Raw genomic sequence first — 51061 nt, forward strand, 5'->3', positions numbered from 1 at the left:
CGAACGGCCAAGGCAGGAGCGATTCCCGCCTGCGCGGGAATGACGGCTCAAGGGCAAACGGGCACGGCGAGAGCGATTCCCGCCTGCGCGGGAATGACGGCTCAAGGCGAACGGCCAAGGCCAGAGCGATTCCCGCCTGCGCGGGAATGACGACTCAAGGGCAAGCGGCCAAGGCAGGAGCGATTCCCGCCTGCGCGGGAATGACGACTCAAGGGCAGACGGCCAGGGCAGCAGCGATTCCCGCCTGCCCGGGAATCACGGCTCAAGAGCACCGCACAAACAAAAAGCCCTCCCGGTCAGGGAAGGGCTTTCAGTCAATTGCGTTCAAACCAACAGGTTTCCGGCTCGGTCAAGCTTCCGGCTTGGCGTCACGCAACTCACGGCGCAGGATCTTGCCGACGTTGGTCTTGGGCAGTTCCTTGCGGAACTCGACGATGCGCGGGTGCTTGTAACCGGTCAGGTTGGCGCGGGCAAATTCCTTTACCTGCTCCTCGGTGAGGTTGGGGTCCTTCTTGACGATGACCACCTTCACCACTTCGCCGGACTTCTCGCTGGGTGCGCCGACAGCGGCTACTTCAAGCACGCCAGGCATCATCGCGATGACGTCTTCGATCTCGTTCGGGTACACGTTGAAACCGGACACCAGGATCATGTCCTTCTTGCGATCAACGATATAGAAGAAGCCGTTCTCGTCCATGCGCGCCATGTCGCCGGTGTGCAGCCAACCCTCGGCGTCCATCACCTTGGCGGTTTCGTCGGGACGGTGCCAGTAGCCCTTCATGACCTGCGGGCCACGGATGCACAGCTCACCCACTTCACCCATCGGCACCTGCTGCCCGTCGTCGTTTTTCACGCAGGCGTCGGTGGAGGGGATCGGCAGGCCGATGGCACCGTTGTAGTCCTTCAGGTTGAGCGGATTGATGCAGGCCGCCGGCGAAGTCTCGGTCAGGCCGTAGGCCTCGACCAGGGTCACGCCGGTGACCTTCTTCCACTTGTCCGCCACGGCGCGCTGCACGGCCATGCCGCCACCCAGGGCAACCTTGAGGTTGGAGAAGTCGATCTGGTCGAAGCCTTCGGTATTCAACAGGCCATTGAACAGCGTGTTGACGCCGGTGATGGCGGTGAAGCGGTTGTTCTTCAGCTCCTTGACGAAGCCCTTCATGTCGCGCGGATTGGTGATCAGGTAGTTCAGGCCGCCGAGCTTCATGAAGACCAGCCCGTTCGCCGTCAACGCGAAGATGTGGTACAGCGGCAGCGCGGTAATGATGACTTCTTCGCCCGGCTTGACGCCCGATGCGCTGATCCAGGCCGAGGCCTGCTGCATGTTTGCGATCAGATTGCGGTGGGTCAGCATCGCGCCCTTGGCAACGCCGGTGGTACCGCCGGTGTACTGCAGGAAGGCGATGTCATCGTGGTCGACTTCAACCGCCGGCAAAGTGTGGCGCTTGCCCAGGGCCAGTGCCTGCTTGAAGCGGATCGCGTTCGGCAGGTCGTAGTCCGGCACCATCTTCTTCACGTACTTCAGTACGAAGTTTACGATGCCGCCCTTGGGGAAGCCCAGCATGTCACCCAGGCCGGTAGTGATGACCTGCTTGACCGGGGTCTCGGCGATCACCTGCTGGACGGTATCGCCAAAATTGTCGACCACCAGCAGCACGGCGGCTTCTGCGTCGATCAACTGATGCTTGAGCTCGCGTGCGGTGTACAGCGGGTTGACGTTGACCACGGTCAGGCCAGCGCGCAGGATGCCGAAAATGGCGATCGGGTACTGCAGGCAGTTGGGCATCATCACCGCAACGCGGTCGCCCTTCTTGAGCTGCAGTTCGCCGAGCAGGTAGGACGCAAACTGCGTCACCAGCGCATCGGCTTCGCCGTAGGTGAGGGTCTTGCCGAAATTGGAGTAGGCAGGCCGATCACGGAACTTGGCCACAGACGTGTCAAACACGGCGGCAACGGAGCGGAACTCGTTGACGTCGATTTCAGCCGGTACACCAGCCGGGTAGCTCTGCAGCCAGGGACGTTCCTGATTCATCTTCCCCTCCAGGAAATGGAATGATCTATTAGGTCAGGCGCGGCAGCTGGGCGCCGACGCCGTTGCTGTCAGCATACCGTTCCGAATTGAAAAGGCGAAGAGGGTCAGATGATTCGAACTGTTCTCAACTGCGTGCTTACTGCACTGATCTTGCTTGGCATGGTCGCTTGCCGCTCGGAACCACCCGAGCAACGGCTGCGGCAGACGATTGCTGCAATGCAGGAGGCGGTGGAGGCGGGCAGGCCTCGGGATTTCATGGAGTCAGTGTCGGCCGACTTTGTCGGCAACGATGGGCTGGACAAGCCGGGCCTGCACAACCTCTTGAAGGCACAGCTGTTGCTCAACAGCAAAGTGGCGATCCAGACCGGTCCAGTGTCGGTCGACCTGCAAGGGGACACGGCAACGGTGCGTTTCAGTGTGTTGCTGGCCGGTGGCAACAGGGGGCTGCTGCCGGAGCGCGGCCAGATGCAGGAGGTGACCAGCGGCTGGCGGGAGCGCGATGGCGCGTGGCAGGTCTACAGCGCAAGCTGGAAGCCGGTAGGCGAGTAACGCCGTTGCAATCCGATGCCGAGCCATGCGCGGCCTCTGTGCCGGCATCCGCCCTTGCGTAGCCGGCAAGGGCGCAGGCCTGCGAGCCGATGCCAGGATCCTAGATCGTGCTGCACTGGCGCCAGCGCACCGGTTCTTCGACGCCGGGGCGGGGGTTGAGCTGCACGCGGGTGGTGCGTAGCGAAGGATAGTGCTGCAACACCGTGCAGATCCGCGGCCAGATCTCGGTGGCGTCACCGGTGCGCTCGATCGCCAGCGTGGAGCGCGTCAGCCAGATACCGCTGACCACGCCTGGCGTGGTCGCCAAGGTCTTGGAGACTTCTTTCTGGTAGCGGGCCAGCGTCTGCTCATCCGGGTCCTGAACCTGATTGCCGCGCTCGTTCACCGCGCCAGTGGCTGCGCCTTGTGGGGCAGGGGCGGCGACGTTGCCGCCCGCGGCGGCAGCGGCGGGTGCGTCAGGCCGAGGGGCTGGAGGCGTTGCTGCCGGGGCCGAGGCGACATGGGCGGGCGGGGTGTCACCGCTGCTGCCGTCATCGCTCAATGTCATGTAGCCCATGCCGGCCAGCAAGCCCAAGGTGATTGCGGCAAGCACCGCGATACCGGTATGGCGGACAGCCTCGCGGCGGGCGATGCCGGTGACCATGTTGCGGGTGTCGCTGGCGACATAGGGTTTGAGCAGGGCCCACAACAATTTGTCATCGATCACTTCGATGGCGTTCTTGCCGGCTGCGCTCAGGCCATCACGCTCCACCTGGCCCTCGGTGATAAGGATGCCGCCTTGTGCGCCGGTCAGGTCGACCGCTGCAGCCAGGTCATTGATCGCGGCGGCGCCAAAGCGATAGGCGCGCCCATGCTTGCAGGACACCAGCCAGCGTTGGCCGGCCCGCTGCAGCAGGAAATCGCTGCTCGTGCCACGGTCGTTGTCATCGTTGTCGGCGAGCGGGTGCAGGTCGCGCTGTTCGGCCATGGCCTGGTGCACGATGCGGGAAAACTCGCGCCAGCGCATGCCGGCCAAGGCCGCGAGGCCGTGCTGCACCTCGGTTTGCCGGCGCTTGACCAGCCACAGGTAAGCAGAGGCGACCCCGCCCAAAAGCAATGCAAGTGACAGGGCCAGGATCCAGGAGAACATCAACGCGCCTGAGAAAAGAGGATGCAGAACACAAGCTTATGGTATTCCCCCTTGCTGCCGTAAGAGGACGTGCTGCACCTTTTTACATACGCAGCAATGAGTGTTCAGCGGGGGGCGGCAGTATCGGGCCAATAGTGGCTGTCGGGTACCGCGCGCGCGCCAAAAATCGCCTGCCCGACCCGCACCACGGTGGCCCCCTCCTCGATGGCGATCTCGAAATCGCCGGACATGCCCATCGAAAGTTCATCCAGTTGAACTCCCGCGGGCGCCTGCTGGCGAAGCCGATCACGTAGTTCCCGCAGCCGCACGAAGCAGGTGCGAACCTGGTCGGGCTGGGCGGAAAACAGCGCGAGTGTCATCAGGCCCCGGACGCGCAGGCTGCTGAAGTTGTGCAGGGACTGCAGGAAGCTGGCGACGTCGGCAGGCGGCAGCCCGAACTTGCTGTCCTCTTCGGAGGTGTTGACCTGCACGAATACATCCAGTTGCCGACCTTCGTGCTGCAGGCGACGATCCAGGGCCTCGGCCAGGCGCAGGCTGTCCAGGGCCTGGAATTCGCTCGCAAAGCGCGCCACCAGCTTGGCCTTGTTGGTCTGCAGGTGGCCTATCACCGACCACTGCAAATCGGCCAGGTCCTGCATCGCCTCCCATTTGTGGTGCGCTTCCTGAACCTTGTTCTCACCCAGCTGGCGACAACCGGCGGCATAGGCAAGGCGAATGTGTGCCTCGTCCATCGTCTTGCTGACGGGCAGCAGCCGAACCTCGCTGGGCTGGCGGTTGGCGCGCTGGCAGGCCGCATCGATGCGCTGCTGGACGGTAGCGAGGTTGTGGCGGAAATCCTCTACCGTTTCGGCACGCGGATAGGCGCCATGCTGATCGTGACGGGTGGGGGTGTCCGGGGTGTTCATGGCGAGCTCCGGGATGCAGCGCCGCGGATGCCCCAAGGGGCTGCTCGTGCATCGGTACATGGGTCAAGCCGTTCTTCTACCACGCCAGGCGCCGCCCAGGGCAGCCGGTGGGGCGTGCAGGGGGCAGGCTGCATGCAGCTTGGTTGCAGGGCATCCACAAGCCGGTTTGGTAAACGCCAGGCAAGAAAAACCCGCCATCCGGAGCCGTGAGGGGAGGGAGACTTACGGCGCGGTACTGCTGGCGGGTGTATTGATTCTTGCGCAGCTTTTGCTGCTTTGCAACATCAATGTTCTTCGGGGCCGGGTTCAACGTGGCTCGTACGGCTTTCGGCCCGGGTCAGGCGCCGGTTGAGGGCATCCAGGCGTTCGTTGAGGGCTTCGATGTCGGAACGGCTGGGGATGTCCATGCGCCGCAGTACGCGGTGCACGCGATCCTCGAAACTGCGCTCCACCCGGTCCCAGGTGCCGGCGGCGCGATCGCGAGCCTGTCCCAGCGTGTTCTCCACGGTGTCACGCAGGCTTTCACCGCGGGAGGACTCTTCACGTGAGCGCTCCTCCACGCTTTCGCCTTCCTTGACCAGGGTATCGAACAGCTTGCTGCCTTCATTCTGCGCACGCGACAACGCGCCCAGTCCGGCAAGCCAGACCTGTTGGGCGGATTCGGTCATCTTGCGGCCCAGGCGCTCTGCCTGCTCCTGCAGCCCGGGGTTGCCGTGGCTGCGATCTTCCGGGCGATGTTCATGGGTCGTCATGAGGGGGCTCCTTTGGGGTCGAAAATCCCGGGGAACACCGTAACGACTTGAATGCTTGCAGCGTGTGACGGTACCGGGTCAGCCCAGCTTGTCGCTCAGCACACGTTGGATTTCCGATTCGACCATGCCCTTCATGGCGGACAACAGGAACCCCAATTCGGCCTTGACGTGTACGGCACCCGGCAGCAGTTCGATTGCGCCATCAACGCCGGAGCGGGCGAAATGCAGTACCTGGCCTTCCCAGCGGGTGGTTACGTCAAAACGTTCCTGCAGCTTTTCGGCGACTTCGGCGATGGCGGTACGGGCCTTGTCGTCGGGCAGGGAATGCGGGTGTTGGATATCAATCATGGACATGCTGGCTGGCCTTGTGTGGCGTGCTGAAAAGGAGGAGCGGCATTGTGCTTACCCGTGAGGCGTAGTCCAAGCCCCGGGGTGGCTTCTGCATGCCTGACGGACCTGCTAGTCTGCTGCGGTGCGCACTCTGCAAGTTCACTTCAGCAACCGACAGCAACCCGACCAGACCTTGTCCGCGGGGGTGCAGCGCATTGTGCGCCATGCCTCCGGGCAAGTGCGTCTAGGCGACGGTAGCGTCGGCCCGCTGCTGCTGGCCCAGTTCTGCACGGACCAGCGAGGCGTGTGGCTGCAGGTCGCCAGTGGCGTGCGCGGCATTCATGTCAATGGCCGTCCGGTACGGCGCATGGCGTTGCTGCGCGCCGGTGACTCGGTGTACGCCGATGGCACTGAAATGCTGCTGCGCGGTGAGTGCGAGCAATTGGCACATGCTCCCGAGCTGCCCGACGAGCCAGGCGAGGACCTGCGCGTGCTGCTGCGCGGGGTGGGTGGGCGCCACCATGGCCGCAGCTTCACCCTGGACAAGCCCCGCGTTGTGGGTGGCGATGCAGCCAGCGACATCATCATCGATGATCCGGCGTTTCCGGCCCAGCAGGTGCGTCTGGAGCGTCATGGCGAGCGGGTGCTGCTGCGCGACCTCGGCTCGGCCGAGGGGAGCGTAGTCAATGGCGTGCCCGTGAGGCACTGCTGGCTGCAGTCCGGCGACCAGGTGGTGTTCGAAGGCAATCACCGCTTTGTGCTGGAAGTTCCGTTGGGCCAGGCCAGTGCGATGCAGGCTTTCCCCGTCCCGGACGAGCCATTGCCGGCGCCTGCGCAAGCCCCGGTGCCCGAGCAACCGCGCCGCGCCCGACGCTGGCCCTGGCTGTTGCTGAGCGCCTTGCTGCTGGGGGCAGCGATCAGTGCCTTGCTGATGTTCGGCGCTCGCTGATCCAAAGCGGGTCTGTTCCACAGCGGTTGGCCGTTGGCAGGGAATGCCAATTGGGTGCAGATGCAACTTTTTCGGCAGCCCCCAAGGCTGTTGCGCTGCGGCATACTAGGGGTTCTGCCCAACAGGTGTGACATGACGCGCGCATTCAATTTCAGTGCCGGCCCTGCGACTTTGCCGGAATCGGTCCTGCGCCAGGCGCAGGCGGAAATGTTGGAATGGAATGGCGTATGCGCGTCCATTGTCGAGATCAGCCACCGCAGTGCCGATTTCATGGCGGTTGCGGAGCAGGCCGACGCTGACCTGCGTGCACTGATCGGTATCCCGGACGACTACGCGGTGTTGTTCCTGGGCGGTGGTGCAACCACCCAGCAGGCGCTGATGCCGCTTAATTTCGCTGCTCCCGGCCAGCGTGCCGACTACGTCGTTACTGGTCATTGGGGCAAGACTGCGGTCAAGCAGGCCAAGCCCTACGTTGATGCGCATATTGGTGCCAGCGGGGAAGCCGGTGGCTTCCGTGATATTCCTCCGGTATCGCAGTGGCAGCTGTCCAAGGACGCGGCCTATGTGCACATCACCGCCAATGAGACCATCCACGGTGTCGAGTTCCGCGACGTCCCCGATGTCGGTGATGTGCCGCTGATCGCGGATTTCAGTTCCTCGATCGCCTCCGAGCCCATCGATGTCTCGCGCTATGGCGTCATCTACGCCGGTGCGCAGAAGAACCTCGGACCGGTCGGCGTGGCGGTGGTGATCATCCGCCGTGACCTGCTGGAACGTAGCGGCCAGCCACGCGCGGATATCTTCGACTACCGCTCGCATGTGGCGCGTGACTCCATGCTCAACACTCCGCCAACCTGGAATTGGTACCTGGCAGGGCTGATGTTCAAGTGGATGCTGGCCCAGGGCGGTGTCGAGGCGTTCGCCCGGCTCAGCGCGGCCAAGTCTTCGGCGATCTATGGGGCAATCGATGGCTCTGGCGGGTTTTACCGCAACGAAGTCGCCGCGGCGGTGCGCTCGCGCATGAACATCCCGTTCTTCCTGCCGGATGACGAACTCAACGCCCGATTCGTGAGTGAATCCAAGGCCGCCGGCTTGCTGGCGCTGAAAGGACACAAGGCGGTAGGTGGTATCCGCGCTTCGCTTTACAACGCCATGCCATTGGAAGGCGCACAGGCGTTGGCAGCCTTCATGCGTGACTTCCAGCAGCGCAACGGCTGACCCCATTCCCACCGGCGCAGCGGCGCCGGTCTGCAACAGGTAGACGAACCATGGCATCCAAGCCAAGCAAACCCGCCAGCAAGACCAAGCCGGCCCCGGCTGAAAAAGTGAAGTCAGCTCCCAAGGCCAAGACCAGGGTCAACGCCACGGTGAAGGAAGAGGCGGTGCCGATGGCCAAGCCGGTACTGTCCGATGTGCGCGCCAAAATCGACCATATCGACCGCAGCATCCAGGCCCTGATCGCCGAGCGTGCGCAGTTTGCGCACCAGGTGGGCAAGGCCAAGGGCAAGCTTGCCGCAGCCGTCGATTACTACCGGCCCGAGCGTGAGGCGCAGGTGCTGCGCATGGTGGTGGACCGCAATGAAGGCCCGCTCAGCGACGAAGTGCTGGTGCATGTCTATCGCGAGATCATGTCGGCCTGCCTGGCGCAGCAGGAGCCGCTGAAGATCGGCTATCTGGGGCCAGAGGGTACTTTCAGCCAGCAGGCCGTGCTCAAGCATTTCGGTCGCTCCGCATTGGGGCTGCCGATGGCCAGCATCGAGGAGGTGTTCCAGGAGGTTGAAGCCGGCAACGCCGACTTCGGTGTGGTGCCGGTGGAGAATTCGGGGCAGGGCACCATCCAGATCACGCTGGACATGTTCCTGACCTCCAACCTCAAGATCTGCGGTGAGGTCGAGCTGCGCGTGCAGCAGTACCTGATGTCGCGCAGTGGTCGCATCGAAGACATCGAACGCATCTACGCGCATCCGCAGTCGTTCATGCAGACCTCGTCCTGGTTGCGTGCCAACCTGCCCAAGGCCGAGAAGATCCCGGTTTCCAGCAACGCAGAGGGCGCACGCCGCGCACGTAATGCCGATGATGCAGCCGCCATCGGTGGCGAGAGTGCCGGCCATGTTTACGGCCTGAAAAAGGTCGTGACCAAGCCGATCCAGAACGACGCCGACAACACCACGCGGTTCCTGGTGATTGGTCGCCAGCTGTTCCCCTCGTCGGGGCACGACCGCACTTCGGTGTTGGTGTTCATCCACGACAAGCCCGGTGCGCTGTTCGATGTTCTCAGCCCGTTCGCGCGTCATGGCATCAGCATGAACCGCATCGAGTCACGTCCTTCGCATCAGGCCAAGTGGGAATACGGTTTCTTCATCGACCTGGCCGGCCATATCGAGGACGAATCGATGCAGGCTGCGCTGGCCGAGCTGAAATCACATTCGGCGCAGATCAAGATCCTGGGCTCCTACCCGGTGGCCGTGCCCTGAGCTTGAAAGCCCCTCTTCCTGCGGACGAGGGGTTGTCGGGGTGATGGCCTGTTTGCCACCGCACCGTCTCCGCCCCAAGGGCATCCCCGCCTTCGCGGGCACGGGCTCTTCTCCCGCGCGGGGAAGGGATTGCTGACAGCGCCTCGGCGCACTGAACACTAGAGAGACCGCATGAGTTCCCAGCCGTACTGGATTGCACGCAAAGGTTCCGCCCTGCAGGGCACGCTGACCATCCCCGGCGACAAGTCGGTATCGCACCGTTCGGTGATGTTTGCCGCGCTGGCTGATGGCGTATCGCACATCGACGGCTTCCTGGAAGGCGAGGACACCCGCGCCACGGCTGCGATTTTTGAACAGATGGGCGTGCGTTTTGAAACGCCTTCGCCCTCGCAGCGCATCGTGCACGGTGTTGGCGTGGACGGATTGAAGGCGCCGCAGGGTCCCCTGGACTGCGGGAATGCAGGCACCGGCATGCGTCTGCTGGCCGGCCTGTTGGCCGCACAGCCATTCGACACCACCCTGATCGGCGACGAATCGCTATCCAAGCGCCCGATGCGGCGCGTGACCGGCCCACTGGCGCAGATGGGTGCGCGCATTGATACCCAGGACGACGGCACACCGCCGCTGCACATCCATGGTGGGCAAGCGCTGCACGGCATCCATTACGAGTTGCCTGTGGCCAGCGCCCAGGTGAAGTCAGCGGTGTTGCTGGCTGGCCTGTATGCGCAAGGTGAGACCTCGGTGATCGAGCCGCACCCGACCCGCGATTACACCGAGCGCATGTTGCGCGCCTTCGGCGTGGAGATTGATTTCGCGCCGGGCAAGGCGCGCCTGCGCGGGGGTCAGCGACTGCAGGCAACCGATATCGCCGTGCCGGCGGATTTTTCATCCTCTGCGTTCTTCATCGTCGCTGCCAGCGTCATCCCGGGCTCGGAAGTACGCTTGCGCTCGGTTGGGCTCAACCCGCGTCGCACCGGTTTGCTTGCCGCGCTACGGTTGATGGGCGCTGATATCACCGAGGAAAACCACGCCGAACATGGTGGTGAGCAGGTGGCCGACCTGGTCGTCCGCCATGCGCAGCTCAAGGGCGCGGAGATTCCGGTGGAAGTAGTGCCGGACATGATCGACGAGTTCCCCGCGCTGTTCGTTGCCGCCGCCGCCGCGCAGGGTCAGACCGTGGTGCGTGGGGCGGCAGAGTTGCGGGTCAAGGAATCGGACCGTCTTGCCGCCATGGCGACGGGCCTGCGGGCCTTGGGCCTGCGGGTGGACGAGACCGAGGACGGCGCCACCATCTTCGGTGGCGCGCTGGGCAGTGGCACCATCGAGAGCCACGGTGACCATCGCATCTCCATGGCCTTCGCCATTGCCGGGCAGCTGAGCACGGGTGAAGTGCGGATCAATGACGTGGCCAACGTGGCAACCTCGTTCCCCGGCTTCGACAGCCTGGCGACGGGTGCCGGTTTCGGCCTCAGCGTCAGCGCCTGAATTCAACCGGCACCAAGACCACGCTGCTGATGGCGTGGCCCTCGCGTACCTCGGGACGGAAGCGCCATTCCCGCAGCGCCTGCAGGGCGGCCTGTTCGAAGCGCTCGTCGACGTTGTCTTCGCGGGGCTGAAGCGTCGCTTCGGTCACCGCGCCGTTGGCATCGATCTGCAACCTGACCACTACGTCGGCGTCGGTGCCGTCGGCCAGCATCTGTGCGGGGTAGCGCGGGACCGGGTTGTCGGCCAAGGGCTCGGCTTCCTGGTTGAAGACCGCAGGGGTCTGCGTAGGCTCAAGCGACGGTCGGGCTGCGGCGACCACCTCCGGCTTGTGCAGGATTTCGCTGCCATGGGTTGCGCGGTAGCCCATGACCCCGACCACGCCCAGCAACAATGCGAACAGCAGCGCCCACAGCAATGCCGTCGGGGTGCCATGGGCACTGGTCGTGGTCTCGGACGGGTTGTGGGGGATGCTGCCCATGGATATGGCCGCCATGCGTTTCGCGTTGGCGGCCAGTCTGGTGCCTGCGGGCACCCCGGGGGTGACTTGGGCTTAAACCCGACCCCCTTGTGGGGCCGGGGTTCATGTTACTGAGCCGGTTTGAAATCGAAGGGGATTTCGAGCCCCGCCTGCATTGGCTGGCCGTTGCTCAGTGCCGGCTGGAAGCGCCAATTGCGCACGGCATCCAATGCAGCCCGGTCCAGGTCGCGCGAACCACTGCGCTGGACCACCTTTGCGTCCAGCGCAGTGCCGTCGATACCAACCTCGACGCGGACCACGACGCTGCCACTGTCGCCGCGACGCAGCGCGGCGGGAGGGTAGGTGGGCGGCGGGCTTTGGCCGGGCAGGGGCACCGGACGGTCGGTAGGCGTGGCTGCAACCGGTGCAGGTACGGCCGGATCGATCGTGGGTGCCGGCGCCGTTTCGGCGATCGGCTGCGGCGGTGGGGCGGGTGCGGTTTCAACCACTTGCGGCGCTTCTTCGACCGATTCCGGGCGGGCGTCCGGCATGTCGCTGGCACCTGCGCCTGCGGGCAGCGGTGCCGGCAGCGGTGCCAAATCGGCGGTTTCGGCCTGCGGTTGGGCCGGATCGGCGCGGTAGAACTCGTTTTGGCGGCGGGCGTTGAGCCACACCGCCAGGAACAGCAGCACGCCAATGCCAAAGGCGATGCCAGCGATCTTCAGGCTGCTGCGTGGCAGCTGGAAGGTGAAATTCTGGTCGGAGCGGGAGCTGGGAGCGGGCATGGGGCTGACCGGTTTGAACGCGTCGATTCTTGCACAGGATTACGAATGCGAGGCAGAAAGTCGCGGTTCGCGCGATAATCCCCTTTCACATCCGTACACAGTGCACATCCATGCTTGATCCAGCCCTTCTTCGCCAGCAGCCCGCCGAACTCGCCCAACGCCTGCGTGACAGCCGCGGCTATGAGCTGGACGTGGCCGCGTTCGAATCCCTTGAGGCGGACCGCAAGCGTATCCAGGTGCGCACCCAGGAGCTGCAGAACCTGCGCAACAGTCGCTCCAAGGCAATTGGCCACGCCAAGGCCAAGGGCGAGGACGTGTCGGCCATCATGGCCGAGGTGGCTGCCTTTGCGGACGAGCTGAAGGCCTCCGAGGCCCAGTTGGACGTGCTGCGCGAGAAGATCGAGACCCTGTCGATGGGCATCCCCAACCTGCCGGCAGCCGGTGTGCCGGCAGGCAAGGACGAGAGCGACAATGTCGAGCAGCTGCGCTGGGGCACCCCGCGTACGTTCGATTTCGAGGTGAAGGACCACGTTGAGCTCGGTGCCCGTAACGGCTGGCTCGATGCCGAAACCGCGGCCAAGCTGTCCGGCGCCCGCTTCACTGTGCTGCGCGGCGAGATGGCGCGCCTGCACCGTGCGCTGGGCCAGTTCATGCTCAACCTGCACACCAATGATCACGGCTACGAGGAAACCAACGTGCCGGTGCTGGTCAACGCCGATTCCTTGCGCGGTACCGGCCAGTTGCCCAAGTTCGAGGAAGACCTGTTCAAGACCGCACTGGGAGAGTCGATCCGTTACCTGATCCCGACTTCCGAAGTGCCGCTGACCAACATCGTGCGCGACGAGATCGTCGATGCCGAGCGCTTGCCGCTGCGCATGACCGCGCATTCGATGTGCTTCCGTTCCGAAGCGGGCAGTGGTGGCCGCGACGTGCGCGGCATGATCCGCCAGCACCAGTTCGAAAAGGTGGAGCTGGTCAGCATCTGCACCGCCGAGCAGAGCGAGGCGGAGCACCAGCGCATGACCGGCTGTGCCGAGACCGTGCTGCAGAAGCTGGGCCTGCCGTATCGCAAGGTGCTGCTGTGTACCGGCGACATGGGTTTCTCCGCGATCAAGACCTATGACCTGGAAGTCTGGCTGCCGTCGCAGCAGACCTACCGCGAGATCTCCTCGTGCTCGAACTGCGGTGACTTCCAGGCCCGTCGCATGCAGGCGCGTTGGCGTAATCCCGGCGGCAAGCCGGAGCTGGTGCACACCCTCAATGGCTCAGGCGTGGCGGTCGGCCGGGCAATGATCGCCGTGCTGGAGAACTACCAGAATGCCGATGGCTCGATCAGCATTCCGGAAGTGCTGCGTCCTTACATGGGCGGCGCCGAGCGCATGGGCTGACGCGCAGTTTCCAGGCAATAGCCAGGCAGGGGCCCGCAGCGATGCGGGCCTTTGCGTTTGGCTTCAGATACATACAGGACCGTTTGGGGTCTGATTTGTAAAATCAGGACAAAGGTGGTTGAATTGCGCGATTCGTTCCAGTTCTGGGATTAATCCATGCAGGATCTCAACGACCTTTATTACTTCGCCATGGTCGTCGACCACGGCGGATTTGCCGCCGCCGAACGCGCCCTGGGCATTCCCAAGTCGCGCCTGAGCCGGCGCATCAGCCAGCTGGAAACCGATCTGGGCGTGCGCCTGCTGCAGCGCTCTACGCGACGTTTTGCAGTAACCGATGTCGGCATGAGCGTCCACCGCCATGCGCAGACGATGTTGGCCGAGGCGCAGGCGGCGCGCGAGGTGGTGGACCGGCTCAGTGCCGAACCTCGGGGGCTGGTACGCGCCAGCGTGCCGGTGTCGTTGGCGCAGATGCAGCTGCCCAAGCTGCTGCCCAGGTTCCTGGAGCAATACCCCAAGGTGCGGTTGCAGTTGAACATCAGCAACCGCCGCGTGGACATCATCAATGAGGGCTACGACGTGGCGTTGCGGGTCCGCTCGCGCCTTGACGACGACGGCAGCCTGGTGATGCGCAGCTTTGGTCAGGTGCAGGAGTTGCTGGTGGCCAGTCCGGCCTATCTGGATCGCGCCGGGCGCCCATCCACGCCGGAAGACCTGACCAGCCACGTCACCCTGAGTATCAGCGAGGACGAGGCACGGCAACGCTGGGAGCTGCACGGCCCGGGAGGTGAAGTGCGTCGCGTCGACCTGCAGCCGCGTGTGGCCGGCTTCGACTTCCCCTTGCTGCAATCCATGGTCAAGGACGGTTTCGGCATCACCATGCTGCCCGAAACCGTCTGTGCCGAAGCGGTGCGCAACGGTGAGCTGGAAGTGGTGTTGCCGGATTGGTCGCTGCCGCAAGGCATCTGTCATGCCGTGTTCGCCTCGCGTCGCGGCCTGTTGCCGGCAGTGCGGGTGTTCATCGATTTCCTGGCCGAACACCTGCCGCCACAGCTGGAGGCCTCGCGTTTGGACTGCGGCGGCGCCTGCGAGCGGGCCAAGGAGAAGATTCGCGCTTCGATGGCCGGGTCACTCGCGATCGAAGCGGGTTGAACAAAACCGGGGCAGTCATGCGAGAATGCTGCCCCGGCCGTACCGCAGCCGGGTACGCAACGGACAGATGGCCGAGCGGTTTAAGGCACCGGTCTTGAAAACCGGCGAAGGGTCAAACCTTCCGTGGGTTCGAATCCCACTCTGTCCGCCAAGAGTTGATCTAAGCCGCTGATTACAGCGGCTTTTTTCATGCCGCAATGTCTTGCCCCATGCTTTGCCCCACCTTTTGGGGCCAGCTTGTTCCATGTGCCACGGCCATGATGAAGGCATCGATTTCGGGCTGGAACCACAGCGACTTTGTGCCGATTTTGCGCGGCTTCGGGAATTCGCCGCGGGCCATCATCCGGTAGATGGTGGCCGTGCTGATGCCGACCTTCTGCTTCACCTCCTTCAGTGGCAGCAGCGCGATTTCGTCAACCATGTCGCTCTCCTTCTAGCGTCGAAATGCAGGTGTGATGATTGACACGCGTGGCAGGGACAAGGGGGCTGCCGTAGAGGGATAAGAGGAGCGGAGTAGCGTGCTGAGATACCTCGCATGCGACATTTTCCGCGTTCACCGCTTCAGCACTTCCAGCTTTCGGAATGCTCGAGAGGCCACCGACTTCATCGAGGACAGACTGTGTGCCGTGAGTGGCGTAGCCGACGACGGCGCGCTGTTGTTCTGGATCACGCATCCTTCACCCCCGGCAGGCGGGAGGCGTGTCCACCAAGCTCATACCCGCAGTGTCGGCAGCAGTGGCGATGACAGCCGCAGCCGCACGGCACGACAGAGTCCACCGGCACCATCACGAACCCCTCCGGCGCTGCGGCGACGGGGGCGGGTCTATCGAACAACTCGCGCAGTTCGTAGGCACTCGCCCATTTCCCCTTGGACGCTTCCAGATACTGCTCGCGGGAGATTTCGTGCCATTCGTAGCGCGAGCCATCCGGCGCGGGCGGGCATAGCGGCGCTGCCACGCCACCGCCTCCTGCGCTGCGGCGTTCTGCTGTTCGCTGTGAGTAGTCATGAATTGGCGTCCTTCTTCCCTGGGCGATGGGTGTACCGGGAGCGGCCCGGCAAGTGGGGGATGAGAAGCTTCTGCTCAGTGGGCACGCTGTACTGCGCCACACGACACTTCTTGCCGCGGCGATTGAGTACGGTCAGCTCAGTTGAGTGAATGACATAGCCGTCCCGGCGCAGGTCGTGGACACGTGCGCTTGCGCGCGCGATGCCCAACTCCATGTGGATTTCAGTTGCGGTCATCGCGCGCTGTTTGAGGGCGCCGAGCAATTCCGCGCATTGGGCTGCTTGGGTCATGGCTGCCTCACAGGTTTATCTGAACGATGAGGTGGGCGGTCGCGTCCGGGTCGCCTTCGTCTTCGTACATGAGCCAACTCGAAATTCCCTTGCCCTTTTCCGGCGCGTGCAGCGCAATAACGTTGCTGCCCACTGCAGCCAAGGCCGATATCAGCCTGCGAGGGTCTAGCGCGGCGCGGAAGTCGGGGCCCGCTGAGAGGACTGCATCGCTGATCACTTCCCGGTTTTCCTCAGCGCGATCTGCGAGATACAACTCGCCATTGACCATTGCCAGGACTATCACCGGCAGGCCCTTGGCCTTGCTCTCGCCCAGAATCGAAGCGAACGGCAGGAAGCGCTTCACTGCAGCCCACAGCGGGTCACGTTTGATGGAGCTGTGCTGACTTGCGTAGCTTGATGCCTTGACGATTCCGCGAATGTCGGTGGACTTGGCGCCGAGCAGCCGGATGCTTAGCTGCTGTTGACCGTTGGTGACACGGAGAACCCCCGCAATGTCACCATTGACTGCCCCAATCTCCACCTTCGCCCCTTCCTGCAGCATTCCCAAAAGCCGAGAGACCTGCCCATCGGGAACCGTGATGGAAGGGCCGGTGTAGTTCACCGCAACATACGAGAGGGACACACCGTCGCTACCCCATACCAAGCCGTTATCGATATGCAGGCCGCGGATGTTTGTGTAGATCGTGTCGTCGTTGGCGGCATAGCCTGCGCTCTTGATCGCTGCAGCCAAAATTTCCGGATCAATGGTCACGGTCTGCCAGCTTTCCTCGCGTTCTTCGGGCCACGCTTCAACGTCTGCCGCGGGCACCTTGAAGTTGCTGCGACCACGCGAGACTTTTCCGTCGTCGCGCAGGATGATCTCGCCAGGAGCCGAAGCAATTGGACGCAGAAGGGATACGCGAAGCAATGCTGAGCCGGGCTCTTTCACTACGCATGGGAGGGTGTGGCGCATGTACGTCGCGGTGTCCGTCGTCTCGAATACCAACGAATCGCCATCGGCTTGCACGCGGGCGTGCATGATCGTGGGGTGCGGACTTGTCGTCGGGGCGACGCTGAGCTTGAGCGCAGACGCAAGGACAGAGGAATCGATGGTTGCGTGCATTACGCGGCCTCAGATGGAAAGAAGGTGGCTTGTTCTGGTTTGGCTGCCTGGGCTCGATAGGCATCGATGACGCCTTGCGCCCATATGGGGGTGCGGCCGCTGGTGTAGTGCTCGGGGATCTCGACGCCATCGAAATGAGTGAATAGAACGGTTTCGTTGAGCCCAATCACCAGTTTGGTTTCGGGGTCGTCTTCGCTGCTGCAGTCGCAATCGATTGAGCAGTCCACGATCTGGCAACCCACCGCAGGACCATAAGCGCATGCCTGCAATCTCCCGCCGATCCAGATCCCGAACTGCAGGTCGTACTCGTGCCAGGCGCCGCCGTAGTGGTGGCCTGCTCGCATACGTCCTTTGCTGAGCAATTCCATTGCATCCGCCAGTTCGAAGTCGCCAGCCAGTGCGCGGCGCATGGCTTCGCGCTGCATGCTATCCAGGCAAGTGATTACGCCAACCGTGGCTGGCACGTTTTCGCCTGGCGTGGCTTTTGCTGCCCTTGGCCGCGATTTCGTCGCGGGCTTTGCGATGCCCTGCATCTGCTGCCACTCGCGCATCGCGCCATCGAAGTCGGAATGACGGCCCGTATGGCTGCACTTGCATTCAATGCTGTGGCCACCGTCAGCTTCCATCCGGCGCTTGTCGTGCATGTGCCGCGCGGTGTGACCGGCGTGGCAGGCGGGCAGAGGTGTGTCGTGCGAGATCATGACTTGCATGGGGACTTCCTCAATTAGTAGGAGAGGAGCGCGCAGAGCGCGCCGATAACGACGGCAGCGGCCAGCGTGAAACCGAGGGCTTCGACGAACGTGCGTGTTTGGTGCTTCATTGCGCACCGCCGACGAAAGCCAGGTCATAGATGACGCAATGCGCCCGGGCAGCCGAAGGGGAGCCGGCGTTGACCGCGGAGAGGGGAAGGACCGCGGTTGCCCGGGCGCATGCGTCTGGAACGGGGTAGGAGCCGCTGGCGACGGCATCGACGGCGTCTAGCGCGTTCTGCCAGCGGCGAGGGGAGAACTCGGCAGTCAGCGCGACGGCGACGGCGGCGGCGCAGTTCGGCACGCGATCGGCGACGCGAAAGCCATTGAGGGCAGTTGCTGCGATGGTGCCGCGCAGTCCCCAGTCGTCGTGGTCGGCAAGCTCATAGACGGCGAGGGCGGCGCAGATGCGCGGGCTCGTGATGACGAGGTCGGCCGGGATGGTCACTTCGCCATCGGTGGTGACCTCAGCGGCCGGGGAGGGCTCAGGCTGGCCGGTGGCGGCGCAGCCGCCCAGGACGAGCAGCAGGGAGGCGAGGAGGGCGCGGATCATGCGACACCGCCGTGGATCTGGCTGCCAACCCATTCGCGCATGCGTCCCCAACGAGCCTCGGGCGTCTCGGCGTTCCATGAGGCCTCGTCGTTCATAAAGACGATTTCGGCAACCATCGCTGGAGCAATCCCGAAGGCTTGTGCGACCGCGTCGCGGTCGGTGGGATCAATCGCGCCCAGTTCAATGCCGCGCTGGGAGCCAATAACACCGAGGGTGCAATGGCATCCATCAACCGTTTGCAGCTCGTCGGCGATCAGTTTCTTGATCGGCATTGCGTCGAGAGCGTCACGCAACTCGATCAAGAACTCCTGTCCGCGCTTGCCCCGCAGTGCGGCACTTACGGCTCCGCGCCAGCAGATCAGGCTCCAGCTCTCGCAGTCGTCGCTGTACCCGGAGCGGCTCATGCAGCACCGCCAAGTCGTGCGCCAGGCAGGGGGGCCGGCTTGGCCAGGTGCAGCATGCGGAACTTGTGCAGGCTCTTTGCGCCGTTGGCGGTGAACCAGCCGAGCACGTCGCCATGGAGGCGTGTGGGCTTGAATAGCGGGCAGGCGTCCAGCGACTCATGGAGGAACTGCGGGGTGTCGCCGCTGGGGTGGTGGCGCTCGAAGTAGCCCCAGAACTTGTATGCCGATCGGGCGGCACGGTAGCGGTTTTGCCAGGACTGGCGGGCGGTGGCCATTGACCGAATCTCCAGCCCCTTCCCGGATGGGCGTCTCGCGGGGCACGGACAGAGATTACCCGCGGGTATATATTATGTGCAATACCCTCGGGTAAATAGTTCCCGTTAAGGTAAAAAGAAGCCCCGCGCGGGCGGGGCTCTTAGGTTGGAGTGGGGGAGCGGCGGCTTACCGCATATGGCTGACCCAATGGGGTTCGGAAACGATTGCGATGGGATGTCCGGCGTCTCGCAGGCTCACCGCCTTGAGGATCTTTGTCCCGGCGTTGCTGTTGATCCAGTCGCGGGAGCCCAGTTCCCCGATCACCAGGTAGTTGGTCTTTCGGCTTGGGCTACCTCCGATGAGGCCCCCGCGCTGTTCAATGGCCTCATGGACTGCCGAGCGAGTCCCGAAAGCAAAGGTGCCAGTCACGACGAAGACGGCGCCGGTATGGGAGATCGTTGGCTGCGGCTCCGTCACAGGGAGGCTGGTCGAGAGCGATGCGGTCTGTCCCTTGGCGTCAAATGCCTCACCACCCACGAAGCGAATCAGAGTGTCGTGGAGGTCCGCGGACTCCTCGTCATCAATCACGCCGTCGCTGAGGATGTCGGACAGCAGGCGATAGATCTGCGCAAATGGATACTCGCCGACAAAGGCCGAGTTACGCTCGATCCAGTCCTTCAGAAACTCGGCCTCCATCTGGCTGACATGGCCATCTGCCAGCAACCCCCGGCAAAGCCCAACAAGTTCGTTCGTGCTTCGATCCTGCCTGCGCGACTCGGTGATTCCACCAGTCGGTGCGCGGTCTCCATCTTTCCTGAAAAACATCCTTCCCCCTCCTTGAATAGATGCTTGGGACTAGCTCAGTTGAACCGCTCTATCCTGTTTCGCAGGTAGACCTTACCACCGATGATCGTGCCTTCTGGAATGGGGAACGGGTCGCCATAGCTCTTGTTCTCGCTTGCGACGTGAATGATGCCCCGATCGATCAATCGCTTGATCTGGTGACCGTTCCCCATGTTGATCAGGTAGATGCCATCCCCATCGAACGAGGTTATGCCTGTATCCACAACCACGGCATCGCCAGGCTGGATAGTTGGCGTCATTGAGTCGCCACTGCCGGAGATAAGGCACAGCCTCCCGGGTGTAGGGACGAAGCCGACGATGCTGCGGATGTAGCTAGGCTCGAAGTCGATAGCGCGGATCACATCCGGATTGTCTAAGTTCTCCACTCCTTCTCCCATGCCGGCCGTCGCGTCCAATTGCTGGACGTGAACGTAGCCTTCGCGCGTCGCCGGGGATGAGATTGTTACTTCGGAGTCAACTCCGGTGCCGGCAAAGTAACCGGGGATGGCGAGAGCCTGCTCAATCTTCTCGATGGAGTCCTCCCCGATGCGCTTTGCTCCTGCTTTGCCCTCCGGGTACAGCATCCGCGACACATACGAAGGTGTAATCCCTACGGCATCGGCAAAACGCGCAGATACACCAGAGAAGCGCTCTTGGATGAGTTGGCGGAGGAGCACGCGGCGACGATCAGCTTTTGTCATTTGAGAAGCGTGACAGGATGTTACCCGCAAGTAACTGACCTGCGGGTATTGCTTTTGATGTACCCATAGGTAAACTCTGGCGCGTATGGACACTCTCCGCGCGCATCTTTCGACCCTCATCCCAGAAGACCAAGCGGCCTACGCAGCCCGCTGCGGCACAACGATCGGCTATCTGCGCAAGGCGTTGAGCAAGGGCCAGCGTTTCGATGGTGGCTTGGTGCGACAGCTCCACGTTGAGAGCGGGGGCGTGGTGTCCCTTACGGAACTGCGCCCGGACATCTGGCCGCCCCTCGAGCAGGAGTTGTCGCTTGCACACGCGGTAGACACACGAATGAGCAAGCGCGCGCTGCGCGCCCGGCTGGGCCTGTTCAGCGACAAGCAGTTGGCGACTGTCCTGCAGCTCCCGCTGCAGCAAGTTGAAGGATGGGAGGAGGAGCGCGCGCTGCCCGCCGTGCCGGAAGTGCTGCGCCTGCTCGGAGTCCAGTCCGCTGCCGCGGTGGACGTGCCGCCGGCGGACCCGGACGACGACCGCATCGTGTCTGTTGAGGTGGCCTGAAATGTCATGCCAAACGCATGCCATTGCAGCGAGCTTCAGTTCTTGCGAGGGCCGCTTGCTGCTCCACCGGTTTTCCGAATGCCGGCTTGCACCATTGCCGCGCGCAGCTTCGGCAACTCTCTTTCTAAAAGCTCCAATTGCTCCAACGTCAGCGTCATTGGAACGAGGTCTCGTTCGGGTGCCGTTTTCTCGCCATCTGCCTCCAGTCGAATGGAGCGGAAGGTGAAGACCGACGCTCCCAACATCGGAACGATATCGATGGCCCAGCCCGTGACTAGCTCCAGCTCTGGCGTGTCCTGTTCGGTCAGCTCCATGTCGCCCTCCTTGCGGGTTGTTCGTGTGGAAACAGCAGCCTACCGCAACGAGGGCGGCTCCCGCCTGCCGGCCCAGAGGGTCCATTGAGATGAGTTCGATTCCTTCCATGGGCAGCAGTCTGGCGACCGGTACCGGCGAAGTCATGAAGCTGGGGAGGCAATTTCTGCCTTCGCGCCAGCAGGTGATCTACGCCTACACGGAGAAGATGCTCAACGAAACGGCGATGAACGCCAACAGCTTCGCTATGCACGTTGCTGAGCAGTATTTCGCAATGACCGCCCCGCACCGGCACGACAAGAAGGCCGTGCCACTGCGGATGGGGCAGGGCGACGATCTGGCTGATGCACTCAAGGCCAACGGCCAGGCGATACGCCGCTACATGGATGGCACGGTCAAAACACTTCCGGCTGACCTGGAAGACGCGTGGGTGCTGAGCCTGCCTGAGCCTTACCGCAGTGACTGCGAGCGGGACTTGGCTGGGCGCCGCGGTCTGCTGCCAATTCGGTTGGCGCTGATCGCTGCAGATGCGGACACCGCCGGCATTGGCAACCTGATGACCGAGTTCGGTTCGTTGGTATCTGCGTTGACCCCGGCCACAGCTGACGGCGTCATCGATGAGCGGGACCGTCCTCACGCGCGCGGGATCATTGAGCGCTGCAACGATGTGGTGATCGCCGCCCTGACGATTCAGCGCCGCTTCGTCGGGCTGTTGGGTGGTGACAAGTGACGCCCCCCCAACCAATTTCCACGCGCAAGCGATACGCGTTGCACGGCTTCACGGTGGCAGAGCTGCGGGGAGAGCTGGATAAACGCCGTCGCGCTGAGGGGAAGCCTCCCCATCAGTGGGACGAACTCCGCTCTGTGTACCTGACCCGGCTCGCCGCTGAGTACCGCGAAAGGCTGGCGGAGGTGGAGGCGAATGGTTCGCCGCGCGGCTACGCCGCCTACGTCCACGCCACTCGGGTCCGTGCGCTGAAAGAGCAGATCTCGAAGTTCGAACGCAACGCCGCGTTGGCAAAGGCCGACGAGAAGAAAGCAGCGGAGGCGCGCAAGCGCCCCTAACCGAATCCCGCCCCTCTAACCGCCGGGTAGCTCCTGGTGGGACAGCCGAACTCCTGCACGGTTGAGGGATGCGGGTAATGCAGGTGGTTGTAGGAGTCATGGCGTGAAACACAGAGCAGAGCCGCATCAGCACACGAGACCGTCGCCATGAGCGTGGAAGCGATCACCTGGGCATTGAAGCTGCCGATCAAGCATTCCTCGGCCAAGTTCGTGCTGACGGTGCTGGCAAACTGCGCCAGCGGCGACACATGGCTTGCATACCCCTCGGTGGCCTATCTGGCCGAGGCGACAGGGCAGGACCGCAAGACGGTTCTTGCCAACCTGGTGCGTCTGCGTGAGTTGGGCTTTATCGAAGACAGCGGCCGACGCATGGGCGATACGAAGCAGGTGATCGTCTACCGGCTGCTCGCAGGTCAACAGATCGAAACGGTACCGAAAACGGAACAGTCCCAAAAGCGGAACAGTTCCGAAAACGGAACAGTCCCAAAAAGCGCTGGAAAGAGTCCCGTTTTTCCCTCCAAACAGTCCCGTTTTTCCGCGAAACAGTCCCAAAAACGGGACACGGAACCGTCAGAACCTAAAGGGAACCGTCAGAACACACACCGCGTGTGTGGAAGCGAGCTCACCACGGCTGACATCGATCGCGAGATCTCGCCACTTGGTTCGCTGCCGGACTGGATCGATCACGAGGTGCTAGCCCAGTTTGTGCGCCATCGACGGGTGTCGAGCCGGACGCTGTCGGTACAGGGCTGGCTGCAGATCCTGCCAACGTTGAAATCGATCGCCGCTGCGGGCGGCGACCCAAACCAATCCCTCCGCGACGCAATGGCTGCAGGCCTTGCGCTGCCCGTCATCCCGAAGCCAGGAGCAAACGTCCATGGAAATCATCCACAGGGTTCTGCCGCCGGAGTCTCCGAGCTCCGAGCCGAGTACGAGCGCCGTCACGGCGGTGGCAACGCTGGCCGCGCAAGCGGAGCAGGACGAGGCCAGCAGGCAGGTGAGGTCATCGATGGCGAGTGCGCCGTTGTCGGCTGAACCCAGTCAGCGCGCAATGGATGCGCTGTGGAACTTGTGGGAGCGCATGGAGGCGATGTTCCCGGGCAAGTGGAAGCGTGACAACGGCTTGGCGCCGGCCAGCGCAGATGGCCCTTTGACCGTTGCGGGTGAGACCTGGGCGCTGGCGCTGAAAGGGTTGCTGCCGCGGCAGTTGGGCGAGGGGATGGCAGCGTGCATGCGGTTGGGCCTGGAGTGGCCGCCGAACCCCTCGAAGTTCCGCGCGCTGTGCCTGGGTCTGCCGTCGCTGGCGCAGGTGGAGCAGGAGCTGCGCCCCGGGCAGGACCGTAGCCCGTTGGCAGTGCTGGTGCGTTCGCTGATGGATTTGCATGCGTTTAACGTTGCCGATGGCTACCAGCAATCCCGAATGGTGGCTGCGGCCTACAGCCAGGCGCTGCAGCATGTCTCTGCCGGTGGCGCGCTGCCGGCTGCCGTCCCGGCGCTTGTCCATGAGAGGCCAGCGTCACCCTGTGTCTCCAACCGGGAATCTGCAGCAGCCGCGATGGCGCGCGCTGCCCAGGAATTGGGGTTCGACTGATGGCGATGCAGCACTCCACCGGCACCCCGACTACAGCTGAGGCTGAGCGCATCGAGCGGGCGAAGGTTGGCCCGTGCATGGCCTGCCTGGTGCTCAAGATGGCCGGCCTTCTGTCCTCGCATCGTGTGGTCTACGGCTGCGACTACAACCACGCCAAGAGCGGGAACCGGCGCCGCGGCCACATGTTCGGCTATGCACTCTGTGTGTGGCACCACCGCCGGCATCCCAATGAGGGCAAGACCTTGGTCCAGACCCGGGCAATCTACGGCCCGAGCCTGATGGACGGCTCTCGGGTGTTCCACGAGACCTACGGCAGCGACGACGACTTGATCGAGCAACAGACCCACGTGAATGAACTAAGGAGAGCAGCATGACCGACGTGCGAGAACTGCTGGCAAGGTTGAATCCGACCACGATCCGGATGGATGTTGGAACGGGTGCGGTGGCCGGTTCCCTTACCAACATCGACATTGCAGCCGCGCTGGGGATGGTGCCCGGTGGAATCGGCCGGGACTTGATGGAGCTCTTGCACGGGCCGAATCCAAGCCGTAATCAAATCGTCAAGGTGCTGGAGGCAATCACTCGACTGGCTATGGAAGAGCGGAACCGTCGCTCAAAGGGTTACTTTGACGCCCGCACCATATGGGGTATCGCGGAGTGCATGGCTAAGTTCCACCGTGAGCGCGACGAAGCGTCCCGACGAAACCTTGAAGTACTGAAGGCGCGCGCTGCGGTTGCCCGCGATCAGTTGTTTCCGGAACGCTTGGAGGAGCGTTTCCCGCAGATCGCGGCTGTCGCGATAGGCTTCATGAAGGGCGAGCGCTTGAGCAACCGCGAGCGCGCGGCTGCTATGGGGGTGAGCGAATCCGCGTACCGTCAGGTATGGGCATCCGTAGTAGATTGGCTGTTGACGCAGTTGATTGAGGCTGAGCAAAGCGCAGCTCGCTGCTTATTGCAGGTTGTACGCTCGGGCGCCCGGGATGGCCTCTGAGATTGGGCCGCGCAGGCTCCGCCTGTGTGACCCTTCTTCGAACATCGGCGCTCAGCTTGCATGCATCAATTTTCCCAGCGCTATTTGAAACAGCGTTGCTTAAGGCGCAGCGCGACGTTCACCAGAACAATGAGTACAGGCACTTCGATCAGTGGACCTATGACGGCAGCGAACGCTACCGGCGAGCTGATGCCGAAGGCAGCTACAGCCACCGCAATAGCCAGTTCGAAGTTGTTGCCAGCTGCAGTAAAGGCGATGGCTGTCGTGCGTGGGTAATCCTTGGCGATCAGCTTGCCCATGAAGAAGCTGACGGTGAACTGGACCAGGAAGTAGATTGCCAACGGGATAGCAATTCGAAGCACATCCCACGGTAGCCGGACCACGTCGCCGCCCTTCATGGCGAACATCACCACGATCGTGAACAACAAGGCCCCCAACGTTATCGGCCCAATGGCGGGCACAAAACTGTGCTCGTACCATTGCAGCCCCTTCGACGTGGTCAACGCTCGGCGTACCAGATATCCAGCGGCAAAGGGAATGCCGAGGTAGATCAGAACTGCCTCGGCAACCGGCCAGAAGCCAACATCGAGCACCACGCCCTGCAGCCCTAGCGCAATTGGCAACCAGGAAAGAAAGAACCAGGCGTAGACGCTGAAGAGCGCGATCTGAAAGAGGGAATTGAAAGCGACCAAGCCGGCAACGTATTGGTTGTCACCTTTTGCAAGCTGGTTCCAGACCAGCACCATCGCGATGCAACGGGCCAGCCCTATCAGGATGAGCCCAGTCATGTATCCGGGCTGGTCGCGCAGGAAGATCACCGCAAGGGCGAACATCAGCGCCGGGCCTATTATCCAGTTCTGGACCAGCGAGAGCGCCAGCACACGTTTGTCCTTGAACACGACGCCCAGTTGCGCGTAGTCCACCTTGGCGAGGGGAGGGAACATCATCAGGATCAGACCGATAGCGATTGGCACGTTGGTGGTGCCGATGCTCAGCGCGTCAATTTGGTGCTGGAGCCCCGGGAACGCGGCGCCCAAGCCAACGCCGACCGCCATTGCCAGGAAGATCCAGACGGTCAGGAAGCGATCAAGGAATGACATGCGCTCCGCACGCGACTCTGCCCTGTTGCTCATTTGCAGCGCCTCGGAGTGCTACAGGATTGGTCGCCTGCGCAGCAGTTTTCGGTCAGGTAGTCGACCAGGCTGTTCATCGCGTCGAAATTGGCGCGATAACAGACGGTGCGGCCGCGCTGCTCAGACGTGACCAAGCCAGCGGCTGCGAGCTCCTTCAGGTGAAAGGACAGTGTGGCGCCGGGAAGTGTGAGTGCCTGGGCGATCTCCCCGGCCAACTTGCCACCGTGACCAGCCTCGACCAGCAGGCGGTAGATCGACAGCCGCGTTCCATGACCAAGAGCGGCTAGTGCTAGCGTTGCAGACTTATGTTCCATAGAACTAGAATAATGGAATTGATTAACAGGGACAACCCATGCTCGACCTTCCCAATATCCACGCCGGCTCTCTACAGCAGCCCGCCAGTTCCGACCTTGAGATCGTCAGAGCGAGCAAGCACCGGCCGCGCATCCTGATCCTCTACGGCTCGCTGCGCGCCCAGTCTTATAGCCGCAAGCTGGCCTTGGAGGCACAGCGCCTGCTGCAACACTTCGGTGCCGAGACCCTGTTGTTCGATCCCCATGAGCTGCCGATGCTGGACGCGGTGCCGGCCGATCATCCCAAGGTGCGCGAACTGCGCGAGGCCTCGCTGTGGTCCGAGGGCCAGGTCTGGATCAGCCCCGAACGGCACGGGACATTGACCGCTGTGCTGAAAAATCAGATCGACTGGCTGCCGCTGGAGGAGGCCGGCATTCGTCCCACCCAAGGCCGCACGCTCGCGGTGATGCAGGTCAGCGGGGGCTCGCAGTCCTTCAATGTGGTGAACGCGTTGCGCGTGCTGGGGCGTTGGATGCGGATGATCACCATCCCCAACCAGTCGTCGGTACCGAAGGCCTGGCAGGAGTTTGATGAACATGGCCGGATGAAGCCATCTGCGTACTACGACCGGGTCGTCGACGTGATGGAGGAACTGGTGAAGTTCACACTGCTGGTCAGGGATCGCAGTGACTATCTTGTTGATCGCTACAGTGAGCGCAAGGGCAACGCCGCGGTGGCGGCTCTTGCGGCGGCCTCGGGCGCCAATTCTCCTCAAGCGGCCGCAGGAGCCGGAGCATGAAGGCGACCATCTACCACAACCCCAGCTGCGGAACCTCCAGGAACGTGCTGGCTCTGATCAGGCATGCGGGGATAGAGCCGGTGATCGTCGACTATCTGACCGACACGCCATCCAAGGCGCGACTGGCTGAGCTCATCAGCAAGGCTGGATTGACCGTGAGGGAAGCAATCCGCCAGAAAGGAACGCCCTACGCTGACCTTGGCCTGGACGATGCGGAGCTTACCGACGATCAGTTGATCGATGCCATGTTGACGCATCCCATCCTGATCAACAGACCGTTCGTGGAAACAGACTTGGGTGTGCGGCTTGCTCGCCCATCCGAAGCCGTTCTGGCAATTCTGCCAGTGGTAGCTAGTCCTTTCGTAAAGGAAGACGGCGAGGTGGTCATTGATGGGCGCGCGAAGAGGCCTGTGCCCTGATCTTCGCTCACCAGCGACCAACGTCGGCGAGGACTGAATGCGCAGGATATTCACCGTCAACCGTTGCGCTATTTGGACGAGGGAATGCGGGTTTGGAGTACAGAGTGCGCAGGTGATACCTGCGCACCTTCAGCGCTATATTCCTAACATCGCGAGATTAAGCCCGGCACAGGCCGGGCTTTTCTATTTCAACCCGATCACCATCGCCCCGTAAGCTCCTCCGCTCGCCGTGAGGTGATTGGGGCCGGTGCCGCGCGCAAGCGCGCCAGAATCGCCATGACTGGCCTGCGCACCAGGCAGTGGTGGTGATCGGACCTTCTACGCCCGTCCACTCTCACCGGAACAACGACTGAGCCCAGCCGGGCTGCGGTGACGGGCACCTTTTGCCATACAGGGGATTCACCCATGAACGCCAAGCAGGAGCCGCGCGGGGTCCGCAATAACAACCCGGGCAACTTGGACCGCGGGGCTATCGTGTGGCGCGGTGAGGACCGTAGTGCCGCGGCACTGGCGAGCGAGAAGCGCTTCTGTGTGTTCGAGACGCCGCAGGCCGGTTTCCGCGCGCTGGCCAGGACGCTGCTGACCTATCAGAACAAGCACGGACTGCGGACTGTGCGGGAAATGATCAACCGTTGGGCGCCGCCGGTGGAGAACAACACTGAGGCGTACATCGCCCAGGTGGCCCGGGAGGTTGGGGTGGGCAGCCGTGAAATCGTCAGCCTCAGCAAGCAGGTGCCGCTGCAGCGCATGGTTACGGCCATTGCCCGACACGAGAACGGCGGGCTGTTCTGGGATGAGGCTGTGATTGAGGCTGGCGTGCGCCAGGCTCTGGCCTGATGGACGGTGATCCGACGACCGCGCCGTGGTGGGCTGCAGGTGGCGCCTTCGCTCTCTGGGCCGTGCGGGAGATCTGGGGCGTCATCAACAGCCGGAAGAAAGAGCGGACTGAGACGGACGCCAACGTCACCCTGGTAAGCGGGCTGACTGAACGCATCGACCGGTTGGAGCAATCACAGGCACGGATGGGTACGCAGTTGGACGAGGAAATCAAGCTGCGGCGTGAGGCGCAGGAAGAGGCGCACCGGCTACGCATGCGAGTGCAGACGCTGGAAGGCCTGCTCCGTGGGCTGGGGGCGGTGATCCCGCCCGAACCGCCATGATGTACTTGGGCATAGGCCTGCTGGCCGGCCTGGCCGTTGCCGCGCTGGCGCACTGGCACGGCGACATAGGAATGGACCCTTGAAGGACGACTACTGCCGCCGGTCTTGGGTTGCCCGATAGAGCGCCTCGCAGATCTGCCTGCCAGTCTTTTCGAACGATTCGTGTAGCGGCTTCTCGCTTCCTTGGCTTTTCGCAGACCGAATAGCCTCCTCGTAAACGGTTGTCAGGCGGATGGCCAAAGGTCCCGCCCCAGAAAGACCCCAGAACCTGGCCAGTTGGGACATCGCCAAAGTGAGTGCCTTCGACTTCCCCTGTTCGGCCCGCAGCTTTTCTGTTAGCTCGGTAACCTGGGATTCGAGGACCGCAAGGCGCGCTTCGACGTCATTTTCCATTGGGCCGGGTGTTGGGTGGAGAAGGGCGCAGAGATTAACCCAATCGGGGTTCCGCCTAGGGAACCTATTCACAGTTGCTGTCGATTTGGAGGTTTGAGATGCGCATTCGTTTGAGGGGCAGTCTTGCCCACTTCCAGCCCGATCTGCATCCGGCACATGGCCCGCAGGTGTGGCCGTGGTGGAGGCTGGTGAGCTTGGGCCTTGTGCGCCTTGACGTGGCCAAGCCGTCCATGGCCTGGCGGCTCTGGGTCTACACCCGGTGGGGAGCGGGCTACGGTGATTTCGTGCTGGACCGCCGAAAGCTGGTTGCAGCATGACCCGCGCCCATATCCTCGCGGGCCTCCTGCTGTTCCTCGCTGGCTGCCTGCTGGGGCGGGAGTGGCGCGATCGTAGTGCGGACATTGCCGCCGGCAAGCAGGAAGTGAAGCAGCTCACCAGCCAAGTGCTGGCAGAGCAGGGTGCACGCGCGCTGGAACAGACCGAAGGCCAGGAGCTGGCCAAGATCGGAGCGAAGCATGAACAAGACCGGGAAGCGACCGAGGCCGTCCCTGCTGCTGTTGTTGCTGACCTGCGTGCTGGCAACCTCCAGCTGCGCCGGCAGTGGGCAGCGTGTGAAACCAACCGCGTGTCCGAATCCGCAGCCGGCGCCGCCGAACGTGATGCGCTCGCCGAACTACGAGCAAAGGATCAGGGCGATCTTGTTCGAATCGGGCGAGACGCCGACGATCAGGTCCGAGCCTGCCAAGCGGTAGTCATCGAGGATAGGAAGTGAGCGCTCGGAACGAAGCGTTTCGATGAAGCGAAAGCCGGCGCGGGAGTATATCCCCGCGCCGGAAACGTTCACTTATGGATGATTACTTCGCCAACGCGCGCATTCCAACTCTCGACCACAACGCATCCCGTCTCATTGCAGAAGGTCGTGGTGCAGCGCAACCAACCATCGCCAATAGGGCTGCATGAGGTGCTCAGGTTGCCCCCGCCGGGACCGGCGACGGCGGGAGCGGCGATAGGAAGGGTGGCGACTGTGGCTGCAATCGCCGCAGCTAGGACAGAAACAAGACCAACAACTTTCATAGAAAACTCCTTTTCTAGTGAAGCGATGGATTATTAGCCGAAGTCCGATTGCCGATTCCTTCGGCGTTTTTACAGTCGCACAGAATCTGTCAGGGGGCAAATTTCCATTTGCTGATAGATGATGGCGTGACATGAGGTAGTTCGGGTCGGTCGCCTGTAAGCGACCTAGCGAATCAAATAACCATGGGCCCCGGCAATCCCGGGGCTTTTCTTTTGGAGAATCCGTCGTGCATGACAAGAAGGCAGCGATTCCTGTCCCATCGGGCCTAGTGGTTGTTACGCAGGCTGGTAAGGCCAAGGCAGGGCAGGTCCACACCTGCATCAGCCGGCAGCCCACGTGGGCGACAAAAGCTTACGCATGGCTCCATGACAAGGCGCCGTACCCAATCAACCGCGTTCGCGCGCTGCTGGAGCGGTGGATGGCCAAGCAGGAAGCCATCGACCTGATGAAGGGGCAACTCGGCCGGATCGAAACGAAGCTGGATCAGCTGATTGAGGCGCTGGCTGACGACGACTTGGGCGAAGTGCAGAACGTCGTATCCGTGTCCCTCAGTGGTGAGCCGCTGGGCCGTGAGCGCGACCAAACACAAGGACTCAGCTGATGCCCTCCTTCGCACCAAGCCACAAGCCGATGCAGCGCATGGCACCTGTCTATGAGCCTCCCGGCCAGCAGCCGCCCAGCTATGGGAATGGGAGGGGCGGCAGGCCGTGGCGCCGGCTACGTGATGCGGTCCTCAAGCGTGACTGCTACCTGTGTCAGTGTCTGGCCTGCAAGGCCGCTGGACTGCCACTGCTGGCCGATGAGGTCGATCACATCGTGCCCATAGCCGAGGGTGGGACGGATGCAGAGAGCAACCTGCAGGCAATGAACCGTGACTGCCACGCAAAGAAGACTGCGCAAGAGGCTGCACGCGGAGTGAGACGTCGAGTGGAGTCCGACTCCACCCATGTAGGCCTATAGACAAGCGGGTAGGCGATGGAATGAGAGTGGTTCGCAATAAATTACGAAAAATGATGGTTATTGAGAATGATTCGCAATAGACCCGGGGGGAGGGGAAAAAGTCGGGAGGCTTACACCTCGGACACCGGCCGCCCAGTGGTTTTTTTGCACCGTCAATTCAGAAAATTCAGTTTTTGAGGTACCCATGGCCCGTCCCCGCAAACCGACATCGCTAAAAGTGGTGGCCGGCACGGATCGGCCAGACCGTGACCCGGCGCCGGCCTCCGATCTTCCCTTGGTCGAAGACATACCGCCGCCGCCCGATTGGCTCCCGAATGCGCACGCGCGCAAGGAGTGGGAGCGGTTGGCCCCCATTCTCCACGCCAACAAGTTGCTGACTGAGGCCGGTCTATCTGCCCTCGGACAGCTATGCGCCCTGCATGGCAAGACAGTGCAGCTCTATGCGGCAGGCGAGGCTCCGGTCGCTTCGATGGTCGCCCAGCTGCGCGGACTTATGAATGACTTCGGGCTTACCCCCGTTGCACAAGGGAAGGTGAAGCCAAATGGCGGCACGGAAAAGCCGGGGAACAAGTTCGGGGCACTCGGCCAGCCCGGCACCAGGTGACTACGTTGATGTGGCCGTGGCCTATGCCACCGATGCGGCAGCGAACAAGGGCAAGCGCTACGGCAGGCTGATCCAACTCGCCGCGAAGCGTTTCCTCAATGATCTGAAGCGGGCGAAGAAGAAGGGCGCGCCGTTCTACTTCTCGCCCGAGCACGCCAACCACGTCTGCGGTTGGATCGAGTTGTTGCCTCACGTCGAGGGCAAGTGGGAGACGCCGGAAATCCGGCTGCATGCCTCCCATGTGTTCTTCCTCGTGCAGCTGTTCGGGTTCCGCAAGCCGGACGGCAATGTAACGCAGGCCTCTTCGCCCGCCTCGGTCCGGCGGTTCACCTCGGCGCTGTTCGCGGTGGCACGAAAGAATGCGAAGTCCACGCTGGCGGCGGCCATTCTGCTGTACTGCGAATGCTGCGAAAACGAGGAAGGCGCCCAGGTCATTTCGGCAGCCACGACGTATTCGCAGGCGTCGATCATCTTCAACGTCGCCAAACGCATGGTGGAGAAGACCCCAGACCTGCGCGAGCAGTACGGGCTGGAAACGTGGGCTAAGTCGATCAGCCGAGTGGAAATCGGTGCCAGCTTCAAGCCGGTGCATGCGAAGGCCAGCACCCAGGACGGCTTGAACCCATCACACGTGGGGCTGGACGAAATCCACGCGCACAAGACGCCTGATCTGCTGAACGTTCTGCAGTCTGCGGCTGGTGCACGCGGCAACCCGCTGTGGCTGTTCACCACGACCGAGGGCTACACCAACCCTGGGCCTTGGGCTGAAATACGCCAGTTTGCCAAGCAGTTGCTGGAAGGTGTCTTCAAGGACACCGCCGATCACTATTTGGCCGTGTTCTACGCGGTGGACAAGGACGACAGGGATTTCGATGAGGCGTCTTGGTTCAAAGCCAATCCGCTCTTGGATGTTAATCCCAAGCTCCTGGATGCGATTCGCAAGGAATCGGTCGAAGCCAAGGCGATGCCGTCCAAGCTGGCCGAGTTCCAGATCAAACGGCTGAACCGGCCGGCATCACAGGCGAACGGATTCATTCTTCTGCCGAAATGGAAGAAGTGCGCGGGGTTGGTTGACTTGGATCGATTGCGAGATATCCCATGTTGGGGAGGCCTCGATCTAGCGAGCACTACCGATTTGACCTCCATGCGGTTGGTCTGGCGTGTTGAAGACCGAATTCTCACTTGGGGTAGGCGCTGGGTGCCGGAAGAGGCAGTGAAATCGCGCGGAGAACGAGGGACGGTGCCTTACCCAGGCTGGGTTGCCGCCGGCCATATGGAGCAGACCGAAGGCGAGGTTACTGACTACTCCGTGATTGAAGCAGCGATTCTGGATGTCAAGGAGCGCTTCAATCTCCAGGCAATGGCGTTTGACCGCTGGAACGCGACAGAGATGGTCAGCCGCTTGGTAAAGGCGGAAGTGCCGATGGTGGAGTTCATTCAAGGCCCGAAGTCCTACCACCCCGCCATTCGGGAAATGGAAATGGCGTACGTCGCGGGACGCTTGGTTTACAGCGAAGACCCGGTGTTGACGTGGTGCGCCTCGAACCTTGTTGTACGGCGAGATCAGAACTTGAACATGGCGCCGGACAAGCGCAAGTCGCCGGAAAAGATCGATGACATGACAGCCCTCCTTATGGCGATTGGCCTGAGCATTCCGGCGGACTCGACCGAGGAAGGAAATATGGACGACTGGCTAAACGATCCCGTGAGGAAAGCAAGGTGAAAAGAAACCCGCCGAGAGCCGGCATCATGGGTCGTATCGCCGCGGCAATTGATGGCTGGGTGCGTTCCTTCACGACGAGGGATGAGGAACTATACGTTGACCGAGACATGCTCAGCGAAGCGGGCGTTTCGGTTACGCCGCGTGCGGTGCTCCAGGTCGATGCGGTCTGGGCGTGTGTGCGTTTGATCTCGGAGACGATCGCGACCTTGCCGCTGTCGATCTACGAGCGCACCAGCAGCGGAAAACAGGTGGCAAGCGGTCACCCGCTCCATTTCGTGGTGCATGACCAGCCAAATGGCGATTCAACGGCTGCGATCTTCTGGGAGGCCATGATCGTCGCAATGCTGCTGCGCGGCAACGCGCATGCGGAAAAGCTCTACGCGGGGCAGCGAGTCATTGGCTTGCAGTTCCTGGACCCGGGCAGGTTGACGGTGACCCAGGATGCCAGCGGAAACAAGGTATATACCTACAAGCGCTCGAACGGAACGCCTCGAGTGATTCCTGCGAATCGAATCTGGAGAATTCCAGGTTTCACGCTGGATGGGGAGAACGGGGTCTCGGTGATCGCCTATGGTGCCAAGGTGTTCGGGAGTGCGATCGCGGCTGATCGGGCTGCGGCACGCACGTTCAAAAATGGCCTTCTGCAGACCGTCTACTACAAGATCAATACCTTCCTGAAGCCCGAACAGCGGGCAGATTTCAAGAAGAACTTGCTAGGGACGATTGAGCGCGGCGAGACGCCGCTGCTGGAAGGTGGCACCGAAGCAGACACTCTCGGCATCAACCCAGCCGACGCGCAGCTTTTGGAATCGCGTTCTTTCGCTGTTGAGTCCATCTGTCGCTGGTTCCGCGTGCCGCCATGGATGGTAGGGCACACCGAAAAATCAACCAGTTGGGGCACTGGCATCGAGCAACAGATGATCGGCTTCCTGACATTCACGCTGAGCCCTTGGCTTCGACGGATTGAACAGGCCATCAGCAAGGACCTGATGACGCCAGCCGAGCGGATAAGGTTCTACCCAAAATTCACGGTTGAAGGTCTACTGCGTGCAGATAGCGCTGGCCGTGCTGCGTTCTATGGGGTGATGGTCGATAAGGGCATTCTCACCCGCGATGAGGTGCGAGCGCTGGAGGACCGGGCCCCGATGGGCGGGAATGCCGCCGTGCTAACCGTGCAATCCGCCATGACCACGCTGGACAGCGTTGGCCAGGCTTCCGATGTAAACCAAGCCAGGGCCGCGATCCGCGGGTTCCTCGGTTTCGACGACGACAAGAAGGACTGACCACATGACGATCAAGACGCTGCCGGGTGTCCCGGAGGGTCGCCCCTGCGCCGCTGTCAGCAGCCAGATCCAACCGCGCGCACTTGACCGCTGGGAGGCCGGCGTCAGGGCGGCCTCCGAGACCGAAGCGGATCGGTCCATCAGCATCTACGACGTGATCGGCTACGACTATTGGACGGGAGAAGGCGTGACCGCCAAGCGCATCGCGGCATCCCTGCGTGGGATGGGGAAAGGACCGGTCACGGTCAACATCAACAGCCCCGGCGGCGACATGTTCGAAGGCCTCGCGATCTACAACCTCCTGCGCGAGCACGAGGGCGAGGTCACCGTGAAAGTGCTGGGTCTCGCGGCATCGGCTGCATCCGTCATCGCAATGGCCGGTGACACCGTCCAGATCGCGCGCGCCGGCTTCCTGATGATCCACAACGCCTGGGTTGTTGCTGTGGGCAATCGCCATGACCTCGCCGACGTGGCCGCAACCCTCAAGCCCTTCGATGACGCGATGGCCAGCATCTACGCCGCTCGCACCGGCGCGGAGCAGAAGGCCATGTCCAAGCTAATGGACGCCGAGACGTGGATCGGCGGCGCCTCCGCTGTGGAGGACGGGTTCGCCGACGAACTGCTTGCTTCCGACCAGGTGGAGAAGGGTGCCAGCAAGGAGAGCGCCTCGGCGGTCCGTCGCGTTGAAGCGGGCTTGCGCGCCACCGGCATGCCGAAATCGGAAGCCATGCGTCTGATCAGTGAAATCAAGTCCAGCCGGGGCGATCCCGCTGGCAGCGGTGGGGGCGATCCCACCGATAAAGGCCAGAAGGCCATCCGTGTGCAGGCAGATCCCCTGCCTCGCCTGTCGTTCAACCTCCCGCAATAGGAGCAACACCCAATGAAGTCCATGAAGCTTTCCGCGACCTTCTATCTGGTCGTTCTCGCCATCGCCTCGGCGATTCCCCTGTTGGTCGGCGCAACCGCGAACCTGTCCCTGCCCGTCATCGGGCTGAGTTTGCTGGGTAGTGCAGGCGTGGTTGCTCTGGCATCCATGCTGATCAAGCCCAGTGCCGGCCGGCAGTTCCGTTGCCACTCGCAGTTCGGCGATGTCGGCGAGGATGTCGAAAAGCAGTACAAGCAGGTCAGTGCCGACCTGAAAACTGTCGGTGACCAGCTGAAGTCCTACGCGGAAGTGGCCGCGAAGAACTCCGAGCTGTCGTCCGAAACCCGCGCCAAGGTCGACGAAATGTTTACCAAGCAGGGTGAGCTGCAGGCCAACCTCCAGGCCGCCGAGCAGAAGCTGGCCAAGATCGAGGCCAACGGTGCCGGTGGTGACGTGCAGCACCAGACGTTTGGCCAGCAGTTCGTGAACGGGGACGAGTTCCAGGCCTTTGCGGCCAGGACCACCCCGCGCGGTCGCGTCGACATGACCTTCAGTGCTGCAATCACTTCGGTCACCACGGACACCGATGGCGCGGCCGGCGACCTGGTCACCACTACCCGCCTGCCGAGCGTTATCGCGCCGTCCAATCGCCGTCTGACGGTGCGTGACCTGATCACCCCGGGCCGTATGGACGGCAACACGCTGGAGTACGTGAAGGAGACCGGTTTCACCAACAACGCTGCGCCGGTCGCCGAAGGTGCTAAGAAGCCGGAGTCCACCCTGAAGTTCGATCTGGTGAGCACCACGGCCAAAGTGATTGCGCACTACATGAAGGCATCGCGCCAGATCCTCAGCGATGCCTCGCAGCTGGCCAGCTACATCGACGGTCGCCTGCGCTACGGACTGGCCTTCAAGGAAGAGCAGCAGCTGCTCAATGGCGACGGCACGGGCCAGAACCTGTTGGGCATCATCCCGCAGGCCACGGCCTACGTTGATCCGATCGCCCTGGCCGACGCCACCGTGATCGACAAGATCCGCTTGGCCATGCTGCAGGCCCAGTTGGCAGAGTTCCCGGCCAGCGGCATCGTGATGAACCCCATCGACTGGGCGCGTGTCGAGCTGGAGAAGGACACCACGGGCCGTTACATCATCGGCAACCCGCAGGGCGTCATCGGCGCCACCCTGTGGAACCTGCCGGTGGTGACCACTCAGGCCATTGCCGAGGACAAGTTCCTGACCGGCGCGTTCAAGCTTGGCGCTCAGGTGTTCGACCGCTGGCAGGCGCGCGTCGAGGTGGCCACCGAGAACGAGGACGACTTCGTCAAGAACCTGGTGACGATCCTGGCTGAAGAGCGCCTGGCTCTGGCCGTGTACCGCCCGGAAGCCTTCATCTACGGCGACCTGGGCAACGTCGCTTAATCCACCGTTCCAGAGCAACCCGGCCTGCCACAGCGCAGGCCGGGTTTGGAGATGACCATGCTGATCAAGTTCAAAGAGCCCGACCCGCGCGCCGGCACGACCGTTCGGATGGACAGCTGCCGCGGGCAGTACTTCATCGACATAGGCTCCGCCGACGCGGTGAGTGAGCAGCCTTCGACCGAGTTGCCGCCGCCGACTCTGGAAGATGCGTTGCCTGCGGCGGAATTCTCGGAAGCCGCCGCCGCTGTGACTGAACAGCCTGCCAGCAAAAAGAGCCGCCAGGGCAAGGGCAAGGCTTGACCGTGGAACTGATCACCATCGAACAGGCCCGGGCGCACTGCCGGACCGAACCCAACGATGACGCGCTGCTGGAGCTGTACGGTACCGCTTCGGAGGGGGCTGCGCAGCAGTTCCTCAACCGTCGAGTGTTCCCGGACGACGATTCCATGGCTGCCGCTGTTCTCGATGGCACTGCAGGCGCAGACCCCATGCTCGTCAATGACTCGATCAGGGCTGCTGTGCTCCTGCTGCTGGGTCACCTGTACCGAACGCGGGAGGAAGTGCAGGGAAGCGACGGGGCAACTGTCCAGGTCCCGTTGGGCGCCCATAGCCTGCTCTGGCCGTACCGCACAGGGCTGGGGGTCTGATGAGCATCGGAGCAGGCGAGCTGCGACACCGCGTCTTGATCCAGCAGCATGTGACAACCCGCGACGACGATGGCGTGGCCCACACCGCGTGGACCGACGTGGCCACAGTCTGGGCATCGGTCGAGCCGCTGTCGGCCCGGGAGTTCATCCAGTCTGGCCAGACGCAAGCGGCTATTACGGCCCGGATCACCATTCGGTACCGCGCCGACCTTCAGGCGTCGATGCGCATCCTTCATCGGGGACAGGTCTACAACATCGCAGGCCTTCTTCCCGACAAGGTGTCCGGGCTGGAATACATCACGATCCCGGTATCTGCCGGCGTCAATGAGGGGCAATAGCCATGAACGTTGGCCGAGTCGAGATCAAGGGCGCAGACGCCGTGATGAGCATTCTGCGAAGCCTGCCAGCCGAGGTGGTGAGCAAGAAGGGTGGGCCGGTAAAACTGTCCTTGGCCAAAGGCGCGAGATACCTCCGGGACCGGGAGCGGGAGGCGTTGCGGTCAGTGATTGAGGAGGGGGACCAGTCTACGGGCCTGCTGGAGGAGAACATCATCGCCAGCCGAGGAAAGGCGCCAACTGGCGGAAACGGTGAACGCTACTTGGTTCGCATCAAGCGCAAGATGTATCCAGGCCGTAAGGGCGAGCAGGTCAGTACCTTGAAGTCCGCTCAGCTCAAGGAATATGGCTCAGCGCATCAGCCGGCGCGCTCCTTCATCCGACGCACTGTGCAGACCCACGCTGCGCGCACGATCACCATTGTGGTGGATGACCTGAAATCTCGCCTGGACAGAGTAGTTAGAAGGCTCGCCACGACGGGCGGGGGAGGGCGCTGATGTTTCCCAAGGTGTTCAAAGTCATCAGCACCAACGACGTGAAATCCATTGTTGGTACTCGCATTGGTCGCCATGGTGAAGTCTCGCCGGGCGAGACAAAGCCTTACATCACGTGGCAGATCGTCGGCGACGATCCTCAGCTGCAGCTCAGCGGCGGGCCTTGCACCAACTTCACCGCGATCCAGATTGACTGCTACCACGCCACCGATGCGGGCATTGAGCAGCTTGCTGTGGCGGTACGCGCTGCTCTGGACGCCGCCAGGGTGGCAAACCGGGTAGTGATCGACGCTCGGGATACAGAGACCCGGCTGTATCGGGTAGGCCTGCAGGCCGACTTCATCGGGTTGTAACCCGAACTTCAATCAGCACACGCCGCCGCAAGGCGGTTTTTTTATGCCCGAAGGAGGGCTCAGCAATGGCTGAAATTGACGAAACCGTCCAAACCCAAGGGACGCAGCTGTTTTTCGTGGACACCCTCACCACTCCCGCGACCCCGCGCCTTGTGATGTTGAACTGCCCCACCGGCATCACCGGGATGGGCGGCGGCGCGCCGTCGCAGATCTCGACCACGTGCCTTGGCAACAAGGAGGGCGAAACGTCCAAGCCGGGATTGAATCAGGTCTCGACCTTGTCTGTCCCGTACAACTTCAAGCCGTCGCGCATTTCGCACCGGCTTCTGTCGGACATGCAGAAATCGAAGAAGACGTTCCACTGGATGGCCTGCCTGTCCGATGGCGTCGATCCCCCTGAGATGGATATCGACGGGACGCTCACCGCTCCCGAGGGTCGCACGTCCATCGAGTTCGATGCGTACGTGGCCACCAACACCCTGGACATCGCTACCAACGAGATCGTGCGCGGCACCGCCGGCCTCACCCAGCAGGCGGAAGGGCAGATCTTCCACTGGAACGGCGCCCCGGTGAACAACGACGACATCGTTCCGTAAGCATCGCATCCATGCGCCGGTCCCTTGGCGGGCCGGCGCTGCCAGAGGAAAACCATGAAGCTACCTGACTCTCTGTTCGTATCCCCGACCAGCCATCAGCGACCCATCAAGCTGCCTGACGGAACGGAACACATTTTCAACTTCCGCGAGCTGCCAAGCGTGGACTTCCGCCAGATTGTGCAACTGGAGGCCAATGACGACCCAGCCCGCCGTGCCTCTGCGGTGGCGCTGGCCGTGTCCATGTCCATCGTGGATGACGAAGGAAAACGCGTCATGACCATGGAGGTTGCCTCAACGCTGAAGCCTTCTGTCGCTATGGCGATGTGGGCGGTGATCGTGGAGGTCAACAAGTTCCAGGGAAAAGTTCATTCGTCGCCCGAGGCGGCGAGTGGTTCAAGTACCAACTCGCCCTGAGTCTTGGGAAAACCCTCGGAGAAATCGAAGCCATGCCTCAGCGCGAGCTTGAGGGGTGGCGCGAATTCTATGTGCTGTACCCGTTCGATGATCGTCACCGCTACCACAAGCCGGCAGCCGCGCTGATGGCAGTGCTGGGTGGGAAGTACGAAGAACGCATCGAATTTCTGTCGCCAACGCCGAAGCATGCCGGGATGTCTGAGGCAGACGCGAAGACGTTGCTTGCGTTCGGCATCAAGCCACACATGAGGCCTCACTAATGGCAACAGCCGGTTCCATCGTCATTGATCTTCTGATGCGCACCGGCTCTTTCGTGACGGATGCCGACCGCGCAGAGAAGGCTGTAAAGAAGCTGGAGAAGACCGCGCTTGCGATGGGCGCGGCGCTTGGTGCCGGCCTTGCAACTGCTGCCACGACCTTGACTGCATTGGTCAAGTCGTCCATCGACACCATGGACGAAATGAGCAAGACGGCGAAAGTCGTCAACATGGGCACCGAGGATTTTTCGAAGCTGGCCTATGCCGCCAGCTTTGCCGATCTCACTGTCCAGGACTTGCAGACCACCATCGGCAGGCTGACCAAGGCTCAGACCGAAGCCCTTGATAGCGGCAGCAAGCAAGCGCAGATATTCGATGCCCTTGGCATCAGCATCAAGGACTCCAATGGCAAGCTGCGCCCAACCATTGACTTGCTCTATGACTTTGCCGACGCGTTCAAAGCGCAGAAGGGGTCGCAGGAGGTTGTCACCGCAGGGATGGCCATCTTCGGCAAGAGCTTCCAAGGTCTCATTGACCTGCTGAAGGATGGCTCGCAGGGCTTGCGTGATGCAGGGGTCGAGGCACAGGCATTCGGCCAAGTCATCTCCGGCGAGGCAGGTTCGAACGCCGAAGAATTCAACGACAACCTCGCAAAAATGAAGCTCTGGGTTCAGGGCGTTGGCAATGCCGTCGCCGCCGACCTTTTGCCTGACCTGTTGCAGATGTCGGGCCAGTTCCTGGACAGCGCCAAGAGCGGCGAGAAGCTCAACGAGACTGCCAGCAGGATCGCAGATGGTCTGCGAGTGATTGCTACTGCAGCCGGCTATGTGGCCAAGGCATTTGACCTTGCCGGAACCGCGATTGCTGCATCCCTGGCAACTGCAAACGCCGGTGTCCTTGCCTTGCAGGGCGACTTCAAGCGCGCATTCGAAATGTTCGCTATGGGTCAAGACGGCCTAATCGCCAAGGTTAAGGCGTTTGGCGACGATGGATCGTCAGCGCCCAGTGCGCCCAAAGTGAATCTCATCGACCCGAGTGAGGGCTTGATTGACTGGAAGGCGCAGAAGGAGATGGAGTCCCGGCTGCAGAAGTTGTTCGACGGATCTGGCGAGGGTAAGGGCGGCGGCAAATCTGCAGCGCAGAGCGATGCGGAGAAGCTGACCAGCGCCTACAAGCAGCTGAACGAGCAACTGGCCGAGCAGATCGCGCTGCACGGCGACAACAGCGCAGCGGCCAAGCTGGAGTATGACTTGACGGTCGGGGGGCTCAAGGGCCTGACCGATGCGCAGAAGGAGGAGTTGCGCCAGAAGCAGGACAAGCTTGACCTGATGGACCTCCAGGCCGAAGCCGACAGGGCCGCATTGGACCTGTTCAAGAAGGAGCAGGAGGCGGAGGAAGATCGAAAGAAGGCCTTCAAGGACCACAAAGAAGACCTTGAGTTCGAACTGAGCTTGCTCACGCTATCCAACAAAGAGCGTGCCAAAGCCATTGAGCTGCGGTATGCCGGGGTGGACGCGGCCAGCGCCGAAGGAAAGGCCATTGGCGAGCTATCCGGCAAGCTGTATGACCAAACCCAGACCACCGACAAGCTGATCAGCCTGCAGGACGATCTGCGGGATGCGTTCGCCGACAACTTCTATGACGTGATCACAGGTGCGAAGAGCGCCAAGGACGCGGTGAAGGACTTCTTCGATTCTGTCGCGGACAGCATCTTGAAGATGATCACGCAGAACCTGACCAGCGCGCTTTTCGGGCAGCAAGGGCAGAACGGCGGCGGCATGTTCGGCGGTGCGATCTCCAGCATGTTTTCCGGGATGTTTGGAGGTGGCGGCGCCGGTGGTGCAGCTGCTGGCGGGGGCGGCTTCTGGAGTGGCGTGGCGTCGATGTTCGGTGGCGGCAAGGCCATCGGTGGCGATGTCCTTTCGGGTCGCGGCTATTGGGTGGGCGAAGAGGGGCCCGAGTGGTTCGCACCACGTGGGACGGGAACGATTGTGCCCACTGCAGTGGCCATGAACCAAGGACGTGGAGGCAAGCAGATCGTGCAGAACCTGAGCGTTACTGTGGCCGGTCGGCCCGATGGGCGGACACCGCAGCAGATCGCGCGAGAGTCGGGCAAGGAAGCGGCGCGGGCCATGTCGAGGACGGGCCGATGAACGGCGTTATCGACATGCGCCTTCCGGAGTGTGTGGCGTACGGCTTCCAGGGCGGGCCGGAGTGGAACACAAGCATCGTGGAGATGGACAACGGCGGGGAGGTAAGAAACGCGCAATGGATGTATCCGCGAATGCGGTTCAGCGCGTCGTTCAACAACCTTGGCGCCGATGGCCAGAGGGCGGTGCAGGCCGTGTTCTACGCCGCGCGCGGGCGTCTGTATGCCTTCCGCTTCAATGATCCCTTGGATTACGAAGCGGAAGGCGAGCCCATTGCTCCGAACATCGGGACTTCTGATCCGGTGCAGCTCACCAAGACCTACCGCTTCGGCCCCTCTGCTGCTGTTCGAAGGATTCAGGCCATTGTGAGCGCGGTGGTTCGCAACTCTTCCGGAGATATCGTGCCGGGCTCGCTCGATGCTGGAACGGGCTTGTTCGTTCCGGCCTTGCCCTGGGAATCGGACACGTACGAATGGTCCGGGGAGTTCGATGTGTGGGTTCGCTTCGATAGCGATTACAACGCCTTCACGTTGGGCGACCTGGATGCACACAGCGCCGATATCGAGCTTGTGGAGGTGCGGCGATGAAGCAGATCCCCATAGCGTTGCAGAGTCACCTGCAGCAGCCGGCTACGACTTGGTGCTTCCTAATGCGGGTGGCGTGCGTTGGCCGGTGGGCAGGTACGGTTCTGGGCTTCACCACGTTGGACGCGGATCTGGAATACGACGACGGGAAGGGGGTGGTTCGCTACCGGTCGGATAACGGCTTCAAGCCCGACCGCCTGCAGAGCGCAGCCGATTTCAGTGTCGGCAACACCGACATGAGCGGCTGGGTCACGGCTGATGGCATCACTGCGCAGGACGTCGCAGCGGGCATGTTCGATTACGCGGAAGTCACGATCTACCGCGTGAACTACATGGACCTGACCCAGGGCCACGAGTTGGTACTGTTCGGAACCTGCGGCCAAACCAAGACTCACCAAGACGCGTGGACAACTGAATTCCGCTCGCTGATGCAGCAAGCAAAGCAGACCATTAGCACGGTCTACTCGCTCACCTGCCGTGCGGAGTACGGGGACTCCAAGTGCCAGATGGCTTTCGTGTGGGAGCCGGGGGTGGTGGCTGCCATTGGCTCCGATCCGCGTCGCATGATCACCAGCTCGGGGTTGGCTCATGCTGATGGCTACTTCGACCTTGGCGTCATTGAATGGTTGACCGGTCGGAATTCGGGGTTGCAGTCGGAGGTGGACGAGTTCCTGGCCAACGGAGATATCCGGCTTTCGCTGCCAACGGGATTCCCCATCTCCGAAGACGATAAGTTTCGCATCCGTGAGGACTGTGACAAGACGTTCACCACCTGCAAGGCCAAGGGGAACGTTCTGCAGTTCCGAGGCGAACACCTCACGCCCGTCGCGGATACCGCGATCTCCGCGCCCGGCGCATACATCCCATCGGTGGACTCAGCATGAGCGAACAGATTGACATTGCGCGCTCGATGATCGGCGTGCCGTGGCGCCACCAAGGCAGGAACGCCGCAGTTGGGATCGACTGCGCCGGCTTGCTCATCTTGGCATTCGGCGTCCAGGGCGAGAAGCCGACGTATGGTCGCAACCCCTTTCAAGGACAGATGGAAGCGACGCTGCAGCAATACCTTGGCCAGCCACTTGCAGAGGGCGCGCAGATGCTGCCAGGAGACGCGGTGGCCATGGCCTACGCAGGGGACATCCGGCATTGCGGGCTGATCGCCGGAGAGCCGGGAGCCCTGACGCTGATCCATACCGATAGCACCCTGGGGCGGGTCACGGAACACCCGCTGGATGCCAAGTGGCTCAAGCGCATTCGACACGTCTACCGGCGAGGTGACACGTGAGTGGATCTTCCATCGGCGGCATAGTCGGCGGCGCCATTGGCTTCGTAGTCACTGGTGGCAACCCCATCGGCGCGCAGGTTGGCTTTATGTTGGGCTCCGCGATTGGCGGGTACATCGATCCGGTCAAGGTCACAGGCCCGCGCCTGTCTGACGCCATGGCGCAGACAAGTACCGTGGGAGGCGTGATCCCTTTCGGTCATGGGGTCTATGTCACTGCGGGAAACATCATCTGGCGGGACGTGCTCAAAGAACACAAGAAGACCGAACGGGGCGGCAAAGGCGGCGGGCAAAAAACCACCACGTACACCTACACCCGCAGCTATGCCGTTGGCGTGTGCCAGGGGCCCATCTACGGGTTCCATTGGATCAAGCGGAACGGCAAGAAGGTCTACACAACCAGCCCTACAGCGACTGCCGATGAGAGGACTTACAGCGCGAAGTGGTTGCGCAAGGCCACGCTCTATCTCGGCAACGAAGCGCAGATGCCCGATTCAACCATCGTTGCGGTGGAGGGGGTTGGGAATGTGTCTCCGAACAGAGGGCTTGCGTACATCGTTGTGGAGAATGACGACCTGACAGACATGCAGGGCGCCATTCCCCAATACGAATTCTGTGTCCGAGCCTCGCCGCCCGAGGCGTATCTAACGAGCCATGTGTATCCGCAGCATGCGGGTGAACGCGCAGGCATGGGGGTGCAGCTTGGGCTTGGCGTTCTAAGGGACTTGGTTGAAGACTCAAGCGTCACAGAGTCAAGCACCGTTGGCATTAGCTTCCAGGTGGCCCAGCTTCGGCAGCCTCAAGCATTTGCCACCGCAGACGATCAGAGCGCGATGGATGTGACCTTCCCCATTGCGACGCTACGAGAGCCGAAGGTGGTGTTGCCCCCAAGCGAAGAGGCAGCTGCCTCAGCAGTGTCGTTCCCGACCGCAACAAAGCGCATCGCTCTGGTTGCACACAAACAACCGGCTGAAAAGGCATCTGCCTCAATCTCCCTTCCGCAGGCGACTCTATATGTTCCGTGAATCCGATAACCTAAAGCGCTTCCAAGACTCGATTGTGACCGATATCAAGGCGAAAGCCGTGGCGTCGGCACGTTGGAAGGTGCGCGCCATGAAGGGGAATATGATTCTCCGCGAAACGCCATGGATGAAGAATGTGATCGTCAACCGGTGGTGGGATAGCCTCGCCACTACCCTTGGCTCCCTTGGTTTCAAGGGATTCATTGCTGGCGCCGGGACAGCGACGCCTGCTGTTACCGATACCGCCCTGCAAAGCTATCTTGGCGGCGGCAATGCGTTCCAATCCGCGAGTACCGTGATTAATTCGACCGTCGCGCCGCGTAGCATGACCACCTCCGTCACCATTCGCGGGGCGGAGGGTGCAGTTGTCGGAAACGTTGCTGAGCTGGCGTTGTATTGGGGCTCTACCGGTGGCACCCAGGCGCCTTCGAACACCGTGTCCATTTGCAACCGAGTTCGCGTAACGGATGAGCTTGGGGCACCCACCACGATCCAAGTCCAAGCCGACGAGTTCTTGGAGATCACTTGCGAGATGACATGGTTTGCTATCGACGGCGCAACCGGCGTTTGGCAGATGATGGATAAGGGTGTACTCAAGACGTTTAACTATGAAATCCGCCCTGTCTCCATGAATTCAAATGCTTGGAAGACCATCGGCATCAACTCGTCGGTGGTCCCTTTCAACCCATCCTCTTATATCAGCACAGCCAGCACGTCTAGCTACAACTCACCAAAAGCGCTCGCACAGACAACATTCGTAAATCCGTCTGCAACGGGCGCGTCTAATACGGAGGCGCCGGGGTGGAACGTAGCATCCAACGCGTTTGACAGTAACCAGTTGCTTGAAGCTTACGTGCCGGGCTCGCGTACCACCAAGCAAAGGATTCGCCTTCCGTTGAATAACGGCAACTTGGCCGCTCCCGGCATCCGGAGCATCATGATCCCGTTCGGTGATACCAGTGCTAACAGTTGTTGGTGCGTGCATCAAATGCTCTTGGATGGCCCGTTTGTAAAGACCTCCAACGAACTGTTGGATATGCCCATTACTGTTGTAAGGGATAACGCGTAATGCTCCCCCAAGGCGGCGGTCTATCTACCAAGGCGGCGATCAGCGGGTTTTCGTATCCAGTTAAGACGCCATTGCCCATCGACAATTTGCAGGATTGGGAACTCGCTGGAAAGTATTTGAATGATCCAAGCGAAGGGTTGCGGGTAAAGGTGTGGGCGGTGAAAGGTGTCAGGAACGCGGATACCGGAAGCATTGATGTTTTGGTAAGTGCGCCCGGTGGTGTCTCGCCGACAGAGGCCTCGCGCGTTTTGTTTAGCGGTGCCGATATCACGCAGCTTGCCTTGGCTTTTGACCAAAACATGAGTCCCTTTGTTGCGTACACGCAAGGGGACAGCGCCAAGATATATTGGTACGACCCGCTTGTGCCGGGAATGGCAGTTACGACGCTCCCTGCCGGTTCGTATGACCTTCGATGCTGCATGGATGAAAGGCGTGCGTTCAATGTCGCCAACAGCGATATCGTGCTTAGCTACATCCGCGATGGGAACCTCTGTGTTCGTTATCAGCGCGACAGGTATGCGAATGAGATTGTCCGTCGCGCAGGCGTAGGCACGTCGGCTCGACTTGTCAGCATGGCGATGAATCGCGGGGGTCGCATTCAATGGCGATTGCGCAATTACGAAAGGACCGATGACCCAGGCGCCCTCCATGTTGCTGACCCGTTCCTTGCCGATGTGGTTGAAGACCTCTACTTGAGGTCTGGAATTCAGAAAGGAGTGGTGGACGTCAGCTCCCTATTCGACTCCAGCGTGGAAGGCTTCAAGGTGGCCACTGAGGGCGGGGCTGATGTGATGGTCCAGGCGCTGCAGCAGGCCTACTTCTTCGATCCCACCGAGTGTGACGGAATGCTCCGCGCGGTGCCGCGTGGTGGCGACCCAGTCGCCGAGATAGGCCCGAACGACATGGTTGCGCGGGATGAGGGGCCCTTGACCTCCGACCGTGCGCAGGAGGCGGAGTTGCTGCGGAAGATCAACGTCACGATGCTTGATAGCTCTATCGACTACGTGACGAACAAGCAGACAGCGGAACGTAGAAGCTCCATCGTCAAGGCGAAGGCGGAACAGTCGTTTGAGATCCCGCTGACTGCCTCGCCAGATTTCCAGGCAACAGTTGCCATGCGTAAGCTGAAGGTCGCGTGGGGCGAACTCCAGAAGTACGAGTTTGAGCTTCCCATTGCCTTCTCCGCGCTCGTCCCTGCCGATGTCATCGTTGTGCGGGACAAGAAGGGCGACCCGCACCGCATGCGCATCATGGAGATCGAGGAGGATGGGGGTCACCTGATCGTTAAGGCGAGCGAGAATTCGCCCTGGGCCTACAACGCGCTAGCAGAAGGCGTGAAGGCAGAACCGCCAATCTCGACCACGCCGGGCCTGGTGGGCGACACCGTCGTGGCCATCTTGGATATTCCGGCGCAGCGGGATCAGGACGATGAGCTGGGGTACTACGTTGGGGCGGTTGGTACTGGGCGTGGCTGGTATGGCGCAGAGGTTCAAATGAGTACCGACGCTGGCGCCAATATCGGCCAGCGGCTGCAGGTGTCTATCCCCTCAGCCATAGGGGAGACGCTGACTCCGCTCCTCGGTGAAGTGTCTGCGGAGTACGCGTCGCAGCAATCGCTCAGGGTGAGGATGCCTGAGCCGCTTGAGTCTGTGAGCTACGAGCAGGTGCTTCGCTACAACAACAAGGCGGCGCTGCGCCGGCCTGACGGGAAGTGGGAGGTCTTGCAGTATCAAACCGTCGTGCAGACCGGAGACGACACCTTCGAACTCTCCGGCCTGATTCGTGGCCGGTACGCCACGTTGCCGGAGGCGGCGCCAGCAGGGGCCATGTTCGTAGTGCTGGATGAGTCGCTTGTGTTCGTGCAGGTGCAGCAGTGGATGACAGAAACGGCGGTGAGCTATCGGGCTATCAGCTATGGCCAGGACAGCGACGAGGTCGAATGGGAGTCGTTTACCGTGACTGAGCCTGCGAGCCAGCAGGAATGGCCAGTCCATTACGTTCGCTCTGTCCGTGACGGTGCCAACGCTGTGACGGTGAGCTGGGTTGGCCGCGCACGACTCGGCGTCGAGACGGCGCCACGGCAGAGCAAATACTTTGCCGGCTACCGGCTGACATACAGCGACGGTTTCACCGCCGACACCAAGGAAACGACACACACGCGGCCAGGGACGCCGGCAGGCGCAACGGTCAGCGTGGCCGCAATCAACACCATTACCGGGCTTGGCCCGGCCAGTGAGGCAATTCCGACATGAGTACTCCAAACCTCGGGCTTGAGCTTGTTCCATCCAACTCGCTGCAGCCTTCCGTGCCGATCAATGACGTGTTGCAGGTCATCGATGCCCTGCTGCAGCTGGCTGTGGAAGACAAGGATTTGAGCGCGCCTCCAGCAACGGTGGAGTCCGACTCCGGCAAACGCTGGATCGTTGGCGCCACGCCGACTGGTGCGTGGGCCGGGAGGGCGGGGCAGGTTGCTCTGTGTACCGGCGCAACGCTTTGGCGGTTCCTCGCGCCGCGCCCCGGCTGGGAAGCTGTTGTCCTAGATGAAGGAGCTTCCGGAACCCGCTACCGGTTCATGGCCGGGGCCTGGGCGCCTGTGTGATGGTTGAGGGCGGGCGCAACCTGTCCTACCATCCCGCCATCACCATGGAGGGATCGGTATGAAGGCACTGTTTCTTGCGTTCGCCCTCGTTGCGAGCATGGGATCTGTCTCGGCAGCTGCTTCCTCACCTGGCGATGTCAGGGTGCTTTATGAATACCCGCGGGACGTGCAGTACGAAAATCTCGGGGTAGTGGAAGTGGAGCATTACCGCGCGGGGTTTCGCGAGCCAAAGTTGGAAGATGCTTTGCCGAAGCTCAAGGAAAGGGCTGCGGCAATAGACGGCAACGCTGTGATCGTGCGTAGCCAGAAGGTGGACAACCTCACGAGTCGCAAGCTGTCTTTGACCGCGGAAGTATTGCGCCTGCGCACTGCAGATGTCGGTAACTAAACGAATCCCTGCAGGCTATCTTCTGGCGCTACGCCGAGCTTTACCAGCCACGTAGCGATCATCTCGCCCACTCAGCCGCCTGGGCACGGGCCTCGGCGGTTGAGTGGGAAAGGCTAGTCATGCAGTTTGAGCAGTCCCGCTCCACTTCTGGGTGGCTGCGAACTCCGCGGAGCGTTATGCCAATGTCCGCAGAGTTGGCTCACGACTCCAGCGCCGTCCTTCAGCTAGCTTTATGAACTTCGCCACATCCTCTGGGAATACGACTCCGTCGTCGGGCTCAATACCTCCCGCTGCGAGAATTTCGCGCGTGCCCTTGCATGCAGCAATCGCCTTGAGGTGACCAAAGGCATCCCTAAACCAGTCCACTGCTGCAGCGTCGCTGCTCAGCTTTTTTGCCTCTTCTAGGGTTAGCACGCTGGCAACGGCATCGAACAGAACCGAGGGAGTTCCCGCTAATTGCCCATCTACATCCAAGTCGCTACCGTCGGATAGCGTGATAGTGAGCGTAGGGGCAACCAGCTTTACTTGCGCGCCGGCTTTTTCAGCGGCCTTCTTCAAGCGTGAGATCGACGCCAGGTTCGTACCATTGGATACCAGAATTCCGATGCAACGACCCTGCAATGTTTTCAACATTTTCCCAATAAGGCCTAGTGCAGCAGATGGCGCCATATCTACCGGTGGCAGCGCCGCCTTGGCTATTGGGGGTAGCTTCTTCAGCCCCAAGCCGCTTGCCACTCGCCTTGCCAATTCGTCATCTACGATGCGCAGGTGAGAGATAGCTCTTTCGCGAATCGCGGCAGTTTCGACCTTGGACAACTCAAAGACGAATGCCGATGCAATGTGTGCCTGCTCTAGCTCGCTTTGACTGCGGAAAAACATGCGGGGCTGGGTGTAGTGGTCCGCGAACAAGTTTGGACGTAGGCGGAGCGTCCCCCCTTCAATAGTTGGAGCCTTGAATGTGGCGAATCCGCTGATCGATTCACGCCCGGTCGGCACGCTTCCAGCATCGAGTGAGTTGGGCTCGTATGCGACGCGTCCCCTAGGCGTGAGCGTTTGCATGTGCCCGTCGCGCTGATGATTGGCGAAGGGGCATTTTGGTGCGTTTATGGGGATGTTCGTGAAATTTGGCCCGCCCAAGCGCGAGAGCTGGGTGTCTAGATAAGAGAACAGTCGCCCCTGCAATAGGGGGTCGTTGCTGAAATCAATACCGGGGACCAGGTTTGCTGGACAGAACGCGACCTGCTCAGTTTCAGCGAAGAAGTTGTCGGGCCAGCGGTCTAGAACCATACGGCCTACGATCTGGAGAGGCACAAGCTCCTCCGGTATAAGCTTGGTCGGGTCCAAATGGTCGAATGGAAATTTCTCGGCTTCTTTTTCGGTGAAGAGCTGCACGCCGAATTCCCACTCGGGGAGATCGCCTTTGCTTATCGCCTCGTACAGATCACGCCGATGAAAATCATTGTCTGCCGACTGAAGCTTGACGGCCTCGTCCCATAAGGTGGATTGAAGGCCGAGCTTGGGTCGCCAATGGAATTTGACGAAAGTGGAATTTCCTTTCGCATTGATCAGGCGGAAGCTGTGGATTCCGAAGCCCTCCATCATACGTAGGCTCCTTGGGATACCCCGATCACTCATAGCCCAAAAAACCATATGGAGCGTTTCCGGCGACAGAGAAACGAAATCCCAGAAGGTATCGTGCGCACTTGCCGCCTGTGGGAATCCTCGATCTGGTTCCATCTTTACGGCGTGGATGAAGTCCGGAAACTTGATCGCATCTTGGATGGCAAATACAGGTAGGTTGTTGCCGACAAGATCGAAATTTCCCTCTTCGGTGTAGAACTTGACTGCGAAACCACGCACGTCTCTAGGCGTGTCAACGGAGCCTGCGACGTCCCCCCGGCCTGAGTAGAGGTCGGGTTTAGAGTCCGGTTTTGATCTTAT

63 protein-coding genes and 1 tRNA gene are annotated in these 51061 nt (G+C 61.8%); 44 read left to right on the forward strand and 20 right to left on the reverse strand.

The features are described from left to right. Positions 1–349 precede the first annotated feature (349 nt). Entirely contained in the window at positions 350–2032 is a 1683-nt protein-coding gene (locus RT460_RS14035; protein WP_313319539.1) for a long-chain fatty acid--CoA ligase, read from the reverse strand. 108 nt (positions 2033–2140) lie between these two features. Between RT460_RS14035 and RT460_RS14040 the strand changes: the two genes are divergently transcribed. Further along, on the forward strand, positions 2141–2581 hold the full coding sequence (locus RT460_RS14040) for a nuclear transport factor 2 family protein (protein ID WP_313319540.1): 441 nt from the start codon (positions 2141–2143) through the stop codon (positions 2579–2581). Positions 2582–2681: 100 nt separating this feature from the next. Here the strand turns inward: RT460_RS14040 and RT460_RS14045 are convergent, their stop codons facing one another. The 4 genes from RT460_RS14045 to RT460_RS14060 form a co-directional block, all read right to left on the reverse strand. Then, positions 2682–3710, reverse strand: coding sequence for a restriction endonuclease (locus RT460_RS14045; RefSeq protein ID WP_313319541.1), 1029 nt, complete (start codon positions 3708–3710; stop codon positions 2682–2684). A gap of 104 nt (positions 3711–3814) precedes the next feature. Continuing rightward, the gene (locus RT460_RS14050) at positions 3815–4615 is read right to left on the reverse strand and encodes a YggS family pyridoxal phosphate-dependent enzyme (protein ID WP_313319542.1); all 801 of its coding nucleotides are present in this window, start codon (positions 4613–4615) and stop codon (positions 3815–3817) included. Positions 4616–4899: 284 nt separating this feature from the next. Beyond that, entirely contained in the window at positions 4900–5367 is a 468-nt protein-coding gene (locus RT460_RS14055) for a phasin family protein (RefSeq protein WP_313319543.1), read from the reverse strand. A 78-nt stretch (positions 5368–5445) separates the two neighbouring features. Further along, complete coding sequence (locus tag RT460_RS14060; RefSeq protein WP_313319544.1) at positions 5446–5721, reverse strand: polyhydroxyalkanoic acid system family protein; 276 nt, start codon at positions 5719–5721, stop codon at positions 5446–5448. 118 nt (positions 5722–5839) lie between these two features. Here RT460_RS14060 and RT460_RS14065 point away from each other — a divergent pair, with 118 nt between their 5' ends. The 4 genes from RT460_RS14065 (at position 5840) to aroA (ending at position 10605) form a co-directional block, all read left to right on the forward strand. Further along, on the forward strand, positions 5840–6646 hold the full coding sequence (locus RT460_RS14065; protein ID WP_313319545.1) for an FHA domain-containing protein: 807 nt from the start codon (positions 5840–5842) through the stop codon (positions 6644–6646). Between the two features lie 132 nt (positions 6647–6778). Beyond that, on the forward strand, positions 6779–7864 hold the full coding sequence (serC, locus tag RT460_RS14070; RefSeq protein ID WP_313319546.1) for a 3-phosphoserine/phosphohydroxythreonine transaminase: 1086 nt from the start codon (positions 6779–6781) through the stop codon (positions 7862–7864). A 50-nt stretch (positions 7865–7914) separates the two neighbouring features. Next, a complete protein-coding gene (gene pheA, locus RT460_RS14075) occupies positions 7915–9120 on the forward strand; it encodes a prephenate dehydratase (RefSeq protein WP_313319547.1) in 1206 nt (401 codons plus the stop codon). A 171-nt stretch (positions 9121–9291) separates the two neighbouring features. After that, complete coding sequence (gene aroA, locus RT460_RS14080; protein ID WP_313319548.1) at positions 9292–10605, forward strand: 3-phosphoshikimate 1-carboxyvinyltransferase; 1314 nt, start codon at positions 9292–9294, stop codon at positions 10603–10605. On the opposite strand, the gene RT460_RS14085 is transcribed toward aroA, so the two are convergent. Together RT460_RS14085 and RT460_RS14090 are read right to left on the reverse strand one after the other, a co-directional pair. Continuing rightward, positions 10595–11083 (reverse strand): energy transducer TonB, encoded by a 489-nt coding sequence (locus RT460_RS14085; protein WP_313319549.1) that lies wholly within the window; start codon positions 11081–11083, stop codon positions 10595–10597. The two genes, aroA and RT460_RS14085, sit on opposite strands and share 11 nt — an antisense overlap. 107 nt (positions 11084–11190) lie before the next feature. Then, positions 11191–11847: an energy transducer TonB gene (locus RT460_RS14090; protein WP_313319550.1), complete on the reverse strand. Its 657-nt coding sequence runs from the start codon at positions 11845–11847 to the stop codon at positions 11191–11193. A 110-nt stretch (positions 11848–11957) separates the two neighbouring features. Between RT460_RS14090 and serS the strand changes: the two genes are divergently transcribed. From serS to RT460_RS14105, 3 genes are all read left to right on the forward strand, one after another. Next, a complete protein-coding gene (gene serS / locus RT460_RS14095) occupies positions 11958–13235 on the forward strand; it encodes a serine--tRNA ligase (RefSeq protein WP_313319551.1) in 1278 nt (425 codons plus the stop codon). A gap of 156 nt (positions 13236–13391) precedes the next feature. Further along, positions 13392–14384: a LysR family transcriptional regulator gene (locus RT460_RS14100; protein ID WP_313319552.1), complete on the forward strand. Its 993-nt coding sequence runs from the start codon at positions 13392–13394 to the stop codon at positions 14382–14384. A gap of 61 nt (positions 14385–14445) precedes the next feature. Next, positions 14446–14535, forward strand: a tRNA-Ser gene (locus tag RT460_RS14105). Positions 14536–14571: 36 nt separating this feature from the next. Here the strand turns inward: RT460_RS14105 and RT460_RS14110 are convergent. The 9 genes from RT460_RS14110 to RT460_RS14150 all read right to left on the reverse strand — a co-directional run bounded on the left by RT460_RS14110 (position 14572) and on the right by RT460_RS14150 (position 20288). Then, the gene (locus RT460_RS14110; protein ID WP_313319553.1) at positions 14572–14805 is read right to left on the reverse strand and encodes an AlpA family phage regulatory protein; all 234 of its coding nucleotides are present in this window, start codon (positions 14803–14805) and stop codon (positions 14572–14574) included. Between the two features lie 582 nt (positions 14806–15387). Beyond that, positions 15388–15681: a helix-turn-helix domain-containing protein gene (locus RT460_RS14115; protein ID WP_313319554.1), complete on the reverse strand. Its 294-nt coding sequence runs from the start codon at positions 15679–15681 to the stop codon at positions 15388–15390. A 7-nt stretch (positions 15682–15688) separates the two neighbouring features. Beyond that, positions 15689–16783: a hypothetical protein gene (locus tag RT460_RS14120; RefSeq protein WP_313319555.1), complete on the reverse strand. Its 1095-nt coding sequence runs from the start codon at positions 16781–16783 to the stop codon at positions 15689–15691. Continuing rightward, positions 16783–17493, reverse strand: coding sequence for a hypothetical protein (locus RT460_RS14125; RefSeq protein ID WP_313319556.1), 711 nt, complete (start codon positions 17491–17493; stop codon positions 16783–16785). Before RT460_RS14125 ends, RT460_RS14120 begins: the two co-directional genes overlap by 1 nt. 106 nt (positions 17494–17599) lie before the next feature. After that, complete coding sequence (locus tag RT460_RS14130; RefSeq protein ID WP_313319557.1) at positions 17600–18085, reverse strand: hypothetical protein; 486 nt, start codon at positions 18083–18085, stop codon at positions 17600–17602. Then, positions 18082–18489, reverse strand: coding sequence for a hypothetical protein (locus tag RT460_RS14135; protein WP_313319558.1), 408 nt, complete (start codon positions 18487–18489; stop codon positions 18082–18084). Before RT460_RS14135 ends, RT460_RS14130 begins: the two co-directional genes overlap by 4 nt. Next, positions 18486–18764 (reverse strand): hypothetical protein, encoded by a 279-nt coding sequence (locus tag RT460_RS14140; protein WP_313319559.1) that lies wholly within the window; start codon positions 18762–18764, stop codon positions 18486–18488. The genes RT460_RS14135 and RT460_RS14140 overlap by 4 nt, the downstream gene beginning before the upstream one ends. 166 nt (positions 18765–18930) lie before the next feature. Beyond that, positions 18931–19569, reverse strand: a complete 639-nt coding sequence (locus tag RT460_RS14145) for a BRCT domain-containing protein (protein WP_313319560.1) — start codon at positions 19567–19569, stop codon at positions 18931–18933. A 35-nt stretch (positions 19570–19604) separates the two neighbouring features. Continuing rightward, positions 19605–20288, reverse strand: coding sequence for a S24 family peptidase (locus RT460_RS14150; RefSeq protein ID WP_313319561.1), 684 nt, complete (start codon positions 20286–20288; stop codon positions 19605–19607). An 85-nt stretch (positions 20289–20373) separates the two neighbouring features. On the opposite strand from RT460_RS14150, the gene RT460_RS14155 reads away from it, so the two are divergent. Then, the gene (locus RT460_RS14155; RefSeq protein ID WP_313319562.1) at positions 20374–20844 is read left to right on the forward strand and encodes a hypothetical protein; all 471 of its coding nucleotides are present in this window, start codon (positions 20374–20376) and stop codon (positions 20842–20844) included. Positions 20845–20879: 35 nt separating this feature from the next. Here RT460_RS14155 and RT460_RS14160 read toward each other — a convergent pair whose 3' ends face one another. After that, a complete protein-coding gene (locus RT460_RS14160) occupies positions 20880–21158 on the reverse strand; it encodes a hypothetical protein (protein WP_313319563.1) in 279 nt (92 codons plus the stop codon). A gap of 89 nt (positions 21159–21247) precedes the next feature. On the opposite strand from RT460_RS14160, the gene RT460_RS14165 reads away from it, so the two are divergent. The 6 genes from RT460_RS14165 to RT460_RS14190 all read left to right on the forward strand — a co-directional run bounded on the left by RT460_RS14165 (position 21248) and on the right by RT460_RS14190 (position 24803). Continuing rightward, on the forward strand, positions 21248–21886 hold the full coding sequence (locus tag RT460_RS14165) for a hypothetical protein (RefSeq protein WP_313319564.1): 639 nt from the start codon (positions 21248–21250) through the stop codon (positions 21884–21886). Further along, positions 21883–22221 carry a hypothetical protein gene (locus tag RT460_RS14170; protein ID WP_313319565.1) on the forward strand — a complete coding sequence of 113 codons (339 nt, stop codon included), beginning with the start codon at positions 21883–21885 and terminating at the stop codon, positions 22219–22221. Before RT460_RS14165 ends, RT460_RS14170 begins: the two co-directional genes overlap by 4 nt. Positions 22222–22368: 147 nt before the next feature. Continuing rightward, on the forward strand, positions 22369–23256 hold the full coding sequence (locus RT460_RS14175; protein ID WP_313319566.1) for a helix-turn-helix domain-containing protein: 888 nt from the start codon (positions 22369–22371) through the stop codon (positions 23254–23256). Further along, entirely contained in the window at positions 23231–23812 is a 582-nt protein-coding gene (locus RT460_RS14180) for a hypothetical protein (RefSeq protein ID WP_313319567.1), read from the forward strand. The genes RT460_RS14175 and RT460_RS14180 overlap by 26 nt, the downstream gene beginning before the upstream one ends. Continuing rightward, positions 23812–24186, forward strand: coding sequence for a Ref family recombination enhancement nuclease (locus tag RT460_RS14185; protein ID WP_313319568.1), 375 nt, complete (start codon positions 23812–23814; stop codon positions 24184–24186). Before RT460_RS14180 ends, RT460_RS14185 begins: the two co-directional genes overlap by 1 nt. After that, positions 24183–24803: a hypothetical protein gene (locus RT460_RS14190; protein WP_313319569.1), complete on the forward strand. Its 621-nt coding sequence runs from the start codon at positions 24183–24185 to the stop codon at positions 24801–24803. Before RT460_RS14185 ends, RT460_RS14190 begins: the two co-directional genes overlap by 4 nt. An 80-nt stretch (positions 24804–24883) precedes the next feature. Here RT460_RS14190 and arsB read toward each other — a convergent pair whose 3' ends face one another. Together arsB and RT460_RS14200 are read right to left on the reverse strand one after the other, a co-directional pair. After that, positions 24884–25936, reverse strand: a complete 1053-nt coding sequence (gene arsB, locus RT460_RS14195) for an ACR3 family arsenite efflux transporter (RefSeq protein WP_313319570.1) — start codon at positions 25934–25936, stop codon at positions 24884–24886. Continuing rightward, the gene (locus tag RT460_RS14200; protein WP_313319571.1) at positions 25933–26250 is read right to left on the reverse strand and encodes a metalloregulator ArsR/SmtB family transcription factor; all 318 of its coding nucleotides are present in this window, start codon (positions 26248–26250) and stop codon (positions 25933–25935) included. The genes arsB and RT460_RS14200 overlap by 4 nt, the downstream gene beginning before the upstream one ends. A 38-nt stretch (positions 26251–26288) precedes the next feature. Here RT460_RS14200 and arsH point away from each other — a divergent pair, with 38 nt between their 5' ends. The 29 genes from arsH to RT460_RS14345 all read left to right on the forward strand — a co-directional run bounded on the left by arsH (position 26289) and on the right by RT460_RS14345 (position 49120). Then, positions 26289–27029: an arsenical resistance protein ArsH gene (gene arsH, locus RT460_RS14205; RefSeq protein WP_313319572.1), complete on the forward strand. Its 741-nt coding sequence runs from the start codon at positions 26289–26291 to the stop codon at positions 27027–27029. Then, a complete protein-coding gene (gene arsC, locus RT460_RS14210; RefSeq protein WP_313319573.1) occupies positions 27026–27448 on the forward strand; it encodes an arsenate reductase (glutaredoxin) in 423 nt (140 codons plus the stop codon). The genes arsH and arsC overlap by 4 nt, the downstream gene beginning before the upstream one ends. A gap of 405 nt (positions 27449–27853) precedes the next feature. Further along, positions 27854–28285 (forward strand): structural protein P5, encoded by a 432-nt coding sequence (locus tag RT460_RS14215; RefSeq protein WP_313319574.1) that lies wholly within the window; start codon positions 27854–27856, stop codon positions 28283–28285. Next, entirely contained in the window at positions 28285–28608 is a 324-nt protein-coding gene (locus tag RT460_RS14220) for a hypothetical protein (protein WP_057626656.1), read from the forward strand. Before RT460_RS14215 ends, RT460_RS14220 begins: the two co-directional genes overlap by 1 nt. A gap of 491 nt (positions 28609–29099) precedes the next feature. Continuing rightward, on the forward strand, positions 29100–29318 hold the full coding sequence (locus tag RT460_RS14225; protein ID WP_313319575.1) for a hypothetical protein: 219 nt from the start codon (positions 29100–29102) through the stop codon (positions 29316–29318). Continuing rightward, the gene (locus RT460_RS14230) at positions 29315–29773 is read left to right on the forward strand and encodes a lysis system i-spanin subunit Rz (RefSeq protein WP_313319576.1); all 459 of its coding nucleotides are present in this window, start codon (positions 29315–29317) and stop codon (positions 29771–29773) included. Before RT460_RS14225 ends, RT460_RS14230 begins: the two co-directional genes overlap by 4 nt. A gap of 529 nt (positions 29774–30302) precedes the next feature. Then, a complete protein-coding gene (locus tag RT460_RS14235) occupies positions 30303–30677 on the forward strand; it encodes a hypothetical protein (protein ID WP_313319577.1) in 375 nt (124 codons plus the stop codon). A gap of 543 nt (positions 30678–31220) precedes the next feature. Further along, positions 31221–31640 (forward strand): P27 family phage terminase small subunit, encoded by a 420-nt coding sequence (locus RT460_RS14240; protein WP_313319578.1) that lies wholly within the window; start codon positions 31221–31223, stop codon positions 31638–31640. Positions 31641–31656: 16 nt separating this feature from the next. Then, entirely contained in the window at positions 31657–33363 is a 1707-nt protein-coding gene (locus RT460_RS14245; protein WP_313319579.1) for a terminase TerL endonuclease subunit, read from the forward strand. After that, positions 33360–34646, forward strand: a complete 1287-nt coding sequence (locus tag RT460_RS14250) for a phage portal protein (protein WP_313319580.1) — start codon at positions 33360–33362, stop codon at positions 34644–34646. Before RT460_RS14245 ends, RT460_RS14250 begins: the two co-directional genes overlap by 4 nt. A gap of 4 nt (positions 34647–34650) precedes the next feature. Continuing rightward, positions 34651–35514, forward strand: coding sequence for a head maturation protease, ClpP-related (locus tag RT460_RS14255; RefSeq protein ID WP_313319581.1), 864 nt, complete (start codon positions 34651–34653; stop codon positions 35512–35514). A gap of 12 nt (positions 35515–35526) precedes the next feature. Further along, the gene (locus tag RT460_RS14260) at positions 35527–36930 is read left to right on the forward strand and encodes a phage major capsid protein (protein WP_313319582.1); all 1404 of its coding nucleotides are present in this window, start codon (positions 35527–35529) and stop codon (positions 36928–36930) included. Positions 36931–36987: 57 nt separating this feature from the next. Further along, on the forward strand, positions 36988–37230 hold the full coding sequence (locus tag RT460_RS14265; protein WP_313319583.1) for a hypothetical protein: 243 nt from the start codon (positions 36988–36990) through the stop codon (positions 37228–37230). 2 nt (positions 37231–37232) lie between these two features. Continuing rightward, complete coding sequence (locus RT460_RS14270; protein ID WP_313319584.1) at positions 37233–37577, forward strand: head-tail connector protein; 345 nt, start codon at positions 37233–37235, stop codon at positions 37575–37577. Continuing rightward, positions 37577–37915, forward strand: a complete 339-nt coding sequence (locus RT460_RS14275; RefSeq protein WP_313319585.1) for a phage head closure protein — start codon at positions 37577–37579, stop codon at positions 37913–37915. The genes RT460_RS14270 and RT460_RS14275 overlap by 1 nt, the downstream gene beginning before the upstream one ends. 2 nt (positions 37916–37917) lie before the next feature. Then, positions 37918–38409: a hypothetical protein gene (locus RT460_RS14280; RefSeq protein ID WP_313319586.1), complete on the forward strand. Its 492-nt coding sequence runs from the start codon at positions 37918–37920 to the stop codon at positions 38407–38409. Continuing rightward, complete coding sequence (locus tag RT460_RS14285) at positions 38409–38759, forward strand: DUF3168 domain-containing protein (protein WP_313319587.1); 351 nt, start codon at positions 38409–38411, stop codon at positions 38757–38759. Before RT460_RS14280 ends, RT460_RS14285 begins: the two co-directional genes overlap by 1 nt. A gap of 65 nt (positions 38760–38824) precedes the next feature. Further along, the gene (locus RT460_RS14290; protein ID WP_313319588.1) at positions 38825–39355 is read left to right on the forward strand and encodes a phage tail tube protein; all 531 of its coding nucleotides are present in this window, start codon (positions 38825–38827) and stop codon (positions 39353–39355) included. A gap of 54 nt (positions 39356–39409) precedes the next feature. Then, the gene (locus tag RT460_RS14295) at positions 39410–39769 is read left to right on the forward strand and encodes a phage tail assembly chaperone family protein, TAC (RefSeq protein ID WP_313319589.1); all 360 of its coding nucleotides are present in this window, start codon (positions 39410–39412) and stop codon (positions 39767–39769) included. A 32-nt stretch (positions 39770–39801) separates the two neighbouring features. Continuing rightward, the gene (locus tag RT460_RS14300) at positions 39802–40029 is read left to right on the forward strand and encodes a hypothetical protein (RefSeq protein ID WP_313319590.1); all 228 of its coding nucleotides are present in this window, start codon (positions 39802–39804) and stop codon (positions 40027–40029) included. Beyond that, positions 40029–42179, forward strand: coding sequence for a hypothetical protein (locus RT460_RS14305; protein WP_313319591.1), 2151 nt, complete (start codon positions 40029–40031; stop codon positions 42177–42179). The genes RT460_RS14300 and RT460_RS14305 overlap by 1 nt, the downstream gene beginning before the upstream one ends. Beyond that, positions 42176–42763 (forward strand): DUF2460 domain-containing protein, encoded by a 588-nt coding sequence (locus RT460_RS14310; protein ID WP_313319592.1) that lies wholly within the window; start codon positions 42176–42178, stop codon positions 42761–42763. The genes RT460_RS14305 and RT460_RS14310 overlap by 4 nt, the downstream gene beginning before the upstream one ends. Continuing rightward, positions 42760–43644, forward strand: a complete 885-nt coding sequence (locus RT460_RS14315) for a DUF2163 domain-containing protein (RefSeq protein WP_313319593.1) — start codon at positions 42760–42762, stop codon at positions 43642–43644. Before RT460_RS14310 ends, RT460_RS14315 begins: the two co-directional genes overlap by 4 nt. Beyond that, entirely contained in the window at positions 43641–44045 is a 405-nt protein-coding gene (locus tag RT460_RS14320) for an NlpC/P60 family protein (RefSeq protein WP_313319594.1), read from the forward strand. Before RT460_RS14315 ends, RT460_RS14320 begins: the two co-directional genes overlap by 4 nt. Continuing rightward, complete coding sequence (locus tag RT460_RS14325) at positions 44042–45067, forward strand: hypothetical protein (RefSeq protein WP_313319595.1); 1026 nt, start codon at positions 44042–44044, stop codon at positions 45065–45067. The genes RT460_RS14320 and RT460_RS14325 overlap by 4 nt, the downstream gene beginning before the upstream one ends. After that, positions 45057–46133, forward strand: a complete 1077-nt coding sequence (locus RT460_RS14330; RefSeq protein WP_313319596.1) for a hypothetical protein — start codon at positions 45057–45059, stop codon at positions 46131–46133. The genes RT460_RS14325 and RT460_RS14330 overlap by 11 nt, the downstream gene beginning before the upstream one ends. Beyond that, on the forward strand, positions 46133–48385 hold the full coding sequence (locus RT460_RS14335) for a phage tail protein (protein ID WP_313319597.1): 2253 nt from the start codon (positions 46133–46135) through the stop codon (positions 48383–48385). Before RT460_RS14330 ends, RT460_RS14335 begins: the two co-directional genes overlap by 1 nt. Next, positions 48382–48732, forward strand: a complete 351-nt coding sequence (locus RT460_RS14340; RefSeq protein ID WP_313319598.1) for a DUF2793 domain-containing protein — start codon at positions 48382–48384, stop codon at positions 48730–48732. The genes RT460_RS14335 and RT460_RS14340 overlap by 4 nt, the downstream gene beginning before the upstream one ends. A 58-nt stretch (positions 48733–48790) precedes the next feature. Then, positions 48791–49120: a hypothetical protein gene (locus RT460_RS14345; RefSeq protein ID WP_313319599.1), complete on the forward strand. Its 330-nt coding sequence runs from the start codon at positions 48791–48793 to the stop codon at positions 49118–49120. Positions 49121–49294: 174 nt separating this feature from the next. On the opposite strand, the gene RT460_RS14350 is transcribed toward RT460_RS14345, so the two are convergent. Then, positions 49295–51061, reverse strand: a 1767-nt coding sequence (locus tag RT460_RS14350) for a catalase (protein WP_313319600.1), incomplete at its 5' end; no start/stop codon positions are given.

Origin of the sequence: Stenotrophomonas sp., from assembly GCF_032061965.1 — a bacterium.
Taxonomy (GTDB): Bacteria; Pseudomonadota; Gammaproteobacteria; order Xanthomonadales; family Xanthomonadaceae; genus Stenotrophomonas.

What these genes read in the sequence shown, in the direction of transcription:
- RT460_RS14135 (WP_313319558.1), bottom strand. Translation starts at nt 18,489, where the DNA reads ATGAGCCGCTCCGGGTACAGCGACGACTGCGAGAGCTGGAGCCTGATC.
- RT460_RS14120 (WP_313319555.1), bottom strand. Translation starts at nt 16,783, where the DNA reads ATGCACGCAACCATCGATTCCTCTGTCCTTGCGTCTGCGCTCAAGCTC.
- RT460_RS14305 (WP_313319591.1), top strand. Translation starts at nt 40,029, where the DNA reads ATGGCAACAGCCGGTTCCATCGTCATTGATCTTCTGATGCGCACCGGC.
- aroA (WP_313319548.1), top strand. Translation starts at nt 9,292, where the DNA reads ATGAGTTCCCAGCCGTACTGGATTGCACGCAAAGGTTCCGCCCTGCAG.
- RT460_RS14100 (WP_313319552.1), top strand. Translation starts at nt 13,392, where the DNA reads ATGCAGGATCTCAACGACCTTTATTACTTCGCCATGGTCGTCGACCAC.
- RT460_RS14045 (WP_313319541.1), bottom strand. Translation starts at nt 3,710, where the DNA reads ATGTTCTCCTGGATCCTGGCCCTGTCACTTGCATTGCTTTTGGGCGGG.
- RT460_RS14185 (WP_313319568.1), top strand. Translation starts at nt 23,812, where the DNA reads ATGGCGATGCAGCACTCCACCGGCACCCCGACTACAGCTGAGGCTGAG.
- RT460_RS14215 (WP_313319574.1), top strand. Translation starts at nt 27,854, where the DNA reads ATGAACGCCAAGCAGGAGCCGCGCGGGGTCCGCAATAACAACCCGGGC.
- RT460_RS14265 (WP_313319583.1), top strand. Translation starts at nt 36,988, where the DNA reads ATGCTGATCAAGTTCAAAGAGCCCGACCCGCGCGCCGGCACGACCGTT.
- RT460_RS14335 (WP_313319597.1), top strand. Translation starts at nt 46,133, where the DNA reads ATGCTCCCCCAAGGCGGCGGTCTATCTACCAAGGCGGCGATCAGCGGG.
- RT460_RS14055 (WP_313319543.1), bottom strand. Translation starts at nt 5,367, where the DNA reads ATGACGACCCATGAACATCGCCCGGAAGATCGCAGCCACGGCAACCCC.
- serS (WP_313319551.1), top strand. Translation starts at nt 11,958, where the DNA reads ATGCTTGATCCAGCCCTTCTTCGCCAGCAGCCCGCCGAACTCGCCCAA.
- RT460_RS14090 (WP_313319550.1), bottom strand. Translation starts at nt 11,847, where the DNA reads ATGCCCGCTCCCAGCTCCCGCTCCGACCAGAATTTCACCTTCCAGCTG.
- RT460_RS14115 (WP_313319554.1), bottom strand. Translation starts at nt 15,681, where the DNA reads ATGACCCAAGCAGCCCAATGCGCGGAATTGCTCGGCGCCCTCAAACAG.
- RT460_RS14230 (WP_313319576.1), top strand. Translation starts at nt 29,315, where the DNA reads ATGACCCGCGCCCATATCCTCGCGGGCCTCCTGCTGTTCCTCGCTGGC.
- RT460_RS14300 (WP_313319590.1), top strand. Translation starts at nt 39,802, where the DNA reads ATGCCTCAGCGCGAGCTTGAGGGGTGGCGCGAATTCTATGTGCTGTAC.
- RT460_RS14125 (WP_313319556.1), bottom strand. Translation starts at nt 17,493, where the DNA reads ATGCAAGTCATGATCTCGCACGACACACCTCTGCCCGCCTGCCACGCC.
- RT460_RS14320 (WP_313319594.1), top strand. Translation starts at nt 43,641, where the DNA reads ATGAGCGAACAGATTGACATTGCGCGCTCGATGATCGGCGTGCCGTGG.
- RT460_RS14150 (WP_313319561.1), bottom strand. Translation starts at nt 20,288, where the DNA reads ATGACAAAAGCTGATCGTCGCCGCGTGCTCCTCCGCCAACTCATCCAA.
- RT460_RS14200 (WP_313319571.1), bottom strand. Translation starts at nt 26,250, where the DNA reads ATGGAACATAAGTCTGCAACGCTAGCACTAGCCGCTCTTGGTCATGGA.
- RT460_RS14110 (WP_313319553.1), bottom strand. Translation starts at nt 14,805, where the DNA reads ATGGTTGACGAAATCGCGCTGCTGCCACTGAAGGAGGTGAAGCAGAAG.
- RT460_RS14315 (WP_313319593.1), top strand. Translation starts at nt 42,760, where the DNA reads ATGAAGCAGATCCCCATAGCGTTGCAGAGTCACCTGCAGCAGCCGGCT.
- RT460_RS14035 (WP_313319539.1), bottom strand. Translation starts at nt 2,032, where the DNA reads ATGAATCAGGAACGTCCCTGGCTGCAGAGCTACCCGGCTGGTGTACCG.
- pheA (WP_313319547.1), top strand. Translation starts at nt 7,915, where the DNA reads ATGGCATCCAAGCCAAGCAAACCCGCCAGCAAGACCAAGCCGGCCCCG.
- RT460_RS14310 (WP_313319592.1), top strand. Translation starts at nt 42,176, where the DNA reads ATGAACGGCGTTATCGACATGCGCCTTCCGGAGTGTGTGGCGTACGGC.
- RT460_RS14140 (WP_313319559.1), bottom strand. Translation starts at nt 18,764, where the DNA reads ATGGCCACCGCCCGCCAGTCCTGGCAAAACCGCTACCGTGCCGCCCGA.
- RT460_RS14295 (WP_313319589.1), top strand. Translation starts at nt 39,410, where the DNA reads ATGAAGCTACCTGACTCTCTGTTCGTATCCCCGACCAGCCATCAGCGA.
- RT460_RS14285 (WP_313319587.1), top strand. Translation starts at nt 38,409, where the DNA reads ATGTTTCCCAAGGTGTTCAAAGTCATCAGCACCAACGACGTGAAATCC.
- RT460_RS14255 (WP_313319581.1), top strand. Translation starts at nt 34,651, where the DNA reads ATGACGATCAAGACGCTGCCGGGTGTCCCGGAGGGTCGCCCCTGCGCC.
- RT460_RS14145 (WP_313319560.1), bottom strand. Translation starts at nt 19,569, where the DNA reads ATGTTTTTCAGGAAAGATGGAGACCGCGCACCGACTGGTGGAATCACC.
- arsC (WP_313319573.1), top strand. Translation starts at nt 27,026, where the DNA reads ATGAAGGCGACCATCTACCACAACCCCAGCTGCGGAACCTCCAGGAAC.
- RT460_RS14280 (WP_313319586.1), top strand. Translation starts at nt 37,918, where the DNA reads ATGAACGTTGGCCGAGTCGAGATCAAGGGCGCAGACGCCGTGATGAGC.
- RT460_RS14050 (WP_313319542.1), bottom strand. Translation starts at nt 4,615, where the DNA reads ATGAACACCCCGGACACCCCCACCCGTCACGATCAGCATGGCGCCTAT.
- RT460_RS14085 (WP_313319549.1), bottom strand. Translation starts at nt 11,083, where the DNA reads ATGGGCAGCATCCCCCACAACCCGTCCGAGACCACGACCAGTGCCCAT.
- RT460_RS14240 (WP_313319578.1), top strand. Translation starts at nt 31,221, where the DNA reads ATGGCCCGTCCCCGCAAACCGACATCGCTAAAAGTGGTGGCCGGCACG.
- arsB (WP_313319570.1), bottom strand. Translation starts at nt 25,936, where the DNA reads ATGAGCAACAGGGCAGAGTCGCGTGCGGAGCGCATGTCATTCCTTGAT.
- RT460_RS14330 (WP_313319596.1), top strand. Translation starts at nt 45,057, where the DNA reads ATGTTCCGTGAATCCGATAACCTAAAGCGCTTCCAAGACTCGATTGTG.
- RT460_RS14225 (WP_313319575.1), top strand. Translation starts at nt 29,100, where the DNA reads ATGCGCATTCGTTTGAGGGGCAGTCTTGCCCACTTCCAGCCCGATCTG.
- serC (WP_313319546.1), top strand. Translation starts at nt 6,779, where the DNA reads ATGACGCGCGCATTCAATTTCAGTGCCGGCCCTGCGACTTTGCCGGAA.
- RT460_RS14340 (WP_313319598.1), top strand. Translation starts at nt 48,382, where the DNA reads ATGAGTACTCCAAACCTCGGGCTTGAGCTTGTTCCATCCAACTCGCTG.
- RT460_RS14220 (WP_057626656.1), top strand. Translation starts at nt 28,285, where the DNA reads ATGGACGGTGATCCGACGACCGCGCCGTGGTGGGCTGCAGGTGGCGCC.
- RT460_RS14040 (WP_313319540.1), top strand. Translation starts at nt 2,141, where the DNA reads ATGATTCGAACTGTTCTCAACTGCGTGCTTACTGCACTGATCTTGCTT.
- RT460_RS14345 (WP_313319599.1), top strand. Translation starts at nt 48,791, where the DNA reads ATGAAGGCACTGTTTCTTGCGTTCGCCCTCGTTGCGAGCATGGGATCT.
- RT460_RS14260 (WP_313319582.1), top strand. Translation starts at nt 35,527, where the DNA reads ATGAAGTCCATGAAGCTTTCCGCGACCTTCTATCTGGTCGTTCTCGCC.
- RT460_RS14130 (WP_313319557.1), bottom strand. Translation starts at nt 18,085, where the DNA reads ATGATCCGCGCCCTCCTCGCCTCCCTGCTGCTCGTCCTGGGCGGCTGC.
- arsH (WP_313319572.1), top strand. Translation starts at nt 26,289, where the DNA reads ATGCTCGACCTTCCCAATATCCACGCCGGCTCTCTACAGCAGCCCGCC.
- RT460_RS14290 (WP_313319588.1), top strand. Translation starts at nt 38,825, where the DNA reads ATGGCTGAAATTGACGAAACCGTCCAAACCCAAGGGACGCAGCTGTTT.
- RT460_RS14175 (WP_313319566.1), top strand. Translation starts at nt 22,369, where the DNA reads ATGAGCGTGGAAGCGATCACCTGGGCATTGAAGCTGCCGATCAAGCAT.
- RT460_RS14155 (WP_313319562.1), top strand. Translation starts at nt 20,374, where the DNA reads ATGGACACTCTCCGCGCGCATCTTTCGACCCTCATCCCAGAAGACCAA.
- RT460_RS14160 (WP_313319563.1), bottom strand. Translation starts at nt 21,158, where the DNA reads ATGGAGCTGACCGAACAGGACACGCCAGAGCTGGAGCTAGTCACGGGC.
- RT460_RS14180 (WP_313319567.1), top strand. Translation starts at nt 23,231, where the DNA reads ATGGCGAGTGCGCCGTTGTCGGCTGAACCCAGTCAGCGCGCAATGGAT.
- RT460_RS14060 (WP_313319544.1), bottom strand. Translation starts at nt 5,721, where the DNA reads ATGTCCATGATTGATATCCAACACCCGCATTCCCTGCCCGACGACAAG.
- RT460_RS14190 (WP_313319569.1), top strand. Translation starts at nt 24,183, where the DNA reads ATGACCGACGTGCGAGAACTGCTGGCAAGGTTGAATCCGACCACGATC.
- RT460_RS14165 (WP_313319564.1), top strand. Translation starts at nt 21,248, where the DNA reads ATGAGTTCGATTCCTTCCATGGGCAGCAGTCTGGCGACCGGTACCGGC.
- RT460_RS14275 (WP_313319585.1), top strand. Translation starts at nt 37,577, where the DNA reads ATGAGCATCGGAGCAGGCGAGCTGCGACACCGCGTCTTGATCCAGCAG.